The organism is Curtobacterium sp. YR515 (assembly GCF_900113095.1).
Classification (GTDB): domain Bacteria; phylum Actinomycetota; class Actinomycetes; order Actinomycetales; family Microbacteriaceae; genus Curtobacterium.
In genome coordinates this window covers 627,978-685,107 of record NZ_FOOD01000003.1, presented here as the reverse complement: position 1 = coordinate 685,107, position 57,130 = coordinate 627,978, and the positions used below count along the sequence as shown (strand labels likewise).

Sequence of the window (57,130 nt, the reverse complement as noted above, 5' to 3'; positions counted from 1 at the left end):
CGCCACCGGCGACGTTGACCGCGTCGGGGACGAGTTCGCCGCCGAGGGCGAGCCGCACGGACTTGGCGACCGAGACGCCCGCCTTCTCCTGCGCTTCGTCCGTCGAGGCACCGAGGTGCGGCGTGACGACGACGTTCGGGAGCGCGACGAGCGGCGAGTCCTTCGGGGGCTCGGACACGAAGACGTCGAGACCGGCGCCGGCGATCGTGTTCGAGGTGAGCGCACGGTGCAGCGCGTCCTCGTCGATCAGTCCGCCACGGGCGACGTTCACGACGAACGCGGTCGGCTTCATGAGCGCGAACTGGTCGTCCGAGATCATGCCGACCGTCTCCGGCGTCTTCGGCATGTGGATCGTGGTGAAGTCGGCGCGCTTGAGCAGGTCCTCGAGCGAGACGAGCTCGACCCCGAGCTGCTGGGCACGGGCCGTGGTGACGTACGGGTCGTACGCGATCACCTGGACGCCGAACGCCTGCAGGCGCTGGGTGATGAGCGCACCGATGCGGCCGAGGCCGATGATGCCGACGGTCTTCTCGTACAGCTCGACACCGGTGTACGCGGAGCGCTTCCAGGTGCCGGCGGCGAGCGACGCGTGCGCGGCCGGGATGTGGCGCGCGAGCGACAGGATGTGGCCGACCGTGAGCTCGGCGGCGGAGATGATGTTCGAGGTCGGCGCGTTGACGACCATCACCCCGGCGGTGGTGGCCGCCTTGATGTCGACGTTGTCGAGGCCGACACCGGCACGGGCGACGACCTTGAGGTTCGGGGCCGCGGCGATCGCCTCGGCGTCGACCTTGGTGGCGGAGCGCACCAGGATGGCGTGCGCATCGGCGAGGGAGGCCAGGAGGGCGGGGCGGTCGGTACCGTCCACGTTCCGGATCTCGAAGTCGGGCCCGAGGGCGTCGACTGTGGCGGGCGAGAGTTCTTCGGCGATCAGGACGACCGGCTTCGGCACAGCTGCAGTTTCCTCACACGAGACGGGCGGTATCCCACCATCGTATCGACGTGCGCACGTGGTTACGACCGCAGGGGCGGTCCGGTGGGCGACCACACGACGGACGGGAGGCGCGGTACCAGCCGGCACCGCGCCTCCTGGCCGTCGGACGGACCGTCAGAAATCCAGCAGCCGCGGCACGAAGAGCTGCAGATCGAGCCACAGCGCGCCGGCGGCGGCGAACGCGAGGACGAAGACGCCGATCGTCACCGCGAGCCGCGCGCGACGACTCACCCACAGCGCGACGACGAACGCGATCGGCGCGATCGCGATGTCCAGCACGAGCCACACCCACGGGGTGCTGCGGGCCAGCGAGTCGCCGCCGGACGTCGTGCCGAGGAACGCGTTGAACGCGCGGACGGACTGCGAGACGGTCACGAGGTTGCCGACGCTCTGCACGGTCATGTACGCGAACAGCAGGGCGAACACGAGCCAGACGACGACCTTGCCGACGAACGCCCGGGACGACCGACGGACGGTCGGCGTCGCGGCGGTCACCCGAAGCTCCGTGTCATGAGGAACGGCCACGGGAAGAGGACGAGGGCGCCGAGCAGCATCCACAGCAGACGGCTCCGCGTGCGCTGTCCACGGCCGGCCCAGAGCACGACGGTGAACCACAGCGCGGGCGCGACGATCGACAGGAACCGGAGGACCTCGACGAAGACGGTCAGCACGGTGTCGACGTCCGAGACGTACGAGGTCGAGGCCGTGAGCAGCCAGGCCACCGTGTAGAGCAGGTACAGGCCACCGAAGACGCCGAACCCGATGAGCGCGCCGGAGGTCTCTGGGGCCTCGGGGTCACGGCCGGAGCGTTCCTTGACGGTGACCGGGTTGTGCGCCGCGTCGACGTGGGTCGCGTCGTCGGCGTCGCCCCAGCTGAGGGCGTCGTCGTCGTGGTCGACCGAGCCGTCGGGCGGGGATGCTGCCGTGGTCATGCCTCGATTCTACGAGGCGTGCCGCTCCGGCTCGACCACGGACGACCGGTACGGCCGCTCGTCAGACGTCGGCGGGCTGGGTCTCGAGGACCTCGGCGACGACCTCGCGCACCGCGGGGAACAGCGGGTGGCTCTCCATCAGGCCGGTGAGGATCTCGGTGAGGGCGTGTGCCGTCGCACCCGAGCGGAGCAGCGCGTGCAGCTCGATCGACTCGGGGTCGTTCTCGTCGTCGAAGTCGAGCGCGACGCGCACGGCGCCGAGCAGGTGGTCGACGGGGAGCCCGCGTTCGGCGAGCTGCGCGGCCGGGCCGACGAAGCGCTCGCGGCGGCCGAGCTTCCGGAGCGGGTTGCGTCCGACGCGGACGGTCGTGTCCGGGAGGTGCGGGTTCGCGATGCGGGAGAGGTTCGCGGCGACGTAGCGCGCGTGCTCCTCCGGGTCGAAGCCGTGCTTGGCGACGAGGAGCGCGGTGGTCTCGGCGAGGACGCCGTCGACCTCGGCGCGGACGGCCTCGTCCTCGAGGGCCTCGCGGATGAGGCGGATGCCCCGGACGTAGCCGTGGTAGGCGGCCGTCGCGTGCGCGGTGTTCACCGTGTAGAGCTTGCGCTCGACGAACGGCTGCAGGTCGTCGACCCAGGTCACGCCGTCGATCGCGGGCGGCTCGGCGTCCGAGTCGGCGAAGGGCGTGCGCTCGATGACCCACTCGTAGAACGGCTCGAGCACGACGTCGAGGCCGCCGGACTGGCCGAGCACCCCGGACTGGTCGGGGACGATGCGGTCGATGGCGCAGTTCGCGAAGACGGCGGCGATGTCGCGGTCCTCGAGGATGGGGGCTCGACGGATGCTGGCGTGCAGGGAGTCCGTCGCGTTGAAGGCGTTCTCGCACGCCACGATCGTGACGTCGCCACGGTCGAGCGGCCGGGCCGCCAGCCCCTCCGCGATGACGGGGGCGACGAGCGGGAGGGTGCGGGCGCCGACCGCGGTCGTGACGACGTCGGCCTCGGCGATGGCCCGGACGACCTGCTCGCGGTCGGTCTTGCTGCTGAGGGCCGTGAACCCGTAGACGAGGTGCTCGACCGGCATCTCGCCGACCTCGTGCACGACGAACCGGCCGGCTTCGTTCAGTGCCGAGACGACGCGGTCGTCGACGTCCACGAAGGTGAGCTCGTAGCCGCTCGCGACCAGGAACTGCCCCACGAACCCGCGTCCGATCTTGCCGGCGCCGATGTGGACCGCTCGCTTCGTCACCGCCATCCGACGATCCTCCCATGCTGGACGACGACCTGAGGACCGCCCATGTCCGGGCCGGACGACGGTCGTCGCGAAACGTCCCCGGGAACGCCGAGGGGACGCCGGTGGGCGGCGTCGGGGCTGGTGGTGAAGTGCTGCATAACGTTCGGGTCACATCGCGAGGCGGCGGTGCGGGTGCACCGCCGCCTCGTCGTCGAGTGGTGTTGCGAAGACTACCGCGCGGCGGAACCGTCCACGTAGTCGGCGTCGTTCGACTTCCACGCGAAGAGGGCGCGCAGCTCGCGACCGGTCGCCTCGATCGGGTGGCCCTCGCCCTTCGCGCGGAGTGCCTTGAACTCCGGCGCGCCGGCGTCCTGGTCGTCGATGAAGCGCTTCGCGAAGGCACCGTTCTGGATGTCCGCGAGGACGGCCTTCATGTTCTCCTTGACCTCGGGCGAGATCACGCGCGGGCCGGAGACGTAGTCACCGAACTCGGCCGTGTCGGAGATCGACCAGCGCTGCTTCGTGAGGCCGCCCTCCCAGATGAGGTCGACGATGAGCTTGAGCTCGTGCAGGACCTCGAAGTAGGCGATCTGCGGCTGGTAGCCGGCCTCGACCAGGGTCTCGAAGCCGTACTGGATGAGCTGCGAGGTGCCACCGCACAGGACGGCCTGCTCGCCGAACAGGTCGGTCTCGGTCTCCTCGGTGAAGGTCGTCTTGATGCCGCCGGAGCGGAGGCCGCCGATGGCCTTCGAGTACGACCACGCGAGGTCCCAGGCGGAGCCGGACGCGTCGACCTCGACGGCGACGATCACGGGGACGCCGCGGCCGGCCTCGTACTCGCGGCGCACGGTGTGCCCCGGGCCCTTGGGGGCGACGAGCGACACGTCGACGCCCTCCGGCGCCTGGATGTAGCCGAAGCGGATGTTGAAGCCGTGGCCGAAGACGAGCGTGGCGCCCGGCTTGAGGTTGGGCTCGATGTCGTCCTTGTAGACGATGCGCTGGACCTGGTCCGGCGCGAGGATGACGACGACGTCCGCCCAGGCCGTGGCGTCGGCCGGGGTGAGGACCTCGAAGCCGGCTTCTTCCGCCTTCTGGCGGCTCTTCGAGCCCTCCTGCAGGCCGATCTTGACCTCGACGCCGCTGTCGCGGAGGTTGAGGGCGTGGGCGTGGCCCTGCGAGCCGTACCCGATGACGGCGACCTTCTTGCCCTGGATGAGCGTCAGGTCGGCGTCGGCGTCGTACACGATGTCAGTCACGGTGGTGGTTCTCCTGTGGTCGGTTCGGGAAGCGTTGGTTGCGGTGAGTCGGGAGGAGACGGACTGGAGGCGCGGTGCGGGTGGCGACCCGCGCCTCCGGTCCGTCACGGGTCGCGGTCAGCGCACCCGGTCGGTGATGCTCTTGGGCCCACGGCCCATGCCGAGGAGGCCCGCACGGGCGAGCTCCTTGATGCCGTAGGGCTCGAGCACGCGGAGGATCGCCTGGATCTTGCCGGGGTCGCCGGTCACCTCGACGATGAGCGAGTCGTTCGCGACGTCGACGACCTGCGCACGGAACAGGTTCACTGCCTCGAGCACGGCCGAGCGCGTCTGGTTGTCCACCCGCACCTTCACGAGCATGTGCTCGCGCTGGACGGACTGGGAGAAGTCCAGCTCGACGATCTTGATGACGTTGACCAGCTTGTTGAGCTGCTTCGTCACCTGCTCGAGCGGGAGGTCCTCGACGTCGACGACGACCGTGATCCGGCTGAGGCCGTCGACCTCGGTGTTGCCGACCGCGAGGGACTCGATGTTGAACCCGCGGCGCGCGAACAGCCCGGCGACGCGGGTCAGCAGACCCGGCTTGTCCTCGACGAGGAGGGAGAGGACGTGGCTCATGCGGTTTCCCCCGTCATGTCGGCGTCCTCGTCGTCCCAGGTGGGGGCGAGGGCCTGGGCGTACTCGATGGACGAGTTGCTGACTCCCTGCGGGACCATCGGCCAGACCATCGAGTCGCGGCTCACGACGAAGTCGATCACCACGGGGCGGTCGTTCGTCTCGAGGGCGAGCTGGATGGCGGCGTCGACCTCGTCCGCCTTCTCGACGCGGATGCCGAGGGCGCCGTACGCGTCCGCCAGCTTCACGAAGTCGGGCACGCGGCGCGAGTCGTGGCCGGTCTCGAGGTCGGTGAACGAGTGGCGGCCGTCGTAGAACAGCGTCTGCCACTGCCGCACCATGCCGAGCGACGAGTTGTTGATGATCGCGACCTTGATCGGGATGTCGTTGATGACGCAGGTCGCGAGCTCCTGGTTGGTCATCTGGAAGCAGCCGTCGCCGTCGATCGCCCAGACCACGCGGTCCGGCTCGGCGACCTTCGCGCCCATCGCGGCGGGGACGGAGTAGCCCATCGTGCCCGCACCGCCGGAGTTCAGCCACGCGTTCGGACGCTCGTACTTGATGAACTGCGCCGACCACATCTGGTGCTGCCCGACGCCGGAGGCGTAGATCGCCTCGGGGCCGCTCAGCTCGCCGATGCGCTTGATGATGGCCTGCGGCGCGAGCAGTCCGTCCGTCGGCTCCGCGTAGCCGAGCGGGAAGTCGACCTTGAGCTGCTCGAGCTTCGCCCACCACTCGGCGGTGCTCGCACGCTGGTCGGTCGGGATGCCGCCCCACGCGTCGAGCAGGTCGACCAGGACCTCTTTCGCGTCGCCCACGATCGGGACGTCGGCGAAGCGGATCTTCGAGATCTCGGCCGGGTCGATGTCGACGTGCACGACCTTGGCGTTCGGCGCGAACTCGTCGGCCTTGCCGGTCACGCGGTCGTCGAAGCGGGCACCGAGCGCGATGATGAGGTCGCTGTCCTGCAGGCCGAGCACCGCCGGGACGGTGCCGTGCATGCCGGGCATGCCGAGGTGCTGCGGGTGCGAGTCGGGGAAAGCGCCCCGTGCCATCAGCGTCGTGACGACCGGCGCACCGGTGGCCTCGGCGAAGCGGAGCAGCTCGGCGGTCGCCCGGGAGCGGATCACGCCGCCGCCGACGTAGAGCACCGGACGCTCGGACTCGGCGAGGAGCTGCGCAGCTGCGGTGATCTGCTTGCCGTGCGCCTTGGTGACCGGACGGTAGCCGGGCAGGTCGATCTTCGGCGGCCAGACGTACGGCGCCGACTTCTGCTGGGCGTCCTTCGTGATGTCGACCAGCACGGGGCCGGGGCGTCCGGTCGTCGCGATGAGGTGCGCCGCGGCGAGGGTCGCCGGCACGTCGGCCGGGTCGGTCACGAGGAACGAGTGCTTCGTGATCGGCATGGTGATGCCGACGATGTCGGCTTCTTGGAAGGCGTCCGTCCCCATCAGGGTCGAGAAGACCTGGCCGGTGATGGCTATGAACGGCACCGAGTCCATGTAGGCGTCGGCGATCGCGGTGACGAGGTTCGTCGCGCCGGGGCCCGAGGTCGCGATGGCGACGCCGACCTTGCCGGACGCCGAGGCGTAGCCCTCGGCGGCGTGGCCGGCGCCCTGCTCGTGCCGGACGAGGACGTGGCGGATCGTCTGCGACGCCATGAGCTCGTCGTAGAACGGGATGATCGCACCGCCCGGCAGGCCGAAGACGTCGGTGATCCCGAGGTGCTCGAGCGTCCGGAGGACGGCTCCCGAGCCGGTCAGGATCTCCGGCGTCCGGCGTGCACCGGCGGCCGCGGACAGCGGAGTGGCTTCCGTGGGCATGAGGTGTTCCTTGCCTGGAGTGATGGCGATGGTGCGTGTGTCGACGCTAGCCCGTGACCGCGCCCTTGGCGGCGGACTGGACGAGCTTCGCGAACTTCGCGAGGACTCCGCGGGTGTAGCGCGGGGGCAGCGGGGCCCAGCCTTCTCGGCGGGCTTCCAGCTCGGCTTCGTCGACCAGTAGGTCGAGCGAGCGAGCCGCGATGTCGACACGGATGCGGTCGCCATCGCGCACGAATGCGACTGGACCTGCGTCCACCGCTTCCGGTGCGATGTGGCCGATGCACAGGCCGGTTGTGCCGCCTGAGAATCGTCCGTCCGTCAACAGTAGTACATCCTTGCCGAGTCCAGCGCCCTTGATGGCCGCCGTGATGGCGAGCATCTCGCGCATGCCCGGGCCGCCCTTGGGCCCCTCGTACCGGATGACGACGACGTCGCCCTTCTGGATCTTCCCCTCGGTGAGGGCGTCCATGGCGGCGCGCTCGCGGTCGAACACCCGCGCGGGGCCCTCGAAGACCTCGGCGTCGAAGCCGGCCGTCTTCACCACGGCGCCCTCCGGCGCGAAGGAGCCCTGCAGGATCGTCAGGCCGCCGGTGGCGTGGATCGGGTTGTCGAGCGTCCGGAACACCTCGCCGTCGAGCTCCGGCGGGTCGATCTCGGCCAGGTTCTCGGCGAGGGTCTTGCCGGTGACGGTCATGACGTCGCCGTGCAGCAGGCCGGCGTCGAGCAGCGCCTTCATGATCACCGGGATGCCGCCGTTGCGGTCCACGTCGACCATGACGTACTTGCCGAACGGCTTCATGTCGGCGAGGTGCGGGACCTTCGAGCCGATGCGGTTGAAGTCGTCGAGGGAGAGCTCGACCTCGGCCTCGTGCGCGATCGCGAGGAGGTGGAGGACGACGTTCGTGGAGCCTCCGAGTGCCATGGCGACGGCGATGGCGTTCTCGAACGCCTCCTTCGTGAGGATCTGGCGCGCGGTGAGGCCCAGGCGGAGCATGTTGACCACGGCCTCGCCGGAGCGGTGCGCGTAGTAGTCACGCCGACGGTCGGCGCTGGGCGGCGCTGCCGAGCCGGGGAGGGACATGCCGAGGGCCTCGGCGACCGACGCCATGGTGTTCGCGGTGTACATGCCGCCGCAGGCGCCCTCGCCCGGGACGATCGCACACTCGATCTTCTTGAGTTCCTCTTCCGACATGGTGCCGGCCTTGCACGCGCCGACGCCCTCGAAGGAGTCGATGATCGTGACCTCCTTGAAGGAGCCGTCGGCCTGCTTCACGTAGCCCGGCATGACCGAGCCCGCGTAGAGGAAGACGCTCGCGAGGTCGAGGCGCGCGGCCGCCATGAGCATGCCGGGCAGGGACTTGTCGCACCCAGCGAGCAGGACGGTGCCGTCCAGTCGCTCGGCGTTCACGACGGTCTCGACGCTGTCGGCGATGACCTCACGCGAGACGAGGGAGAAGTGCATGCCCTCGTGGCCCATCGAGATGCCGTCGGAGACGGAGATGGTGCCGAACTGGAGCGGGTACCCGCCCCCGGAGTGGACGCCCTCCTTCGCCCCCTGCGCGAGGCGGTCGAGGGAGAGGTTGCACGGGGTGATCTCGTTCCACGAGGAGGCGATGCCGATCTGCGGCTTCTCCCAGTCCTCGTCCCCCATCCCGACGGCACGCAGCATGCCACGCGAGGTGGTTGCTTCGATCCCGTCGGTGACGACCCGGCTGCGCGGCTTGACGTCGATATCAGGCATGGGGTGAGTCTAGGCGCAGTTGGGATACCAAGCCGACAACTCCATGCATCCGCATGGGCGACGGGCGGTCCAGGAGGCGCGGTGCGGGTCCGCCTGGTCGCTGCGGGTCAGCGCGTGGCGCGGATCCGGGCGAGCTGCTTCAGCACGTCGGTGAGCGCCGCGGGGTCGGCGACCCGGTACCCGGCGAGCGTGTCGCCCTCCCCCACCTTCACGCCGACGTCGCCGTCGCGGAGCACCCGGAAGGCGTCCTCGTCGGTGACGTCGTCGCCGGCGAAGAACACCGCGTCGGCGCCGTGCAGGTCGCGCAGCCGGGCGATCGCGTCACCCTTGGTGACGTGCCGGACGGCGAACTCGAGGATGTCCTTGCCCCCGCGTTCGAGGACGTCCGGGTCGGCCTCGTGCGCGGCGGCACTCGCGGCGGCGTTCGCCTCGGCAGCGACCTCGGCGCTCACCCGGCGGGTGTGCACGCCGTGGCCGGCGGGCTTGTGCTCGATGACGACACCCGGGAACCGCTCCCCGACCGCGTCGAGCGCGGTGCCGATCCGGGCCACCCGGGCCTGCTCGTCGTCGGTGAGGGCCGCTTCGTCGTGCCCGTCGACGCGCCACTCGACGCCGTGCGACCCGACGAGGGCCATCTCGGCGGGGGCGTGCGTCACCGCGGCGAGGCTGTCCAGCGGGCGCCCGGAGACCAGGACGACCTCGGTGTCCTTCGCCCGGTGCAGGGTGAGGACGGCCGCCCACGAGCCGGGCAGCGCGCCGACCTGCGACGGGTCGTCGGCGAACGGCGCGAGCGTGCCGTCGAAGTCGAGGGCGACGATGAGTCGCGGCGCAGCCGCGAGCGTCTCGAGGGCCCGGTCGATGGCGGTCTGGTCGGTGGTCGCCTCAGGCATCACGCGCCTCCCGGGTGTCCTCGGCAGCACGCGCCGTCTGGGCGTCCTGGTCGAAGATCGACATGTTGTCCGTCTGCGCCTCGCGGTGCTGGTCCTTCGGGTCCGCCGCGGAGGGGTCGATCTGCGCGTTCTTCGGGGCGTGGCGGTCGAGCGCCTCGAGGAACGAGCGCGACCAGCGCGCCACGTCGTTGTCGCGGACGCGCTTGCGGAGGGCCCGCATGCGGGTCGAGCGTTCGCGTCGGGGCATCTCGATCGCGCGCTGGATCGAGTCCTTCAGCGCGCCGATGTCGTGCGGGTTGACGATGACGGCCTGCTTCAGTTCGTCGGCGGCACCGGCGAACTCGGACAGGATGAGGACGCCGTCGTTGTCGAACCGGGCTGCGACGTACTCCTTCGCGACGAGGTTCATGCCGTCACGCAGGGCCGTGACGAGCATGATGTCCGCGGCGAGGTAGAGCGCCACCATCTCCTCGCGCGGGTAACCGTGGTGCAGGTAGGCGATCGGCTGGTGTCCGATCACGCCGAGGTCGCCGTTGATGCGGCCGACCGTGAGCTCGATCTCGTCGCGGAGCGTGGCGTACGTGTCGACGCGCTCGCGGCTCGGGCTGGCGACCTGCACGAGGGTGGCGTCCTCGACCGCGATGCGACCGTCCTCGACGAGTTCGCCGAAGGCCTTGATCCGGTGGCGGATGCCCTTCGTGTAGTCGAGGCGGTCGACGCCGAGCAGCACGGTCTTCGGGTTGCCGAGGCTCGCACGGATCTCACGGGCGCGCTCCTGCACCTCGGGCCGGTGCGCGATCTCCTCGAAGCCGGCGGCGTCGATGGAGATCGGGAAGTGCCGGGCCTCGACGTGCCGCACCGTGATGCCCTTGCGGCTGCGCGGTGCGTCCGGGTCGTCGACGGGGACGTCGATCGTCTGCCCCTTGGTCGTGTAGCCCTTGATGTGCCGGACCGCCCGGAGGAAGTCGCTCGCGTCGTCGTGCCGCTGGAAGCCGATCACGTCCGCCCCGAGCAGGCCGTCGAGGATCTGTGCGCGCCACGGCAGCTGGGCGTAGATGCCGACGGGCGGGAACGGTATGTGGTTGAAGAAGCCGATCGTCAGGTCCGGGCGGAGCTCGCGGAGGAGCGCGGGGACGAGCTGCAGCTGGTAGTCCTGCACCCAGACGATGCCGTCCTGCTCGACGATCTCGGCGATCTGCTCGGCGAAGCGCTGGTTCACGCGCTTGTACGCGTTCCACCAGTCGCGGTGGTAGCTCGGGTGCTCGATGACGTCGTGGTAGAGCGGCCAGAGGGTGTCGTTGCTGAACCCCTCGTAGTACTCCTCGACGTCGTCGTTGCTCAGCGGGACGGGCACGATGTGGATGCCCTCGTTGTCGAACGGGGCGACCTCGACGTCGGGCTGGCCGACCCAGCCGACCCAGGCACCGTCGTTCGCGCGCATCACCGGCTCGAGTGCGGTGACGAGGCCGCCGGGCGAGTGCCGCCAGCCCTCGTTGCCGTCCTCGTCGACGATGCGGTCGACCGGCAGGCGGTTCGAGGCGACGACGAAGGCGTAGCGGGTCTGTTCGGTGCGGGGTGCTGCCATGGGGTGCTGGGGTCTCCGTTCCGCCCGGCACGAACGCCGGGTTCGGTGCCGAAGTTACCAGCGTGCCGACAGCGGATTCACGGCGGATCGACGGCTTCCGGTACGCTGCGTCCATCGTGTCGGGGGGACACGCAGGTGACGCACGGGGTCGTCACCGCCCTCTCGACGAGAGAGGACCCAACCGTCGTGAGCGATCAGTCGCCCGTCCCGCCCGTTCCGCCCGGGCCCCCGTCAGCCGCGCCGGCCGCGTCCGACCCGCTCGGTCGCCTGCTCCGCGCCGTCCCCGGTCGTGACTGGGTCGCCGCCGTCGTCGCGGCCCTCGGCGGGTGGGTCGCGGCGTACGTCGTCGCGGCGATCTCGCTGTTCCTGACGGTCGCCGTGGCCGCCGCCGGTTCCGGTCCGGTGTCCACGGGCTCGTCGTCCGGCCTCGGCACCGGCGGCTCCGACCTCGGGTCGGCCGGGGCACCCGACGTCCAGTCGCTCCTGTCGGGGGTGAGCGTGCTGCTGGGGTCCCCGGCGCAGCTCGTCGCCCTCGCGGACCTCGGGCGGCTGCACGGCTCCGGTTCGATCCTGCTGCTCGGTTCCGGGTCGGGGTCGGTCGGCGTCGTGCCCGTGCTGGTGCTCGCGGCGCAGGTCGTGCTCGCGGTCGTGCTCACGCGCCGCATCCGGAGCCGGGTCCTCGCGCTCCCGCAGCTCGTCGTCACGGCGGTCGTCGCCGGGCTCGTGACCACCGCGGTCACCACGCTCGCCGGCCTCGTGCTCGCCATCCGGTTCCCCGCCGTCTCCGGGGTGCAGATCGACCCCGTGCACGCCGTGGGGATCGGCAGCGTGCTCGGGTCGTTCGTGATCGGCACCCTCGCGGTGCTGCTCGCCCGTCCGTCGCTGCTCGTCGGCCGGAGCACCTCCGTCGCCCGGGCACTCGGTGCCCTGCGGGTCGCCGCGTGGCAGCTCGGCGGGCTCCTCGTCCTGCTCGCCCTCGTGCTCGTCGTCGTGGCGCTCGTCGCGCAGCCGTCGTGGGGCGCCGCCCTGCCGCTGCTGCTCGGCAACGCGGCCGTCGCCCTGACCGCGCTCGGCTTCCTCGGCGGGGTCGGCACCTCCGGACTCGGTGCCGTCGGGAGCGACGCCTCGGTCTTCGCGGGCGCCGGCGGCTGGACCTGGCTCGTCGTCCTGCTCGTCGTCGTGAGCTCGTTCGTGGCCGGTCTGGCGCTCGCGGTGCGCCGGAACGACCGGGTCCGCACGACGCTCGACTGGGTTGCGACGCCCGTGGTCTGGTTCGTCGCCGGACTCGTGCTGTTCGTGCTCGGCACCGGCGTGGTGTCCTACCAGGTGACCGGTTCGAGTGCGGTCGGCGGGTCCGGCTCGGTCGGCGTGACGCCCTGGACGCCCGTCGTCTTCGCGCTCTGGGGCGGGGCCATCGAGGTCGTCGCCCGGTACGTCGCGCCCGTGCTGCTCCCCCGCGTCGGCGGCGGCGTGCTGCTGCGGACGGCGCGCGTGGTCGGGACCGACCCGGTGCTGGCGCCGGTGCCGGCGCCGGTGCCGGCTCGGCCGACCGCTCCGGTCGACGGTGCCGCTCCGGTGTGGGCGGTGCCCGCCGATGCGGCGGCCCCGGCGGCCCCGGCGGCCATGACAGACCCGTCGCAGCCGGACCAGCCCGTCGAGCCCGATGCGCCGGTCGGCCAGCCGCACCCGAGCCAGCCCTTCGTCGGCCAGGGCGCCCCCGCCCCCGCGCCGATGTCCCCGCGCGCGAAGAAGGTCCTCGTGCGATCGCTCATCGCGGGCGGCGCGGTCGTCGTGGTCGTCGTGGCGGGAGCGATCACCACGGGCGTGCTCCGCACCACCGTCTGGGGCCCCGGACCCACGGCCCGGTCGTACGTCGACGCCATCGCGCAGGGCGACGCGGACACCGCGGCGAGCCTGAGCGAGGTGACCGGCGACGCCTCGATGCTCGACTCCGCCGTGCTGCAGAGCGCGAAGGACCGTCCCACCGACGTCCGCGTCGGCCGGGTGTCGACCAGCGGGGACACCGCGTACGCGAACGTCACCTTCCGGCAGGGCGACGCGCAGCGCTCCGGCCAGATCGTCCTCGAGCGCACCGGCACGTCGTTCCTCGTGAAGGACGAGTGGCGCGTCACGGAGCCGCTCACGGACCGCGTGACCATCACGGCCGGAACGGTCCTCGAGGGCGCCGACGTGACGATCGGCGGCAAGAAGGTGGGCGAGATCGAGAACGGCGCCTTCACGTCGCTCGCCTACCCCGGCAGCTACCAGGTCGAGGTCGGCGGCACGGAGTACTTCACCGGCGGCACCGAGACGCTCCGCGTGGGGTCGTCGAGCTCGCCGTACGCCGACTTCGAGGCGAAGCCCACGAAGGAGCTCGAGACCGACGCCGAGCAGTACGTGTCGGACCTCATCGACGACTGCGCGGCGAAGACCGACATCAGCTACGCGGACGGCTGCCCCTGGTACGGCCCGTACGACGCGGACGGCGCGGACGGCGCGGTGCAGTACGACGTCCGGTCGAAGCCGGATCTCGAGGTGCAGTCCTCCGGGGGCGGACTCGTCGAGGTGACCAGCACCGCGGACGGCAGGATCGGGTACTCGTACACGGACTACTTCGGCGACGCGCAGAAGAGCGAGGACACGTTCGACGTGGACGTCTACCTGAAGGTCGAGGACGGGAAGCTCGTCTCGGCGTACTGAGAGCCCGTACCGCCTGCACGGCCGACCCTGGAGTCCCGGGGTCGGCCGTCTCACTAGGCTCGACCCCATGGTCATGACACGGGCGTGGCGGAACGGCACCGCGGCGGAACGGGACTTCCCGGTCGACCGGATCTCCGAGCTCATCGCCGAGGACGGCACCTTCGTGTGGGTCGACTACACCGACCCCGAGCCGTCCGACCTCGAGCACGTCGAGGCCGAGCTCGGCATCCACGCGCTCGCGGTCGAGGACGCCGTCGAGCGCGGCCAGCGCCCGAAGCTCGATCGGTACCGCGACAGCCTCTTCCTGGTCGTCTACGACGTGGGCGGCCTCGACCACGCCGGGGACCTCACCACGCACGAGGTGAAGGCCTTCGTGACCGAGCACGCCCTCGTCACGATCCACGGCAGCGACGTCGACACCGGGGCCATGGAGCGCCGGCTCGACGCGACCACGGACATCGCCGACCACGGCGTCCCGTGGTTGATGTGGGGCCTGCTCGACGCGGTCACGGACCACGCCACGAACACGGTCGAGGACATCGAGCGCCGGATCGACGCGCTCGAGGAGGACCTCTTCGAACACGGCACCCCGCGTGAGAAGCAGATCCAGCGGCGATCGTTCCGCCTCCGCAAGGCCCTGGGCGTCCTGCGCCGCCAGGTGGTCCCCACGCGGGACAGCGTCGCCTCGTTGCTGCACGGGGACGCCGAGACGATCTCGGACGGCATCCGCCCCTACTTCCGCGACGTCGAGGACCACCTCGTGTCGATCACCGACTCCGTCGACCAGCTCCGCGACGCGGTGTCGAGCGTCCTCGACACGAACCTCAACCTGGCGTCGAACCGGCAGAACACGGTCATGAAGAAGGTGACGAGCTGGGCGGCGATCATCGCGATCCCGACGGCGATCACGGGGTTCTTCGGCCAGAACCTGAAGTTCCCGGGAATGGGCGAGTGGAGCGGGCTCTACTTCTCCCTCGGGCTCATCATCGCCTCATCGCTGACGCTGTACCGGGTCTTCAAGGCGAAGGACTGGCTCTAGAGCCGCAGCGCGAGGACCCCGGCGACGACGGTGAGCGGGGCCACGATGCACCCGAGCGCCATGTACCGCCCCCACGACAGGTGGACGCCCTCGGACGACAGTCGCGCGTGCCACAGCAGCGTCGCGAGCGAGGCCCACGGCGTGATGAGGCAGCCGGCGTTCACTCCGACGAGGAGCGCCGCGTAGCGCAGGGCCTCGTGCCCGGCGGCCGGCTCGAGCACCAGGTAGGCGGGCAGGTTGTCGATCGCGTTCGCCGCCAGCGCGCCGGCACCGCCGAGCACCAGGAGCGACCCCGTCCCGGTGCCACCGGAGAGCGCAGCCACGATCGGGTCGGTGAAGCCGGTCGTGTGCAGCGTCTCGACGACCACGAACAACCCGGCCGCGAAGACGAGCGTCGACCACGGCACGCGCGACGGCTTGAGCTCCGACGGCGCCCGGAAGGCCGCGACGACCACGAGCACGACCGCCGCGGCGATCGCGGCGATCCACACCGTGACGCCGGCGGTCAGGGCGATCACCAGCGCGACGAGCACCGCCGATGCCGACCAGAAGAACACCGGGTCGGTCGCCGCCCGGACCGAGACCGGCGTGTACCGGCCGAAGAGCTTGCCGCGGAACACCACGAGGAGCACCGCGCACGGGACCACCACACCGGCGAGCGCCGCCCACACCATGAGTCCGGCGAACGGGATCGGCCCGTCGAGCCCGATGCGGTCGACGGCGAGCAGGTTCGTCAGGTTCGACACCGGCAGCAGCAGCGACGCCGTGTTCGCGAGCCACACGGTCGTCAGCGCGAACGGCATCGGCGGCAGTCCGACCCGCCGGGCGAGCGTGATGACGATCGGGGTGAGGAGCACGGCCGTGGTGTCGATCGACAGGAACACGGTGCAGAGGACCGCGAGCACGACCACGGCGCCCCAGAGCCCGATCGTCCGACCGCCCCCGACCCGTGCGGCGACGTCGGCGAGCCGGTCGAAGACCCCGGCGTCCGCCGCGAGTTCGGCGACGACGGTGAGTCCGAGCACGAAGGCCAGCACCGGGACGACCCGGTCGGCGAGCTCGGCGAGGTCGGACAGTGGGAGCAGCCCGAGGGCGACGCACACCGCGCCCACCACGAGCAGGACTCCCCCGATGACGGCCTGGCGCACGACGACTCCTCCACGAGTGCGCCGGGCAGGGCATCCGGCGGCGCTCCAATGTAGCGGCCGGTAGCGTTGACGGGACGACGACAGGAGGAACCCGTGCGGAAGTTCATGTTCAGCGGTGCGGTGTGGAGTTCGATCATCAGCGGCTACAGCGTGGTGCAGACCACGCGGCAGGGCCCGCGTGACTGGCGCCTCGCGCTGACGTGGGTGGCGTGGATCGCGACGACGCTCGTGGCGATCGGCACGGTCGTCGAGGACGACCGCGCCGTCAAGGCCAAGCAGCCGTAGACCGCGACGCGACCCGGTGACGGGACGCAACCCGGTGACGGGACGCGACCCGGTGACGGGACGCGACCCGGTGACGGACGGGAGGGACGGTGCCAGCTGGCACCGTCCCTCCCGTCCGTCCGTCGGTTCCGGGCCGGCCGGTCAGCGCTCCGACCGCGGGATGTCCGAGGTCTGGATCGGTCCCGTGAAGAGCGCCGCACGGTCGTCCTGGTCCGGCGTGAACAGCGCGGACTCCGACGCGGTCGACGCCGCGCGCCGTCGCGGCGCCGCGACCTCGTCCACCATGAGCACCCGCTGGACCGGCAGCGCGTCGGGATGGGTCCGCTGGATCCAGTCGACGAGCTCCTCGCGGATGTAGCAGCGCAGGTCGAACAGGGACGGCGCGTCGTGCGAGGTCGCGAGGACCCGGACACGCACGGACCCCTGCACGGCGTCGGTGACCTGCAGGACCTTCACCCGGCGGTCCCAGAGCTCGGTGCGGTCGAGGATCCGGTCGAGCTCGGCGCGCATCTCCCCCGGCCGGACGCGCCAGTCGAGGTCGAGCTCGACGGCCCCGAGCAGCTCGCTGTTGGTCCGGGTCCAGTTCTCGAACGGCGTGCTCGTGAAGTACGTCGACGGCAGCACGAACCGCCGGTCGTCCCACAGGTGCACGACGACGTAGGTGAGGGTGATCTCCTCGATCCGCCCCCACTGCTGCTCGACCACGACGACGTCGTCGACACGGATCGACCCGGAGAACGCGAGCTGCATGCCGGCGAAGACGTTGCCCAGCGTCGACTGCGCTGCGAGGCCGGCGATGACGGAGATGAGCCCCGCCGACGCGAGCACGCTCGCCCCGGCTGCCTCGACCCCCGGGAAGGTCAGCAGGATCGCGCCGATGCCGATGATCACGAGGACCGCGACGGTCAGCCGACGGATCACGAGGACCTGCGTGCGGATGCGGCGGGCCTGCCGGTTGTCCGGGACGTCGATGCGGAAGCGGTGCAGGCCGAGGTCCTCGAGGAAGATCGCGATCTGGCACGCCAGCCAGGTGCCGGCGGCGATCGTGGCGATGAGGAAGCCGTGCGACACCGGCGCGCGCCACGGGAAGGCGTCCGGCCGGTTCGGGACGCTCGTGACGAGGGCGACCCAGAGGAGCACGACGAGCAGTTCGGTGCGGAACGGGTGCTTCATGCGTCGGGAGAGCACGGCCGCCCAGCGTTCCCGCCGCGCGAGTGCGCGGAAGACGAGGTGCAGGACGAGCGCGGCGGCGGCGGTGACGAGCAGCGCGACGCCGATCGCGACGAGGAGCCGGAGGAGGATGTCCATCCCTCCATCGAAGCGGTGGACGACGGACGTCGTTCAGGAACGCGACCACCCGCATCACAGGAGGCGCGGTGCCGGACCGGCACCGCGCCTCCTGGCAGGGGCTGCTGCTACTTCGTCGAGGTGAGCGAGTCCACGTAGTCCTGGTGCTCGGACGCCCACTTCGCGGTGATCGCCGGGTACTCGCTCGTCTTCGCACCGCTGTTCACGAGCGCGTTCTCGAGTGAGTAGAGCGTGTCGGAGTCCATCGCGAAGTCCTCCATCCACTTCGACGCCTGCGGGAACTCGTCGGCGAAGTCCTTCTTGGCGATGGTGTGGATCTCCTCGTTCTTGCCGAGGGCGCCCTTCGGGTCCTCCAGGTCCTTGATCGGGAAGGCGTCGTACGCCCAGTGCGGACGCCACAGCGTCACGACGACGTCCTCCTTCTTCGCGATCGCGGCCTTGAGGTCGGCGAGCATCGCCGGCGTCGAACTCGTGATGAAGTCCATCCCGTCGAGGCCGTACTGCGGGATCACCTGGTCCTGCACGACCTTCGTCTCGCCGGCCGCGGGCTCGATGCCGACGATCTTGTTGCCGAAGTCCGAGGCCTTCGCCGTGAGTTCGTCGATCGAGTCGATGTCCGAGTACTCGGGTACGGCGAGCTCGAGCGACGCCTGCTCGTTCCACGCGCCGAGGTCCGTGAGGTCCTTGCCGTACGTGTCCATGTACTCCTTGTGTGTGTTCGGCAGCCAAGTGTCGAACACGACGTCGTAGTCGCCGGATGCGAGGCCCGTGTAGGCGGGCGCGACGTCGGAGTTCGTGAGCTGGACGTCGTAGCCCTTCTGCTCGAGGACGTGCTTCCAGAGGTAGCTCGCGGCGGTGTCCTCGTCCCAGCCGTTGAAGACGACGACGTGCATGGACTTCTGGTCGCCGTTGTCGAGCGTGCCGGAGGCGCGGTAGTACCCGGGCGGCATGCACGCGGACAGGCCGAGGGTGGTGGCGGCGGCGAGCGCGGCGGCCGCGAGGGTGCGCTTGGTTCGCTTCATGATCTGTTCCTTCCTCACGCGTCGACGGTCTGGCGGTCGGTGACCGCTTCGGTGGTGGCGGCGGTCTGGTTGGTCGCCGCGTTCGGCGTCGCGGTCACGGTGGGCTTCCGCTTTCCGCGTCCGAAGAGCCTGGAGGCGCGGCCCGAGTCACCGCCGAGCGCTGCGGTCAGGCGGTCCAGCAGGATCGCCAGCACCACCACCGACAGGCCGGCTTCCGCACCGAGACCGACGTCGATGCGGTTCAGCGAGGCGACGATCTGCTCGCCGAGTCCCCCGGCGCCGACCATGCCGGCGATGACGACCATCGAGAGCGACAGCATGATGACCTGGTTGACGCCCGCCATGATGCTGGCCTTCGCGAGCGGCAGCTGGATCTGGCGGAGGATGCGCCACGGGCTCGACCCGAACGCGGCGCCGGCCTCGACGACCTCGCTCGGGACCCCGCGGATGCCGAGCTCGGTGAGCCGGACGCCCGGAGCCATCGCGAACACGATCGTCGCGACGATGCCGGGGACGACGCCGACGCGGAACAGCAGCAGCGCCGGGATCAGGTAGACGAAGGCCGGGGTGGTCTGCATGAAGTCGAGCACCGGGCGGATGATCCGGCTGGCGGTGTCCGAGCGGGCAGCCCAGATGCCGAGCGGGATGCTGAACACGACAGCGAGCCCCGCGGCGACGATCACGAGGGCGAGGGTGTCCATCGCGTTCGTCCACTGGCCGACGCTCACGATGAAGAGCAGACCGACGGCGGCGCCGAGCGCGAGCTTCCAGCCCTTGGCGACGAACGCCAGGACCACGAGGATCGCGACGACCACCCAGAACGGCGGCGTGGAGAGGAAGTACTCCATCCACGCGTCCATCCACGTGAACACGTAGCGGACGACGTCGAAGAAGCCGGAGAGGTAGGTGGTGATCCAGTCGACGATCGCTGCGACCCAGGTGCCGAGGGGCAGGTGGAAGTCGCCGAAGGAGTTGGTACCGGGGGTGATCATGCGTGGTCTCCTTCGGCGAGGGTCGAGTCCATGTCGGAGTCGGAGATGCGGGTGACCGGCTCGAGCACCGGGATGGGCATCGTCGCCGTCGGCACGTTGCCGAGGGCGGCGAGCAGCGTGACGCGCGGGACGACCCCGAGCAGGCGCCCCTCGTCGTCGACGACCGCGATCGGCAGCGGCGACTCCACCGCGAGCTCGAACAGGTCGGTCAGTGCGGTCTCCGGCGCGACCCGGGCGTACTCGGTGTTGACGATGGCGTCGAGGTTCGTGTCGCCGGCCTTGACCTGGCGCATCACGTGCCGGTCGCGGACCCAGCCCTCGAGCTTCCGGCCGCGTCCGGTCACGAAGACCGCGGCCGTCTGCAGGTCGCGCATGGTCCGGAGCGCGCCACGCGGGCCGACGGTCAGCGGGACCGCGGCACGTGCGGGCTCCATGACGCTCGACGCGGTGAGCACGCGGGCACGGTCGACGTCCTGCACGAACTGGGCGACGTAGTCGTTCGCGGGGTCCGTGAGGATGTCCTCCGGCGAACCGATCTGCACGATCCGGCCGTCGCGCATCACGGCGATCCGGTCGCCGAGGAACATCGCCTCGTTGAGGTCGTGCGTGATGAAGACGATCGTCTTGCCGAGGCGCTGCTGCAGGTCGACGAGCTGCTCCTGCATCTCGCGGCGGATGAGCGGGTCGAGGGCGCTGAAGGCCTCGTCCATCAGCAGGACGTCGGTCTCGGCGGCGAGGGCGCGGGCGATGCCGACGCGCTGCTGCATGCCGCCGGAGAGCTCGTCGGGCTTGGCGTCCGCCCAGACGTCGAGTCCGACCAGGCCGATGACCTCGCGAGCCTTGGCGAGCCGGGTGGCCTTGTCGACGCCGTTGACCTCGAGGCCGTACGCGACGTTCTCGAGCACCGTACGGTGCGGCAGCAGCGCGAAGTGCTGGAAGACCATCGACACGCTGGTGCGGCGGATCTCGCGGATCTCCTTCGGCGTCGCCTTGGTGACCGTCCGGCCGCCGATCTCGACGCTGCCCGCGGTCGGCTCCAGCAGGCCGTTCAGCATGCGGATGAGCGTCGACTTGCCCGAGCCGGACAGGCCCATGACGACGAAGATCTCGCCGGGACGCACGTCGAAGGACGCGTCGATGACGGCTGCCGAGCCGAGGTCACGGACCTCGTCACGGGTGGCGCCGTCGGCCAGACGGCGGACCGCTTCACCGGGTCGGCGGCCGAAGACCTTGTAGGCGCCGTGCATGCGCACGGCCGGGACGTCGGTGGGGTGGTCCGGCGTGACGGCACGCCGGTCCTGGGGTGGTGCGATGGTCAACGGTGCTCCTCGCGGGACCGCGGCGCGGAACGGCGCACGGCGGTACCGGTGGTTGCGGACGGGTCGCCCGGCACCGTGTTCGGCGGCATCGCATCGAGCCCGCGCAACGGCGCAGGGCGAGCGATCACGCACGCGGGGGTCGTACTCGGGACGACCCCGGTCCAGCCGACCGTACGGCCCCCGCTGTGCTGCTGCGGTGGACGCGTCCTGATCGTCGGTGTCCCCTGAAGGGACGTTCAAGGCTATCGGCGCTTGTCCCCCGTCGCGAATCCGGGTCCGCCGGAATCCCGGCACCGGTGTACCCCGTTCACGGCGTGTCGCCCATCGGTGCGGGGATCGCGATCGTGACCGGCTCGTTACTTTTCAGGAGACTCGCATGGTTGTGTGCCACCCCGGTTCGAGGCACCTGTAGCGTGTCGCGCATGACAGCGCAGAACGACACCGGGGTGGACCGCGCGCCCGCGAACGACTTCTCGCACGAGCAGGAGGGCTACCAGCACGGGCTGAAGCCCCGGCAACTGCAGATGATCGCCATCGGCGGCGCGATCGGCACGGGGCTCTTCCTCGGCGCGGGCGGTCGCCTGCACACCGCGGGGCCGGCCCTGGCGGTCGTCTACCTCATCGCGGGCATCTTCGCGTTCTTCATCCTCCGGGCACTCGGTGAGCTCGTGCTGCACCGCCCGTCGTCCGGGTCGTTCATCTCGTACGCCCGCGAGTTCTTCGGTGAGAAGTTCGCGTACGCCGCCGGGTGGATGTACTTCCTCAACTGGGCGATGACCTCGATCGTGGACACCACCGCGGTCGCGCTCTACCTGCACTACTGGGCCGGACCGCGCGCGATCCCGCAGTGGGCGCTGGCCCTCGCGGCGCTCGTCGTCGTGCTGGCCGCGAACCTCGTCGCCGTGAAGGTGTTCGGCGAGCTGGAGTTCTGGTTCGCGATCATCAAGGTCGCCGCCCTGGTGGCCTTCCTCATCGTCGCGCTCGTGTGGCTCGTGTTCGCATTCCCGGTGGAGGCGGGCGGCGAAGCGGTCCGCACCGGCTTCGGCATCTGGGCGGACAACGGCGGCCTCTTCCCGACCGGCCTGCTCCCGGCGGTCCTCGTGGTGCAGGGCGTCGTGTTCGCCTACGCCGCGATCGAGCTCGTCGGCACCGCGTCCGGCGAGACGCAGGACACCGAGAAGGTCATCCCCCGCGCGATCAACTCGGTCGTCTTCCGCATCGCGGTGTTCTACGTCGGGTCGGTCGTCCTGCTCTCGCTGCTCCTGCCGTACACCTCGTACAAGGACGGCGTCAGCCCCTTCGTGACCTTCTTCTCGTCGATCGGCAACCCGCAGGTCGGCCAGGTCGTCGGCTCGATCATGAACTTCGTCGTCCTCACCGCGGCGCTGTCGTCGCTGAACGCCGGGCTCTACTCGACCGGACGCGCACTCCACTCGATGGGCATGAACGGCTCCGCGCCGAAGTGGACCACGAAGATGACGAAGGGCGGCGTGCCGTTCGCTGGCATCCTGCTCACCTCGGCGTTCACGCTGGTCGGCGTCATCCTCAACCTGTTCGTCCCCGGGCAGGCGTTCGAGATCGCCCTGAACATCGCGAGCCTCGGCATCATCACCGCCTGGGGCACGATCATCCTCTGCCAGATGAAGCTGCGGTCGTGGGCGAAGCAGGGACTCGCGAAGGAGCCGTCGTTCAAGCTGCCGGGCGCGCCGTACACGTCCTGGCTGACGCTGGTGTTCCTCGCGACCGTCATCGTGCTCATGGCGATCGACTACCCGATCGGCACGTACACGATCGCGTCGCTCATCATCGTGATCCCGCTGCTCATCCTCGGCTGGTTCCTGCAGCGCGACCGCATCCTCCGGATCGCCTCGCTCCGCTCGGGCATCACGGGTCCGTACCCGGTGACCGGTCGGGACCCGGCGAACCAGGTACGTCGGAGCGGCGCCGGCACGGACGGTTCCTCGACCGCTGCCACGGACGGTTCGTCGACCGGGTCCACGGATGCGTCCCCTGGTCCGGACGCCGGGTCGGACGCCGGGTCGGACGACCACCGGGCCTGATCACCGGCAGCTCTCCCGTCCGTCGGCTCGACCGACGACGGGCGGAGTGTCCGGATAGCGAAACAGCGCGCCCTGGGCGTGCAGGAGGGTCCGGCACCCGTCGGTACGATCGGCGGGTGCCGGACCCATCTGTCTCCCCCACGCTCGACCTCCAGCTCACCTGGCGCGGTACCTTCGGCCGCGTCCGGGTGTTCGACGACCGCGTCGCTGCCGAGACCAGCTACGAGCGGGACGCCCTGACGCCGGTGCCGATGGAGACCGTGCGCGGGTGGCGGATCGAACCGTGCGACTTCGACGCGGTGTGCGTCGAGTTCGTCACGCCCGGGGAGACCTACCGGGTGCTGCTCGACACGACGGACGAGCAGGTCGCCGGGCTGGCGTTGCGCCGAGCCCTCGGCGCGCCGTTGCCGTCCGCGTCCTGAGCCGGGCAGACTCAGCCGTCCTGCGGCGCGAACTGCGTGACGCGGAACGTCGCACCCTGCGGGTCCTGCAGCTCCGCAGCCCGGGTCCAGAAGCCGTCCCACGAGCCCAGCACCCGGCCGCCGAGCTGTTCGGCGAGCGCCGCGGCACCGTCGCGGTCCGCCACGCTGAACGACACGTGCCAGTCGTCGGCACCGGCGTCGAGCTTGTCGAGCGCGCCGATGACGTCGGCGAACCCCTCGGGCGCGCCGGCCTGGCGTTCGCGGATGTCCGGGTCCGAGGTCGCCGCGAGGTGGTCGCCGTACCCGGGCAGCCGGACCATCGCGCTCGGGCCTTCCTCGATGCCGGAGACCTGCCAGCCGAAGAGCTGCTCGTAGAACCCGATCGCCTGCTCCGGATCGGTCGAGCGGAGGTCGCTGAACACCCACCCACCGGGGGCGTTGACGTGCTGGGCGCCGAGTCGGGCACGCGCCTGCCAGAGCCCGAACGCGGCACCACGGGGATCGACGCAGTCGACACTGCGGCCGGCCGCTCCCCCGGGTCCGGCGTCCTCGGCGGGACCAGCGGTGCCGCCGAGCTCCGTGACGCGACGGGCCACGGCGTCGGCGTCGTCGACCGCGATGTACGTGAGCCACGTGGCCGGCTCGTCACTCGACGCGACGGCACCGACCTCGTGCCCGTCGATCGACACGATGCGGTAGGAGCCCGGCACCCCCGGCGGGAGTCGCTCCTCGAAGTCCCAGCCGAACAGCCCGCCGTAGAAGGCCTGGGCTGCGTCCGGGTCCGGCTGTCGGGCGTCGATCCAGCTGGGGACGCCCTGGGGGTACGTGCGCGGGGTCTGGTCGGTCATCGTCGCTCCCGGGTCCGCCGGCGCGTGGCCGGATGCCCCAGGTCTACCGCGGACCACCGACGCCCTCGCACCCGCGCCCGCGCTCGCGCCCACGGCCGCGCCCGGGCCCGCGCCCGCGCCTCAGTCGTCGGTGTCGACCTCGTCCGTGACGACCTTGCCGGTGCCCGCGTCGAGGCGGACGCTGTGCTTCGTGCCCGAGGCGTCGCGGACGTCGCCCTCCCAGACGACCTTCCCGAGGTGGTCGTCGAGCCCGAGCTCGGTGATCGTGCCGGCGTGCAGGTCCTCGAACCGGCCGACCGCGTCGTCCACGGTCAGGTCGGCCGCGGCCGTGAAGCGCTCGTTCTCGGCCCGGTCGTCGGCGTCCGAGGTCTCGGTGCGCGGCGATCCGGACACCGCCGTGCCGGCCTCGTTCGTGTGCACCTCGTGCTCGGTGCCGTCGTCGGTGACGACCAGCACTTCGTACGCGGTGCCGTTCTGCTCCTGCTCGACCGAGATCACGGTGCCAGACCCGACAGCGTCGCGGGCGGTGGCGACGGCGGCACGCAGGGCGTCGTTCGACGTGGCGGACGCAGCGGTCGCGCCGCCGGACGCCGATCCGGACGAGGACGATGACGACGTCGTGGACGAGGCCCCGTCGGACTGCGCGGTGGAGCACCCGACGAGGGCGAGGGACGCCACGAGCGGCAGGGCGGCGATGCCGGCGAAACGACGGGTGGAGCGGGCTGTGGTGGTGCGGAGTGTGTTCATGCGACCAGGGTGCCGGGCGGGTGCTGAAGCACGGCTGAAGCCCCCTGGTCAGCCGCCGAGTGCGATGCGGACCGCGAACCGGGCGCCGCCGAGGGGCGAGTCCGTCACGACGACGTCCCCGCCGTGTGCCCGGACTGCGTCCTGGACGATCGCGAGGCCGAGCCCCGCGCCGCCCGCGTCCCGGCTGCGCGCCTCGTCGAGCCGGACGAGACGTTCGAACACGCGGTCACGGTCCGCCGGGGCGATGCCCGCGCCGTCGTCGTCCACCGTCAGGACGGCGCGTCCGTCCCGCTCGGCGAGCGCGACGACGACCCGACCCTCGGCGTGCCGGACGGCGTTGTCGACGAGGTTGCGGACCACCGCGGCGAGGAGCCGTTCGTCCCCGAGGACACGGGCCGGCCCGATCCCGGACCCCTCGACCCGGATCGACCCGGCGGTGCTCCCGCCGAGCCGTCCACGCGCCCGGGCCACGGCGTCGAGCGCCAGGTCGTCGAGGTCCACCGGACGCCGGACGCCCACGTCGCCCTCGTCGAGCCGCGAGAGCTCGAGGAGGCCCGTCACGAGGTCCTGCAGCCGGAGCGCCTCCGATCGCACCACCTCGGACAGCTCGACGACGTCGGCGCGGTCGGGGTGCGCCGCGGCGACCTCGGCGTGCTGGCGGATGGTCGCGATCGGCGACCGCAGCTCGTGGGAGGCGTCGGAGACGAACCGCCGCTGCCCCGCGGCGGAACGGTCGAGCCGGTCGAGCATGGTGTTCATGGTCGTGGCGAGCCGGGCGATCTCGTCGCCGGTGTCCGGGACGGCGACCCGGGCGTCCGGTCGTGCCGCGCGGATCGTCTCGACCTCGGTGCGCATGCGTTCGACCGGGCGCAGCGACCGGCCGGTGACCACCCACGTGACGGCCCCCATCACGACCACGAGCACCGGGACGCCCACGGCCAGCAGCGCGACCGCGGCACCGACGGCGGCGTCGGTCTGGTCGAGGGAGACCCCGTAGACGAGCGTCGCGTCCCCGCCGCCGGGCAGGTCGACGTCGTCGGCGACGAGCAGCCACCGCTCGCCGTCATGGGTCCAGCGGGACTCGTCGGCCGTCGGGAGCGCCGGTGGATCGGCGTCGTCCCCGTGGGCGAGGACGGACCCGTCGTCCCCCACGACCTGCACGAGGACGTCCTCGTAGCCGCTCACCACCCCGGCGCCGTCGGCCTCGACCCGAGCCGAGGCCTGCTCGAGCCCCGACTCCGCCGTGGTCCGCACCCCGTCGAGGAGGACGAGGCGGAGCACGACGACGAACGCCGCCGCGCCGACGAGCAGCGCCGCGAGCACGACGACGACCGCCCCGAGGGTGGTCCGCGCCCGGACGGACCGGAAGCGCCGGCGGCCGCCGTCAGCCACCGTCCACCGCCAACCGGTAGCCGGCGCCGCGCACGGTCTCGATCGCGGTGCGACCGAACGGCCGGTCGACCTTGCGACGCAGGTGTCCGACGTACACCTCGACGATGTTCGGGTCGCCGTCGAAGTCGACGTCCCACACGTTCTCGATGACGTCGCGCTTCGAGCAGACCTCGCCGGCGCGGCGCGCCAGGAACTCGAGGACGGCGAACTCGCGACTCGTCAGCTCGACGGGCGTCGAGGCTCGGGACACCGTCCGGGCGGCCGGGTCGACGACGAGGTCGCCGAGCGTCAGGACCGCCGGGCGCTCGCGCGCACCGCGGCGCACCAGGGCACGCAGCCTCGCCACGAGGACCGGGTGCGAGAACGGCTTCGTCACGTAGTCGTCGGCCCCGGCGTCGAGCGCCTCGACCTGGTCCCACTCGCCGTCCTTCGCCGTCAGCATGAGGACGGGCGTCCAGTCGCCGTCGGCACGGAGCTGCGCGCACACGGCCCAGCCGCTGAGCCCGGGCATCATCAGGTCGAGCACGATCGCGTCGTACCCGAACTCGCGGGCGTGCCACAGTCCGTCGACGCCGTCGTGGGCGACGTCGACCGCCCACCCCTCGGCTTCCAGCCCGCGACGGACGCCGTCGGCGAGCCGCACCTCGTCGTCGACCACCAGGACACGCATGCCCCGATCCTGCCGTGCGCCGCTGAAGCAGGCCTGAAGCGTCCTGGACGCGACCGGTCGCGGGCCAGGAGGCGCGGTGCGGGCCGGCACCGCGCCTCCTGGCCGGCACCGGGTCGCGTCCACAGCCCCGTCGTCGCCGGGTCCCGGGACGGATTCGGGTTCTGGCCCGGCCTCCGGCGGCGACGGTACCAGCGCCGATCCTGCTCCCTCGGCGACGGACGCGCTCGCAGCCGACCGGGTCCGGCGAGGCCGGTCGGGACCGGCTCAGACGAGCAGGAGGATCCCCGCGACGACGGCCGCGACGGCGATCGCCAGCGCGATGAGCAGCAGCACGAGGTGCACCGTGTAGAACGTCGTCGGCTTGCCGGCGGCGTCACGCGCCCGGGAGTCCTTCGCGACCCGCTGGAAGAAGCGGGGCCAGGTGACGACGTTGAAGACGGCACCGATGAACAGGACGAGGGCTGCGAAGACGGTCACCCGACGATCCTAGACACCGCGGGGCACCGGGTCGGGCACCGGGCGGGCCCGCTCCGGGCCGCCCGGGGCCGGTGGTGCTCGGCCGCCCCCAACGCGGCCGAGTCCCACCCCGTGCTGCCACATCGCGTGTAGCACCTGCTACAGACCCTACACGGCGGCCCGGACGACGTCGACCCATCCAGTGGGATCGATGTCCCGTTCTGGTAACGACTGGTGCTACGCCGCGTCGAGGGCCGCTTCGGCGTCGGCCAGGGCCCGCTGCTCCGACTCGCTCAGCGACTGCCGGGCTCGACGGGCGCCGTCGTTGATCTCGACGATGAGCCGACTGAGCCGCGTCGCCGGGTCGCCGGAGTCCGGGTAGGCGTTGTCGGTGCCGATCCGCGCGTGCAACGGCGTGAGGGCGCGCAGGGCGGTCTCCACCCGACGGGAGCGCCGACGGCGGGAGACCTGGTGGCCGATGACGAGCAGGAGCATCCCGGACGACACGCAGATCACCGCGCCCGGGGTCGTGACGTCGTAGGGCAGCGCGAGGGCCCGGGTGAGGCCGATGTCGCCCAGGACGTGCGCGAGGTCCATCACCACGACGACGACCATCCGCACGACACCGAGGACCCCACCGAGCACGAGGACCCACAGGCCGACGAGGTCGGTGGTGGTGCGGGCCTCACGCAGGTGCAGGACGCAGATGAGTCCGGTCGCGCCGAGCGCCACCCCGAGGTAGACCGTCTGCGCGATCGAGTAGACCGTCGCTGCCGGGTGCGATCCGGCGTCGAGCATGAAGGTCGTCGTCGTCGCGGGCTTGTCGAGGACGGTGAACGCCACGATGACCACCACGACGACGACCGCGCACGTCACGACGATCGCGTTCCGGAGCCACGGCCGTGCAGCACCGACGGCCTTCGCCACACCCCAGAGCAGGGTGCTCGTCCCCGCGACCATCAGGCAGTCGCTGACGACCGTGACCACGTTGAACCCACCGAACAGCGGATCGAGCCACCGGTACAGCGGGTCGACGTTCGTGACGATCGTCGCGGCGAACAACAGGAAGGTGACCGCGAGCGTGCGGTCCTGTCCGCGCTGCAGGACGAACAGCGTGACCGTCCCCGCGATCAGGAGCAGCGCCTGGACGAGGGAGACGATCACCCGAACACCCCGCGGAACGCGCTCGGACGGTCGCGGTGGCCGCGGATGAGCCCGGCGAGCCGGTCGGCGAAGACCTCGGCCTCGTGCTCGTACTCGTTCGAGAACAGCCCGCGGGCGAGTGCCCGCTCGACCTTGTACTCCGGCAGGTCCGGGATGACGTCGCGGATGTAGGCCGCCTGGGGTGCGTGGTCCTGGTGGCGGTGCAGGATGTGGCCGAGTTCGTGGCCGATGACGAACGACCGGAACGTCCGCGAGGCCGTCGGGGAGATCATCACCAGGTGCTGCCGCTCGAGCGTCGCCACGAAGCCGCACACGGGCTCGGCCGCGAGGAACGCCTCTTCGCGGACGACGATCGGCTTGCCGACCACCTCGGCCGCGGCGGCGACGGCCTGGTCGACGTCGGACCACCCCTCGGCCGCACCACGCGCCCAGAACGCCTCGACGAGGTCGGTCGGAGCGCTCATGCGACGCTCCCCCGGGCGGACTCCTCCTCGAGCACCTCGGCGATGCGACGGAGCGCCTCGGGCGAGAGCTCACCGGGGAAGGTCCGGGCGGCGAACCCGCTGACACGTGCCGATCGGAGGGAGCGGACGAGGGCGAGCTGGGCACCGATGCGCTCGGGGACGTCGCTGTCCTCGAGCAGGAAGCGCTCGTCGACCTCGAAGAAGCCCGCGAGCAGGCGGAGCAGCCCGGTGTCACGGTTGCGACGGCCGTCGCCGGAGAGCATGTACGTCCACTTCGCCCGGGACAGCGAGCCACCCTGGGCCGCCACGTACTCCTCGATCGCCGCGAACGGGACGGGGGCGCCGCGCTGCGCTTCCTCGAAGTCGAGGAGGAGGTTCAGCCGGCGCGCGAGTTCCGCGGCGTCGAGCACGCCACCCCTCGGATCTGCTGTCGCCATGTCGATCGGACTCCTCCCCAGCCGCACGTCGTGCAGGACATGGTAGCGCGAGCCGCCGACGAGGACCTCGCTAGCCTCGACGGTGTGAGCACCCCGTACCCGTCCACGGTCGCCGCCCCGGTCGAGCACGAGATCGTCATCACGAAGTCGCGCTTCATCACGACCGTGGCGCCGGTGTCCGGGGTCGCGGACGCGGACCGGGTGATCGCCGAGGTCCGCCGCCGGCGGTGGGACGCCCGACACAACTGCACCGCGATGGTCACGGGCGTGCTCGGGGACCAGGCGCGGTCGAGCGATGACGGTGAACCCTCCGGGACCGCCGGCGTCCCGATGCTCGAGGTGCTCCGGCGCCGTGGGCTGACCGACGTCGTCGCGGTCGTCACGCGGTACTTCGGGGGCGTGAAGCTCGGTGCCGGCGGCCTCGTCCGTGCCTACTCGACCTCGGTGTCCGAGGCCCTCGACCGCGCGACGCTCGTGCACCGGCGCGCACTGACCCGGGTGACGGTGGACGTCCCGCACGCCGACGCCGGCCGGATCGACAACGTGCTGCGCGACTGGGTCCGGCACCACGGAGCCATGCTCGGCGACCCCGCGTACGGCGCCGCCGCGACGTTCGAGCTCTGGGTGCCGGGCGACGGCATCGAACCGCTGCGTGCCGACCTCGCCGCGACCTCGGCGGGAGCGCTCGACCCCGTGATCGGCGAGGAGCGCGTGGTAGACGTCTCCGCCGACTGATCCGCACGCGGAGTCGCGGCCGAATCGCACTCCGGGCGTGTCTCCCCGTGCGGCACCGCACGCCGGGAACGACGAAGGCCCCGACTCGTTGAGTCGGGGCCTTGCTGGTGCACCCCCTCGGACTTGAACCGAGAACCCACTGATTAAGAGTCAGTTGCTCTGCCAATTGAGCTAGAGGTGCATGTTGCGCTTCCGTGCTGCAACGGGAAACAACAATAGCATGGGTTTCGCGTGCTCTTGACCACTCGGGGCACGGACCACGAACAGGAGCCCCATGACCGACCGTCTCGCCGCCGGCGACACCGCCCCCGACTTCACCCTGCCGGACCAGGACGGCACCGAGCACTCCCTCTCGGCCCTGCGTGGGAAGAAGGTCATCGTGTACTTCTACCCGGCAGCGTCGACGCCGGGGTGCACCACGGAGGCGTGCGACTTCCGCGACAACATGTCCTCGTTGCAGGCCGCCGGGTACGAGGTGCTCGGCGTCTCGAAGGACGACCTGCCGGCGCTCAAGACCTTCCAGCACGAGCAGGCCCTGACCTTCCCGCTGCTGAGCGACCCGGACCTCGCCGTGCACAAGGCGTACGGCGCGTGGGGCGAGAAGAACAACTACGGGAAGATCGTCACCGGCACGATCCGCTCCACGATCGTGGTCGACGAGGACGGCACCGTGCAGCTGCCGCTCTACAACGTCAAGGCGACGGGGCACGTGGCGAGCCTGCGGAAGAAGCTCGGCCTGGTCTGAGACCCGACTGATCGACGGACGGGAGGCGCGGTGCCAGCTGGCACCGCGCCTCCAGTCCGTGGATCGGGACCGTCTACTCGACCGGTCGGGCGAGCGCGTCCGTCACCGGTCGCGACAGCACCAGCGTGATGCCCAGCAGCGCGGGGATGAGCAGGAACCAGCCGACGGCGGGCACGCGGAAGACGCCCTGGAACGCCCCGATCGCGAGCGCACCCTGCAGCACCTGCCAGACGATGATCCCGGACCGCACCCACGGACGACGGTTGCGGAGGCCGATGAACAGGGAGCCGAGCCAGAGCGCCGCGATGGCCGCGAGGACCGTCAGCGCGATCCCGGACGCGATGCTCGTGGCCGGCGCGACGATGAGTTCGACGATGAGGACGATCGTCACGACGACGAGGGCGGCGAACTCGAGTCCGACGACGACGAGGAGCGCCAGGAGGGCAGGCGACCGCCGCTCGACGTGGTCGGGCTCGGTCGGGGTGGTGTCGGGCACAGCATTCCTCCAGCGTCGGAACCCTTGATTTGGCCCTACCAGTATGGAACGATATTCGAGGTCGTTTGGACGGCACGATGTGGTGTGCGTCTCCCGTGGTTCGACGCTCCTCCCCCGAGCGTTCTGCGGGCGTCAGACTCGCTTCCAGCGGACTCCTCCCCCACGGGTGTCCCCTCGTGCCTCGCGCATGCTCAGCGTTCCGATCCCCGAACCACGGCCCCGGCCTGCCGTTCGAGCATCGATTTCAAGGAGCACCACACATGGACTGGCGTGACCAGGCAGCCTGCCTCACCGCGGACCCCGAGCTCTTCTTCCCCGTCGGGAACACCGGACCGGCCGTCGATCAGATCGAGAAGGCCAAGTCGGTCTGCGCTCGCTGCACGGTCACCGAGATGTGCCTGCAGTACGCCCTCGAGAACAACCAGGACTCCGGTGTCTGGGGTGGCCTGAGCGAGGACGAGCGCCGCGCGCTGAAGCGTCGCGCCGCCCGCGCTCGCCGCGCTTCCTGACCCGGCACCTGCTGCGCGCCTGACGCCCGCCGCCCCCTTCGGGGCCGGCGGGCGTCGTCGTGCGCGGGGCGGCTGCGCCGCGCCGCGCCGCGCGGCTTCAGGCGGTTGCGTATGCCTGCGCACAACGGAAAGCACGCGACGCCGCGCCATCGCGCGGTTCGGACGCACTTCCGTTGTGCGGCCGCCCGACGCGCCGCGCGGCGAACCACGGAACCGACCTCGAACCAGGGCCGGACGGTGGTTCGACGTCGGGAACGTGGTTCGATGCGGCAGTGGCGGGCGCACGCCGCGCCTCCAGGCGGTTGCGTGTGCCTGCGCACAACGGAAAGCAGGCGACGCCGCGGCATTGCGCGGTTCGGACGCACTTTCGTTGTGCTGCCGCCCGCCGCGGCGTGCGCGCCGTCGCGGGGCCGCGCGGCGAACCACGGAACCGACGTCGAGCCAGGGCCGGACGGCGGTTCGACGTCGGGAACGTGGTTCGACTCAGCCCTGGCGGGCGCAGGCCGCGCCTCCAGGCAGTTGCGTGTGCCTGCGCACAACGGAAAGCAGGCGACGCCGCACCATCGCGCGGTTCGGACGCACTTTCGTTGTGCGGCCGCGCGCCGCGGCGTGCGCGCCGTCGCGCGGCCGCGCGGCGAACCACGGAACCGACGTCGAACCAGGGACGGACGGTGGTTCGACGTCGTGAACGTGGTTCGACGCAGGACTGGCGGGCGCACGCCGCGCCTCCAGGCGACGCGCAGCGCGCGGCGCGCGGCGCGGGCGCGGAGCGCGCTACGCGGCGCCCGGCGTCGCCGTCAGCCAGCGGAACGGGATCGTGATGGTGACCTCGGTGCCGCTGCCGGTCAGGGTGTGCCAGTCGATGGTGCCGCCGAGCTCGCCCTGGATCAGCGTCCGGACGATCTGCGTCCCGAGGCCCGACCCGACCTTGCCCTCGGGCAGGCCCCGCCCGTTGTCGCGGACCTGGATGTCGAGGTGGTCGTCGAAGCGCTCCGCCACGATCTCGACCTCGCCGTCGCGGCCGTCCAGCCCGTGCTCGACGGCGTTCGTGACGAGCTCGGTGAGCCCGAGCGCGAGCGGGGTCGCGGCTTCGGAGGGCAGCACCCCGAACTCCCCGGTCTTCTTCGGGCGGACGGTCGTGTTGTGCGACGCCGCGACCTCGGTCACGAGCTTCAGCACGGAGTCGAAGACCTCGTCGAAGTCGACGTTCTGGCTGAGGCCGGTCGACAGGGTGTCGTGCACGACGGCGATCGCGGCCACGCGGCGCATCGCGTTCTGCAGCGACGTCCGGGCCTCGTCCGAGTGGGTGCGGCGCGCCTGGATGCGCAGGAGCGACGCCACGGTCTGCAGGTTGTTCTTCACGCGGTGGTGGATCTCGCGGATCGTCGCGTCCTTGGTGATGAGCTCGCGCTCCTGGTGCCGCAGCTCGGTGACGTCGCGGCAGAGGACGATCGCACCGATCCGCTCGCCGTGGTCGCGGAGCGGGATCGACCGCAGCGAGACCGTGACGCCCTTCGACTCGACGTCGGCACGCCACGGGGCACGGCCGGTGACGACCAGGGGCAGCGACTCGTCGACGTCGAGCTGCGCACCGATGAGCTCGGTCGTGACCTCGGCGAGGGACTTCCGCTCGAGCTCCCCCTCGAAGCCCATCCGGTTGAAGGCGCTGAGGCCGTTCGGGCTGGCGAACGTGACGATTCCGTTCGTGTCGAGGCGGAGCAGGCCGTCGCTGGCGCGCGGTGCACCGCGTCGGGGTCCGGCCGGCGCACCGATGTCGGGGAAGTCACCCGTGGCGATCATGCCGAACAGGTCGTTCGCGCTCGCGGTGAAGTTGAGTTCCTGGCGGCTCGGGGTGCGCATCTCGTCCTGGTTCGAGTGCCGCGTCACGACCGCGATCGGGCGCTCGGTCGTCTCGGCGCTGTTCGCGCTCAGCCGCCGGAGCACCGGGATCGCCCGGACGCGCGTCGGGGTGTCCTCGTACCAGTCCGGCTCGGCGGAGTCGACGACCCTCGCGCCGACGAAGCTCTCGGTGACCTGTTCGCGCCACTCCTCGCGGATCTCCTGCCCGACGATGTCGCGGTAGAAGAGCGTCGCCGCGGAACTCGGGCGAGCGTGCGCCACCGCCACGAACGAGCCGTCCTCGGCGGTCGGGACCCAGAGGACCATGTCCGCGAAGGACAGGTCGGCGAGCAACTGCCAGTCCCCGACGAGCAGGTGGAGCCACTCCACGTCGGCTTCGGAGGAACGGCCTTGTGCGAGGACGAGGTCACTGAGGGTCGACACCCGCCCAGTCTAGGTGCGCACCACTGTGGACAACTCCGCTCTCTCCACAGGCTCGATGACAGTCATATTTCTCATGTTGTACTCGCTCTACGCTCAGCCCCGACGAAAGGGGCAGGGGTGGCCGAGGAAGCACGCCGGATCGATGACGCAGAGCCGATGGGGGACGTCCCGCGACTCAGCGCGGTACCGCCACCGACCGACGTCGAGGACACCGCTCGCGCGCTCGGCCTCTGCGTCGCCGAGATCCTGACGGGGTCACGCGAGGTCGACAGCATCGCCCGGTGGATCACCGACGAGATGCACCGGCACCTGCAACAGCGGGCGGCGGTGGCGGCGCGGGCCCGGCAGCTCGGCAGCCGGTCGCGCGGACGGGCGCTGCTCCGGGTCGGCAGCGTCATCGTGTGCCGCCCGGCCGACGGGGTCGCCGAGGCGACGGTCGTCGTGCACACGCGCAGTCACGCCCGTGCGGTCGCGATGCGCCTGGAGGAACGGCAGGGTCGCTGGCGCGCGACGGCCGTCGGGGTCTTGTGACGCCCGTGACGTGACCGGGAGACGGACAGGAGGCGCGGTGCCAGCCGGCACCGCGCCTCCTGTCGGGACGTGGTCGCGTCAGCCCTTCTTGGCGGCCTGACGACGCTCGGCACGGTTGCCCGCGGCAGCCTGGCCGGACGCGGTCGCGGCGTTGCCGAACGCGGAGCCCTGCTCCGGCCCGGCGGCCGCCTCGGCCTCGGCCTGCGCCTTCTGTGCCCGCGCGGTCGCGGCCTGCTCGAGGCGGCCGCGCTCGTCGCGGACCTCGACCTCGCCGTCGATCGACGGAGCGGAGTACTCGAGACCGGAGACCTCGTCCTCGCCGAGGCCCTTGGCCTCGATCACGGCGTTCTCGCCGTCGGACTGGACCTGCACCTCGAGGTTGAAGAGGTAGCCGACCGACTCTTCGCGGATCTGGCCCATCATGCTCTGGAAGAGCGCGTAGCCCTCGCGCTGGTACTCGACCAGCGGGTCGCGCTGTGCCATCGCACGGAGACCGATGCCGTCCTTGAGGTAGTCCATCTCGTAGAGGTGGTCGCGCCAGCGGCGGTCGATCACCGAGAGGACGACGCGGCGCTCGAGCTCACGCATGGCCTCGTCGCCGAGGAGTTCCTCGCGCTGCTGGTAGGCGAGCTTGGCGTCGGAGAGGATCTCGCGGCCGAGGAACTCGCGCGAGGCCTTGCCCTTCGAGCCCGCCTCGGTGATGACCTCGTCGATGGAGATCGAGATCGGGTACAGGGTCCCGAGCTCGGTCCACATGGCGTCGAGGTCCCAGTCGTCCGCGTTGCCCTCGGCGGTGTGGGAGTCGATCACGTCGTCGACGACGCTCTTGAGGAACGACTGCGCACGGTCGTGGATGTCGTCGCCCTCGAGGATGTGGCGGCGGTCGCTGTAGATCGCTTCGCGCTGGCGGTTGAGCACGTCGTCGTACTTCAGGACGTTCTTGCGGATCTCGGCGTTGCGGCCCTCGACCTGCGCCTGGGCCGACCGGATCGCACGGCCGACGAGCTTGTTCTCGATCGCGAGGTCGTCCGGGACGTTCGAGCGGCCCATCAGGCTCTCGGCGGCACCGGAGTTGAACAGGCGCATGAGGTCGTCGGTGAGCGACAGGTAGAAGCGGCTCTCGCCGGGGTCGCCCTGACGGCCGGAACGACCGCGCAGCTGGTTGTCGATGCGACGGGACTCGTGGCGCTCGGTGCCGAGGACGTAGAGACCGCCGACCTCGCGGACCTTGTCGGCCTCGTCCTTGATCTCGGCCTTGACGCGGTCGAACACGTCGTCCCACGCGGCCTCGTACTCTTCCGGCGTCTCCGTCGGGGACAGACCCTTGGCGTGCATCTCCTGCACGGCGAGGAACTCCGAGTTGCCGCCGAGCATGATGTCGGTACCACGACCGGCCATGTTCGTCGCGACCGTCACGGCGCCGAGTCGACCGGCCTGGGCGACGATCGCGGCCTCACGCGCGTGGTTCTTCGCGTTGAGGACCTCGTGCTTGACGCCCTTCTTCGCGAGGAGCTTCGACAGGTACTCGGACTTCTCGACGCTGGTGGTGCCGACGAGGACCGGCTGGCCCTTCTCGTGGCGCTCGGCGATGTCCTCGGCGACCTGCTCGAACTTCGCCTTCTCGTTCTTGTAGACGAGGTCGGTCTGGTCGATGCGCTGCATCGGCTTGTTCGTCGGGATGGGGACCACGCCGAGCTTGTACGTCGACATGAACTCGGCCGCTTCGGTCTCGGCCGTACCCGTCATGCCGGACAGCTTCTGGTAGAGGCGGAAGTAGTTCTGCAGCGTGACCGTGGCGAGGGTCTGGTTCTCGGCCTTGACCTCGACCTTCTCCTTCGCCTCGATCGCCTGGTGGATGCCCTCGTTGTAGCGGCGGCCCATCAGGATGCGGCCGGTGTGCTCGTCGACGATGAGCACCTCGCCGTTCATCACGACGTAGTCCTTGTCACGCTTGAAGAGGGCGACGGCCTTGATCGAGTTGTTCAGGAACGAGATGAGCGGGGTGTTCGCCGACTCGTACAGGTTGTCGATGCCGAGGTAGTCCTCGACCTTCTCGATGCCGGGCTCGAGCACGCCGACGGTGCGCTTCTTCTCGTCGACCTCGTAGTCCTCGCCCGGGGTGAGGCGGGTCGCGATCGACGCGAACTCGGTGAACCAGCGGTTGGCCTCGCCCGAGGACGGACCGGAGATGATGAGCGGCGTGCGGGCCTCGTCGATGAGGATCGAGTCGACCTCGTCCACGATCGCGAAGAAGTGGCCGCGCTGCACCATGTCGGATGCCTGCCACGCCATGTTGTCGCGGAGGTAGTCGAAGCCGAACTCGTTGTTCGTGCCGTAGGTGATGTCGGCGGCGTACTGCTCGCGACGCTCGGCCGGGGACTGGTTCGCGATGATGCAGCCGGTCGTCATGCCGAGCGCACGGAACACGCGGCCCATGAGCTCGGACTGGTACGACGCGAGGAAGTCGTTGACGGTGATGACGTGCACACCTCGCGAAGGGATGGCGTTGAGGTACGCGGCCGTCGTGGCGACGAGGGTCTTGCCTTCACCGGTCTTCATCTCGGCGATGTTGCCGAGGTGCAGCGCGGCACCGCCCATGAGCTGCACGTCGAAGTGCCGCATGCCGAGGGTGCGCTTCGCTGCTTCCCGCACGGCGGCGAACGCCTCGGGCAGCAGGTCGTCGAGGGTCTCGCCGTTCGCGTAGCGCTCGCGGAGCTCCTTGGTCTCGTCCTGGAGTTCCTCGTCGGTGAGGCTCGCGAAGTCGTCCTCGAGGTCGTTGATGGCCGAGGCGTACGCCTTCAGCCGTCGGAGGGTGCGTCCTTCGCCGATGCGGAGGACCTTCTCCAGCACGTTTGCCACGTGAGCTCCTTACGAGATCGTCACGCGCGACCTGCGCGATGCGAACAGCCAGTCATGCTAGCAACCCGTCGACTCCGGCCGCTGTGAACGGCGCGGGTGTGCGCGGCCCGCGAACGGTCCGCGCACACCCGGGTTCGGTCTGCCGTACTGAGCGATCGTCAGGCGATCGCGACCGCCGGCTCGGACTCCGACGCCGCTGCCGGAGCGTGCTCGGCGGACGGGTCGTCGATGCCGATCACGCCGTAGTCCCAGCCCTTGCGGCGGTAGACCACGCTCGGCCGGTGCGTCTCCGCGTCGACGAACAGGTAGAAGTCGTGCCCGACGAGCTCCATGAAGTACAGGGCGTCGTCGACCGTCATGGGACCGGCTTCGAAGACCTTGTGCCGGATCACGACGGGGCTGTAGACCTCGTTCTCGTCGTCCTCGGCGTTCGCGTCGACCACCGGGACGGCACCCGTCGCGACGTCCTCGATGAGCTTGCCGTCGGCCGGGACGACACCCATGCGCTCGAACGCGGTGCCGGACGCCTCGGACACGGAGGTCGGACGGTGGCGGCCGCGGTGCACCTTGCGGCGGTCGCGCGCTCGGCGGAGTCGTTCCATGATCCGGGCGAAGGCCAGATCGAAGGCGGCGTACTTGTCCGACGCGGCGGACTCCGCCCGCACGAGGGGGCCGGGGCCGATCAATGTCAGCTCGACGCGGTCCTCGCCCTGGGAACCGCCCGATTTCTCGTTGTGGCGGCTGATGCGCACCTCGAAGGCGAGGGCGCGGTCGGCGAGCACGTCGATCTTCTCGGACTTCTGTTCGACGTAGGTGCGGAATCGGTCGGTGACCCCGATGTTCCGGCCCGTGATCGTCACGTCCATGTGGCGGCTCCCATCCAGACTCAGCGCGTCGCCTCCATCCGGCGATCCTGAACGCCTTGCCGCGAGGCTAGACCCGGTGGCGCTCCGGCGTCACGCGATGTCGGTGAGTCGTCAGGACACCCACCGGACACACAGTGGCCACCGAGCGTTCACCGATGCGCCGAGGGCTCCGGATGGGCGCGCGTCAGTCGTCGACGCTCGCGACGGCGACGCACCGCACGACCCGACCACCGGCGGCACGCACGGCGCGGACGGCCTCGGCCATCGTGACGCCGGTGGTGACGACGTCGTCCACCACGACGACGGCTCGACCGGCAACGCCCGTCACCGAGAGGGTGCCGACCGTCGCGGCCACCCGTTCCACCGCGCTGCGTTCCTTCTGCCCGCCGTGCAGCGCGCCGGCACCGAAACCGACGCCTGCACCTGCACCCGCACCGGCACCGGCACCGACGCCGACGCCGTCACCGGCACCGGCACCGGCACCGGCACCGCGGCGACGCTCCCGCGCCCGCGCCAGCCCTCCTGCCCGCACCCGCGACATCGCCCGCGACCGCCGCACTCCCCCGCGCGCCGCCAGCAGCACGACCGGGTCGAACCCCCGCCGCCGAGCACCCTGCCGCGAGGGCGGCACCCGCAGCAGCACGGCCCCGGGACCGGCGTCGGCGAGCGCCGCCCGCACGAGCCCACCGAACCGGGCGCCGAGGGGCCGAGCGAGGTCCACGCGCCCGCGCAGCTTGAGCTCGAGGAGCATCGTCCGCACGAGTCCCGTGTACTCGAACGCCGCGTCCAGCCGGACCCCGGCGACGAGACGCACCCGGCGGGGCATCGCGTCGAGCGCGTGTCGGCACGCGGCGCAGAGTGCCCGGTCGGGCCGGCCGCACCCGACGCAGTCCACCGGCAGGAAGAGCCCGAGCACCGCGACGGCCGCGTCGAGCCACGGCCGCAGCCTGTCCCGTTTCGTCATGCCGACGATCCTGACCGCCACCCACCGCCGGGCGCGCGCCGATCCGTGGGGCTGGGGACGCGCCTCCTGGACCGCCGCCCTGTGGAGGAGCGGCCTCAGCGCTGGACGCCGAGCACGTCCGCGCTGATCCCGGTCGTGACCCAGCCACCGCCGGTCGACTGCAGGACCGACCCGTCGGACATCCGCAGGAGCATCGAACCGCCGCTCCCGCCGACGATCTCGGTCGCCCGCCCGTCGGGCTTCGGCAGGGTGCTCGACTGCCCACCGATCGTGGAGCGGACGACGTCCGGGCCGGAGGACGTCTGCCCGACCGAAGCGACGTCGGAGTCGCTGATCCACGCGGCCCCGACGGCGTTGCCCGTGGCGGCCTGCACGCGCACCGGGGAGCCGAGCGCGGTCGGTGTGCGGTCGGCGCCGCGGACGATGGCCATCACGTACAGGCTCGGTCCGTCGTTCGTCTGGATGAGCGCGAGGGCCCTGGTCGAGTCGCGCGAGACCTGGAACGACACGAGGTCGCCGGCCGGGAGCGTCGTGTTCACCGCGTGCGGATCGCCGCCGAGGCCGTAGGCCGTGACCCGGCGGGTGTTCTTCTCGGACGCGACCCAGACGAACCCGAGGTCGTCGATCGACGGCGGGACCAGGCCGTCGGTCGCGTCGATGCGCAGGTGCGAGCGTCCGCGCACGACCGTCACGCCGTCGCCGTTCCCGACGACCGCAGCGGTACCGGACGCGGACAACGCGAACGAGGACGGACCGAGGTCGCCGATCTCCGCGCCCATGCCGTTGCCGAGCGGTGCGATCTTGCCGCCGCCGAGGGCCGAGTAGCCCACGGTGCCGTCCTGGTCGACGAGCGGGCGGGCATCGACGTCCGGGTTCTGCTGCGCGTCGGACCCGCTGCCGTCGGGGACGGCGAAGGTCGTGCCCTCGGCCGTGATGTCGACGGAGGACACCGTGGCGACCGAGGCGAGCGACTTGCTCAGCTGCTCGCGCATCCGGATCCGGTCCTGACTGCTGGCGCGCAGGGCGTCGCTGGACAGGTCGACGAGGGCGGTCCCGCTCTGGATCGTGACGGCGTTCAGGGAGAGCTGCGTGCCCTCGGGGAAGGCGGTGACCACGGCCCCCTTGAGCCAGCTCGCGGGTCCGGCGAGCAGTGCGCTCGCGATGCGGGTGCTCGTCGACGACCTGGCGAGGAACCAGCGCTCGTCGGGCACGAGGAACTTGTACGTCGGGTCGTAGAAGTAGAGCGCGTGCTGCTGGAACACCGACTCGAAGTTCACCGGCGACAGGATGATGCCGTCGGGGGCGTAGGCGATGCGCCACTCGCCGTCCTCGCGGGTGAACTGGAACGTCAGCGTGGACGAGGTCGGTCGGACCGCCTGCGTGTACTCGCCGTCGGCGTCCACCGAGGCGCTCGCGGTGAGGGTGTAGGTCAGCTCGCGTTCGCCGACCCGCTCGATCGCCGGGTTGCCGGGCTGGATCGTCACCGAGCGCCGGGGGTTCCACTTCGTCGAGAAGTTCGAGGCGAGGAACTCCCGGGCCACGGCGTAGTCGTCCGCCGCACCGGTGCCGGCCGCGATGAAGCCGCGGAGGATCGTCGTCTGGTCGGCGCCGGGCACGGGCTTGCCGGGCCGGTAGTCGACGCCGGACACCGACTGGTCCTTGATCACGCCGCCGGAGCGCACCGCGCCGTCGGTGGGGATCGCGGCGCAGGCGGACACGGCGACGATCGTCACCGCGGCGAGCGCCGTGGCGACCAGGGTGCGGAAGCGGGTGCGCATCAGTCGTCCTCCCTGACGGCGCGGGGGCCGTCGTACGACTCGTCGAGGTCTGGCAGCGGGATCGCCGAGGTCGTCACGGTGACGCGGTCGTTGCGCGGCAGCGTGAGCACGAAGGTGGAGCCCTCGCCGGGGCGGGACCACACGTCGATGCGGCCGCCGTGCAGGTTCGCGTCGCCGAGCGAGATCGCGAGTCCGAGGCCGGTCCCGCCGATCGTCCGCTTGCGGCTCGGGTCGGCGCGCCAGAACCGGTCGAACACGCGGGCGGCGTCCTCCGGCGGCATGCCGACGCCCTGGTCGCGGACGGCGATCGCGACCGAGCGGGCGTCGCTGTCGACGACGACCTGCACGGGCTTCGCGTCGCCGTGCTCGATCGCGTTGCCGACGAGGTTGCGGAGCACGCGGCGGATGCGCTTCGCGTCGAGCTGCATGGTGGTGTGCCCGCCGGGTGTGGCGAGCTGCAGGTCGATGCCGGCGCGTTCGGCGAGCGGCCGGAACTCGTCGACGATGTCGGTCGCCAGGGCCGCGGGGATGACGGGCTCGGGATCGAGGTGCACCGCCTGCGCGTCGAACCGCGAGATCTCGAGGAGGTCGGCGAGCAGGAGCTCGAACCGCTCCACCTGGGCGTGCAGGAGCTCGGCGGACCGACCGACCGACGGCTCGAAGGCGTGCCGGGAGTCGAACAGCATGTCGCCGGCGAGCCGGATGGTCGTCAGCGGGGTCCGGAGCTCGTGGGAGACGTCGGAGACGAACCGCTGCTGCACGCGGGAGAGCTCGGCGAGCTGGGTGATCTGCCGGCTCACCGCGTCGGCCATGCCGTTGAAGCTGCGGGCGAGGGTGGCGATGTCGTCGTTGCCCCGCACCGGGATGCGTTCGTCGAGTCGGCCGGCGGCGATCTTCCGGCTCGTCTCGGCCGCGCCCCGGATCGGCACGACCACGAGCCGGACGACGAGCGAGGTCACGAGGGCGATGAGCACCATGAGCGCGACACCGCCGATCGAGAGCGTCTGCGAGACGAAGTCGAGGGTCTGCTGGGCGTCCGACAGGTCGTAGACGAGGTACAGCTCGTACTGACCGGCACTCGGGATCTGCAGGGTCGACCCGACGGCGAGGCCGGGCTGGTGGCGGCCGTCGTCGTCGAGGCGCACGGGCTGCAGGCTGAGCGTGCCGGTGTTCTTGCCGACCTGCTTCCGGAGGGCGTCGGTGATCACGGCGTCCGGGAAGCCCTGGCTCGCGACGTTCTGCACCGTCTGCGGCCCGGGCTGGTCGGGGCTCCGCTCGATGGCGATGCTCGTGCCGCCGGGGCTCGTGGTGTTCGACAGGATCGCCTGCTGCGCCTCGCTCTGCAGGGTCTCGAGCTCGCTCTGGTTGTTGTCCTCGCCCGCGGTGGCCGCGTCGAAGATGCCCTGCGCGACGATCGTCGCGCGTGCCGACTCGGCCTCGATCTGGTCGCGGCGCTGCGAGTAGACGTTGTTCGAGATGCTGATCATGACGGCCGTGCCGATGATCGCGACCGCGAGGCCGGTGGTCATCACCGTGATCGCGACCGACCGGAACATCAGGGACCGACGCCACAGGTACGCCGCAGCCCGCCAGCCGCGCCGGACCCACCGTCGAAGGCGGCGGCCGGCACGGGCGAGCCTGCCCTGCACGGCGACGCCGCCGGTCGACGCTGCGGACGGCACGGTGCTCAGGCTCCTCCGGCCCGGTACCCGACGCCGCGCACCGTGGTGACGATCTTCGGGTTGTCGGGGTCGTGCTCGATCTTCGCGCGGAGGCGCTGCACGTGGACGTTCACCAGGCGGGTGTCCGCCTTGTAGTGGTAGCCCCAGACCTGTTCGAGCAGCATCTCGCGGGTGAACACCTGGTTCGGCTTCTCGGACAGCGCCCGCAGCAGGTCGAACTCGAGCGGGGTCAGCGCGATGACGGCGTCGCCCCGACGGACCTCGTGCCCGGCGACGTCGACGGTGAGGTCGCCGACGTGCAGCACCGTCGCGTCGGCGGCCGTCGGACGGAGCCGGGTGCGGATGCGGGCGACGAGCTCCTTCGGGTTGAAGGGCTTCACGACGTAGTCGTCGGCGCCGTTCTCGAGCCCGGCGACGACGTCGGACGTGTCGCCCTTGGCCGTGAGCATGATGATCGGCGTGCCGCTCTCGGCGCGGATGCGCTTGCAGACCTCGATGCCGTCGATGCCCGGGAGCATCACGTCGAGCAGCACCAGGTCGGGCTTCGTCCCGTGGAACGCGTCGATGGCGTCGTTGCCGTCGGCGCTGAACTCGGGTTCGTAGCCCTCGGAGCGGAGGACGATGCCGATCATCTCGGCGAGGGCCTGGTCGTCGTCGACGACGAGGATGCGCGGTGTCATGTGATGGGGACTCCGTGTGACGTGCAGCGGTACCCGGTCGGCACCTGACCACTCACGATAGCCGAGGCCCCGTGCGACGGCGTTTTCCGACAGGATGGGTGTCGACCGCGCCTTCCGCGTGCTCGGTCGGGACCACGAGGGGGCGGCGATGTCCGATTGGCAGGTACCGGGGGCGCCCGGCGGTCCGCAGGACGGTCGGGAGAACGGCCCAGGAGGCGCGGCTCAGCCCCCGGGGCAGCAGCCGTCCGCCCCGTGGCCGGGCCGGTCCGGTGGTCCGTCCGCCGGTGGACCGTACGGCAGCGGGCCTTCCGCCGGTGGGCCGGGTCGGCCGCCGGGGCCGCCGCCGGCCGGGTCGCGGCCGGTCATCCCGCTGCGACCGCTCGGGCTCGGTGACGTCCTGAGCGGCGCCTTCACCGTGTTCCGCCGCAACGCGCGGGTGCTCCTGCTCTGGAGCGTGCTCCTCAGCGGGGTCCTCGGGCTGCTCTCCACCATCGCGAGTGCGTTCGGCCAGCGTGCGATCCAGTCCCGCATGCTCTCGGCGGTCGACGGCGACGTGGACGGCCAGACGTCGATCCTCGCCGGATCGGTGACGCTCTGGCTGGTGCTGTCGATCGGGCTCCCGTTCCTGGCCTACCTCGGGCGCGGCTTCCTCGTCGCCCCGGTCGCCGCGGACACCGGACAACGCATCCTCGGACGGCGCGCCACCTTCCGCGGGCTCTGGGCGCTCCTCGCCGGACGACGCTGGTCGGTGGTCGCCTGGATCCTCCTGCAGCTCGCAGCCGGTGCCGTCATCGGGATCGTCTTCGTGCTCGTGCTGGTCGGCGCCGCCGCCGGGCTCTCCGGCAACGGGTCGGGCATCGGCGGCTTCCTGCTCACCTTCTTCGTGCTCGGCCTCGGTTTCACGGTCGTGCTCGTCTGGCTCGGGACGAAGTTCGCGTTCACCGTGCCGACCATCGCGCTCGAGGGACGCCCCGTGTTCCAGGCCGCGGCGCAGTCGTGGCGGCTCACTCGCGGAGCCTTCTGGCGCACCTTCGGCATCATCCTGCTCGTGCAGGTGATGTTCGGCTTCGCGGTGTCGATCGCCTCGGTCCCGCTCACGATCGGTGCGACGCTCGTCGGCGGCACGTTCGACCCCCTCGGGCAGACCGATGCGGGGTCGGGAGCCGGGGTCGGCGGGCTCGTGGCGATCGTCGTGGGGAGCCTGCTCGGGATCGCGGTGCAGTGCATCACCGACGTGCTGTCCGCGTCCGTCGTGACCTTCCTGGCGATCGACCGCCGCATCCGGACCGAGGCGCTCGACCAGCGGATCGCGTCGCACCTCGAGACCGGGCAGCCGGGAGACCCGTTCGCGCCGTCGCCGCGGGTGGACCGGCCGGCGTGGCCGGGGCAGGGGCAGGGGTGGCCGGGTGCCGGTGCGGGGCCGCAGCAGCCGTGGCCGGGGCAGCCCTGGCCCGGGCAGCCCTGGCCGGGGGCCGGTCCGGGTCCGCAGCAGCCGTGGCCGGGGCAGCCGGGAGCGGGCGGCCAGCAGCCGGGCGGCCCGACGCCGCCGCAGTGGGGCGGCGAACCCGGACGGTACCCGCCGGACGGCCGCGCATGACGATCGACCCCGACGACGCACGACGGCTCCTCGAACGCGAGCTCGAGCGGTCGGAGTACGACGGTGCCCACGTGACGTGGTGGGACCGTGCCTCGCGCGCGGTCCTCGACTGGCTCGGCTCGCTCCGCGCGGACGGCCTCGGCTCCCCCGCGGTCGCGCACACCCTGCTCTGGACGGCCGTCGTCGTGCTCGTCGCGGTGGTCGTCCTCGTGGTCGTCGCCCGCGGACTCCCCCGGCGTCGCGCTCGGCTCCCGGACGGGCAGGTCGGCGGGGTGTTCGACGACGACGACCTGCGTCCCGCCGGTGCCATCGCCGAGGACGCCCGGGCGGCCCTGCGCGCGGGTGACTGGTCCCGCGCCGTGCTCGACGGGTACCGTGCCCTCGCCCGTGGGCTCGGGGAGCGCGACCTCGTCCCCGACGTCCCCGGTGCCACCGCGCGTGCCATCGCCGGCCGGGCGGCCGTGGTCTTCCCGGCCGAGGCCGCGCGGCTCGAGCGCGCCGCGGCCACCTTCGACGAGGTGCGGTACCTCGGCGCCGACGCGACCGAGCGGACCGCCCGCGACGTCCTGGACACCGAGCACGCCGTCCGGATGGCACGCCCCGCACGGACGACGACCCCGGCGGTCCCCGCGTGACCGCGACCGCCACCCCGTCCGCACCGTCGGGAGCAGCCCCGACCTCGACCTCGACGTCGCCGCGCCGTGCGGGCCGTGGGCTCCGCGTCGGCTTCTGGGTCGCCATCGTCCTGGTCGGCACCGTGCTCGCCGTGCTCACGGCCGTCGTCGGGCGGACCGGTCCCGGGCAGGCGCCGCTCGACCCGACCTCCGCGACGTCGAGCGGCGCGAAGGCACTCGTGCGGGTGCTCGAGCAGCAGGGCACCGACGTCCGGATCGTCGACCGCGCCGACCGGATCGGGGACGGCACCGTGTTCGTCGACGACGAGCAGGGTGTCCTCGACCGAGGCGTCGCCCGGCGGATCGCTCGGCAGGCGGACCACGTCGTCCTCGTGTCGACGGCCCCCGCGACGCTCGAGGCGTTCGGGCTCGACGTCGAGCCGGTCACGCAGGTCGGCGGGGACGACACCGTGTCCACCGCCTCGTGCGCGATCCCGGCCGCTGCCGGGGCCGAGCGTGTCACCCTCGGCGGCACCGGGTACGCCGTGCCGGACGGCGGCCGGGCCCCGACCGGTACCGACCTCTGCGCACCGTCCGGTTCGGGCGGCGACCGGGCCTACGGCCTCGTCCGGACGGCGACCCCGGCCGGTGACGTCACGCTCGTCGGGACCACGGCGGCGTTCCGGAACGACACGATCACCACCGCCGGCAACGCCGCCCTCGCCCTCGGCCTGCTCGGCGACGACGCGACGCTCACCTGGTACACGCCGATCCCCGGCACGTCGGACGCGGCACCGACCCTCGGGTCGCTCGCACCGCCGTGGGTGCCGAGCGCCCTCGTGCTGCTCGGACTCGTCGCCGTCGCCGCCGCGGTCTGGCGCGGCCGCCGGCTGGGCCCGCTCGTGGTCGAGCGGATGCCCGTCGTCGTCCGTGCCGCCGAGACCACCGAGGGCCGTGCCCGGCTCGCCGCACGCACCGGCGACCGGACCCACGCGCTCGACACGCTCCGGATCGCGGCCCTCCGTCGCACGGCACGCCGGCTCGGGCTCCCCCGGTCGGCCCACGTCGACGACGTCGTCCGGGCTGCGGCACGCGCCACCGGGATCCCCGACCGGCGCGTCGGGGCGGTCCTCGTCGGCGGCCCGGCCACCGACGACCGCGCCCTCACCGCCGGGGCAGCGGCGCTCGACGACCTCGAGCGTGCCGTCCTCGCCGCGACCACCGGCGCCCAGCAGACCGACCGAGACCACCGAGGAGCACGACCGTGACCGATCCGTCCACCACCCAGACCCCGCAGGCGACCCCCGCTGGTGATCCGTTGCGCGACGTGTTCGGACGGCTGCGCGCCGAGGTCGGCAAGGCCGTCGTCGGGCAGGAGGGCGCCGTCTCCGGGATGATCGTCGGCATCCTCGCGCAGGGGCACGTCCTGCTCGAGGGCGTCCCCGGCGTGGCGAAGACCCTGCTGGTCCGGAGCCTCGCCGCCGCGATGTCGCTCGACACGAAGCGGATCCAGTTCACGCCGGACCTGATGCCCGGCGACGTCACCGGCTCGCTCGTGTACGACGCCTCGACGGGCACCTTCCCGTTCCGCGAGGGACCGGTGTTCACGAACGTGCTCCTCGCCGACGAGGTGAACCGGACGCCGCCGAAGACCCAGTCCGCCCTCCTCGAGGCCATGGAGGAACGCCAGGTCAGCGTCGACGGCGACGCCCGGGTGCTGCCCGACCCCTTCTTCGTCGCGGCGACGATGAACCCGATCGAGTTCGAGGGCACGTACACGCTCCCGGAGGCCCAGCTCGACCGCTTCCTCATGAAGCTCACGCTCGACGTCCCGCCGCGGGACGTCGAGTGGCAGGTGCTCCGTCGGCACGCGGACGGCTTCGTCCCGCGGGACGTCCGGTCGGCCGGGATCGCACCGGTCCTCGGCGTCGACGAGGTCCTCGCCGCACAGCGCGCGGTCCGCGGGGTCGGGGCGCGGGACGACGTCCTCGCGTACATCGTCGACCTCGCCCGCGCCACCCGGCAGGCGCCGTCCGTCCGGGTCGGGGTCAGCCCCCGCGGTGCGACCGCCCTGCTCGCCGCCGCGAAGGCCTGGGCCTGGCTCACCGGCTACGACGCGATCACGCCGGACCACGTCCAGGCCATGCTCCTGCCGGTGTGGCGGCACCGGCTCCGGGTGGCCGCTGACGCCGAGCTCGAGGGCGTCGGTGCCGACGGGGTGCTGCAGCAGGTGCTCGAGCAGGTCCGGGTGCCGATCTAGTGGCGATCTCCGGCCGGTTCGTCGCGCTCCTCGCCGTCGCGATCGTGCCCACCGTGCTGCTCGGCACGGGATGGGCTGGTGCGGCCTGGGCGGGCGTGGTCGTGCTGGCCGCCCTGCTCGACGTGCTGCTCGCCGCCGACCTCACCGCCGTGCGCGTCGAGCGGCGGATGCCCCGGCTCGCTCGCCGGGACACCACCGCCGACGGCACCCTCGTGCTCGCCAACGACGGCCGCCGGACGCTCCGCGGTGTGGTGCGCGACATGTGGGAGCCGTCCGCCGGGCAGGCCCCGCGCCGCATCGACCTGCAGGTGCCCGCCGGGGAACGACGGACCGCGCGCATGCGGTTCGCCCCGTTCCGTCGCGGCCGCCGGGCCTCCGCGGGCGTCGCCGTGCGTGCGTTCGGGCCGCTCGGGCTCGCCGCACGCCAACGCGTCCTCGTGGCGCCCGCCGAGCTGGTCGTCACGCCACCGTTCCGGTCGCGTCGGCACCTGCCCTCACGGCTCGCGCGGCTGCGGGAACTCGACGGCGAGACCACCCTCCAACTGCGGGGCCACGGCACCGAGTTCGACTCGCTGCGGGACTACGTGCGCGGCGACGACGTCCGGTCGATCGACTGGCGTGCGACCGCCCGCCGCCAGGACCTCGTGGTGCGCACCTGGCGTCCGGAGCGGGACCGTCGGGTGATCGTCGTCGTCGACGCCGGGCGTGCCGGTGCCGGACGGGTCGACGACGAACCGCGGCTCGACACGTTCATCGAGTCCGCGCTGCTCCTCGGCGCACTCGCGGCGGCCGCGGGCGACCGGGTGGACCTCGCCGTGCTGGACGACGCCGTCCGGGGTCGCGTGCACGGTGCCACGCGCACCGACGTCGTGCAGCGGTTCGGGGAGACGCTCGCGCTCGCGGAACCCGGGATCGCGGCCACCGACTGGTCGGCGGTGCCCGGGCTCGTCGACTCGATCACCACCTCCAGGGCCCTCGTGGTGCTCGTGTCGAGCCTCGACTCGGTCGGCGCGTCGGGTGACCTCCTCGCCGTGCTCCCCCGCCTGACGCGGCGGCACGCGGTCGTCGTCACCAGCGTGACGGACCCGGCCGTCGAGCGGATGGCGAGCGGGGCGGTGGACCCGGCGGTCTCGGGACCGGGGCGGCGGGGCGGACGCGTGCCGTCCCTCCAGGGCCGTGCCGAGCGCGACGTGTACCGACGCGCTGCCGCCGAACGCACGCTCCTCGATGCCGACGGCGTGGCGGACGTGGCGCGCCGCGCCGGGGCCGAGGTCGTCCGGGCCGCACCCGAGCAGGTGCCGCCCCTCGTCGCGGACGCGTACATCCGCGCGAAGGCGACCGGACGGCTCTAGGCGTCGGTCAGTCGGCGACGAGGGCGGACGTGCCGCGCTCGAACTCCTCGAGGTCGCCGCGCTGCCCCGCGCGGTACGCGCGACCGCCGAGGACCCACTGGTACCAGAGCACGGCCGCGAGGGCGACGGTGCCGATCCCGATCTTGACGGGCCACGGCCAGTCCTGCCGGGTCACCGTGCCCTCGACGAGACCGGACAGCAGGAGCGTCAGGGCGAGGCCGACGGCGATCGTGATGAGTGCTCGGCCGTCCTCGGCGAGGGCCTGTCCGCGGGTGCGGGCCCCGGGGGCGACCCACGACCAGAAGATCATCAGGCCGGCGGCGGCCGCGAGGAAGATCGAGTACAGCTCGAGCTGCCCGTGCGGGGCGATGTAGAGGAAGAAGTCGCCGAGGCGGCCCTGGTCGTGCAGGATGGCCGCCGAGACACCGAGGCTGATCGCGTTCTGGCCGATCGAGAACGGCACGAAGAGGCCGGTGATCCCGAAGGCGACCATGGTGGCGGCGATGTACGCGTTGTTCGTCCACACCTGTGCCGTGAAGGCACCGAGGCCGTGGTCGGAGTAGTACGCCTGGAAGTCCCGGGTCGCGTACTGCCGGAGGGCCTCGGGGGTGCCGAACGTGTCGACGGCGCCCGGGGTGATCGTGATCCAGACCGCCGTGATCGCGGCGATCGCCGCCGTGGCGGCCGCCACCCAGATCGTGACCCAGCGGATCCGGTACAGGGCGGCGGGGAGCTGCAGCACGAAGAAGGACGTCAGCGCCGCGAGCGGGTCGACCGGGGTGCCGGTGAACCGGAGTCGGGCTCGGAACAGTGTCAGCGAGAGACGGTCGCCGACCGCGGTGCGCGGGGCGGCGCCGCGGATGCGCGCGAGGTCGGTCGCTGCCGCCTGGTAGCCGGAGACGAGGCGGTCGACGTCGGCACCGGAGGCGTGGCGGGTGCGGGCGAGCCGGTCGAGTTCCTGCCACCGGTCGCGGTGCACCTCGGTGTAGGCGTCCAGGTCCACAGCGTCTCCCCCGCTCGTTCCGGTGTTCGCGCGTCCGTGCCGTCCGGGCGGCGGGCGTGCGTCTCCGACAGAATGATCCCATGCCGAAGACCCGCGTGCCGCGTGACCTCGCCGACGGTCGGTTCGTCGTCGCGCTCGACGACACCCACGACGAGCTCGTCGTCGGCGAGGCCGTCGCACTCGACGTGCAGCCCGCCGGCATCGCGTTGCGACTCGCGGCGGCGCTCCTCGACGGGGTCTGCCTGCTCGCGCTGTACGTGATGCTCATGATCGGCCTGTCGCGGGTCTGGCCGAGCGACCTCGACGAGGCCTGGGCAGCGGCGCTCAGCATCGGCGTGCTCGTCGTCGTGCTCGTGCTCGTCCCGGCGGCGCTCGAGACCGTCACCCGGGGCAAGAGCGTCGGCCGGTACGCGACCGGCACCCGGGTCGTCCGGCTCGACGGCGGGGCGATCGGGTTCCGGCACGCGTTCACCCGTGCCCTCGTCGGGTTGTTCGAGCTGTGGATGACGTTCGGCTCCGTGGCGCTGCTCGTGGCGTTGTTCGGGTCGCGTCCGCGGCGGCTCGGGGACCTGCTCGCCGGGACGTTCGTGCAGCACGAGCGGGCGGCGAAGCAGCGGTCCCCCGAGGTCCTCATGCCCGCGGAGCTCGTCGCCTGGGCCGGGGTCGCGGACGTGTCGGCGCTGCCGCAGCGGCTCGAGAACCGGCTCGGGGCGTTCTTCCGCGGTGCTGCCGACCTCCGCCCCGAGCTCCGGGAGGCGGCGGCACGGTCCCTCGCGGCAGCGGTCGCCGAGTACGCGCACCCGGTGCCGGCGGTCCACCCCGAGGTGTTCCTCGCCGGGGTGGTCGTACTGCGGCGGGAGCGGGACCTGCGCGCGTTGCGGGGTCGGGCGGCGGTGCTCGACCGGGCGTCGGCGGTGGCGACGGCGCGGCCGCCGGGGTTCCCGCGCTGACGCGCGGGCGCGCGGCGGCGGGCGCCGGGCGCCGGGCGCCGCGGCGGCGCGGCGGCGCGGCTCGCGTCCGCCTTTCGAACCACGTTTCCGACGTCGAACCAGCGCGGGAGGCTGGTTCGATGTCGGAAACGTGGTTCGTCGCCGCCGGGCCCGCGCCGCGGGCGCCCGGCGCGCGGGCCGCGGGCCGCGGGCCGGGAGCCGCGCTCGGTCGCGCCGGGTGCCGACCGGCGCAGCCGGCAGCCGGCGGGCGGCAGCCGGCGGCTGCCGGCGCACAACCAAAAGCACGCGGAGCCGCGCGGATGCGTGGTTCCGGGCGACTTTGGTTGTGCGGTGCGGCAGCGCGCCCGCCGCGCGGCGGCAGCGCGCGACGGCAGCGCGCCGCGGGCGCGCCGCGGCCCGGCGCGCCCGCGTCAGTACCGGTAGTGCTCGGGCTTGTAGGGGCCCTCGACCGGGACACCGATGTACGCCGCCTGCTCCGGCCGGAGCTCGGTCAGCGCGACCCCGAGCGCGTCGAGGTGCAGCCGCGCCACCTTCTCGTCGAGGTGCTTCGGCAGCACGTACACCCCCGTCGGGTACTCGGCGCGGCGGGTGTGCAGCTCGATCTGGGCGAGCACCTGGTTCGTGAAGGAGTTGCTCATCACGAAGGACGGGTGCCCCGTGGCGTTGCCGAGGTTCATGAGCCGCCCCTCGGAGAGCACGAGGATCGACCGACCCGTCGGCAGACGCCACTCGTGCACCTGCGGCTTGATCTCGACCTTCTCGACGCCCGGCAGGGACTCGAGGCCCGCCATGTCGATCTCGTTGTCGAAGTGCCCCACGTTCGCGACGATCGCGAGGTGCTTCAGTGCCAGCATCTCGTCGACACCGACGACGCCGAGGTTGCCCGTGCACGTGACGACCATGTCGACCTGGTCGGCGACGTCCGCGAGGCGCGCCACCTGGTACCCGTCCATCGCGGCCTGCAGCGCGCAGATCGGGTCGACCTCGCTGACGATGACGCGGGCGCCCTGCCCGCGGAGCGCCTCGGCCGCACCCTTGCCGACGTCGCCGTAGCCCACGACGAACGCGACCTTGCCGCCGATCAGCACGTCGGTCGCCCGGTTGAGCCCGTCGGGCAGCGAGTGCCGGATGCCGTACTTGTTGTCGAACTTCGACTTCGTGACGGAGTCGTTGACGTTGATCGCCGGGAACTTCAGCTCGCCGGTGCGCGACAGCTCGTAGAGGCGGTGCACGCCGGTGGTGGTCTCCTCGGTCACGCCCTCGATGTCGGCCGCGATGCGGGTCCAGCGGTCCGACGACTCCTGCAGTGAGGCGGCGACGGTGTCGAGGACGATCTTCCACTCGGTGCTCGCGTCGGCCCCGGCATCGGGCACACGGCCGGCGGCTTCGGCATCGGCGCCGGTGTGCACGAGCATCGTGGCGTCGCCGCCGTCGTCGAGGATGAGGTTCGGGCCGATCCAGTCGGCACCGGCGGCTCCGGCCTCGGCCGACCAGTCGAAGATCCGGCTGGTGCACCACCAGTACTCCTCGAGCGTCTCGCCCTTCCACGCGAACACGGGGACGCCGGCCGGCGACTCAGGCGTGCCGGTCGGGCCGACGGCGATGGCCGCGGCGGCTTCGTCCTGCGTCGAGAAGATGTTGCAGCTCGCCCACCGGACCTGCGCCCCGAGCGCGACGAGCGTCTCGATGAGGACGGCCGTCTGCACCGTCATGTGCAGCGAGCCCGCGATGCGCGCGCCGGCGAGCGGCTGCGACGCGCCGAACTCCTCGCGCAGGGACATGAGCCCCGGCATCTCGTTCTCGGCGAGGCGGATCTGGTGGCGCCCCGCCTCGGCGAGGGCGAGGTCGGCGACGCGGAACGGTGCTGCGGTACGGGCTTCGGTGGGCATGCGGCCCAGTCTTCCACGCCGGGAGGCGCGGGTCTTCAGCCGACGTCGGTGCCGTGAGCCGCGCCTCCAGGGATCCCCCTGTGGAGGACCGGACCCGACCGCGTCAGTCCGCGTCCCGACGGAGCGGCTCGCGCCGCACCACCTGCCACCCGCGCGGGACGCGGAGCTGCGCCGCGTGGCGGGCGCAGAGGTCGTAGCCGTGGGGTTCGACGCGGGTGGAGAGGGGGCCGACGACGACCATGGAGTCCCCGTAGTCGTACGTCAGGGTCGCCGAGGCGCTCGCGCCACAGGCGACCTTGCTGCAGATCCTCACGTCCATACCGCCACCGACCCTATCGGAGCAGGGCGGCACCGCCCGCGCCGCGTACGATGTGGGGATGCGTCGCAGGACTCGTCTCGTCACACCCGTCGACCGGGGCCGCGGTCGGTCCCGGCACGGACGCGGCGGACGGTCCAGCGTGACCGGTCCGGACCTCGCGCCGATCATCACCCGCGCCGAGACGTTCGACCGCATCGTCGGGGACACCGCGCACTACCTGCTCGGGCTCTGGCCGGCCGAGCTCGAGGGCGTCGTGTTCCAGGTCGCGGACATGCCGACGGACTCGACCCTGCCGGACCACATGCCCCGGTGGCGGGTGGACCGCGAGCAGCGCCGTGTGACCGTGTTCCGCGTCCCGGTGGAGCGGGTCACCCGCAGTCCCGAGAAGGACGACACCGACAAGCGCATCATCATCGAGACCGCGGTGTTCCGCGCGGTGGGCGAGCTGATCGACAAGGACCCGTGGGACCTGGCGCCGGACCGCTACCGCCACTGGTGACGCAGCGCGCCGGGGCTCAGGGGTAGACCCGGACCGGCGTCGAGACCTCGGTCGCCGCCCGCACCGGGAACCCGGCGATGCCGTCGTCGCCCATGTACGTCACGCCGGCGACGAGCCCCTCGGTCCCCTGCAGCTCGAGCTGCTTCGCGACCGGGACGACCACGGTGCGCACACCACCGGCGACGACCTGCACGTCCTGCGTCTCGTCGCCGGAGCGGATCGTGACGTCGGCGTCGGAGCGCGTCGGGTTGACGAGCGTGAGGCGCTGGTTCTCACCGGGCGCCACCGCCGTGATGGTGGACTCGCCGAGCGGGTCGGCGGAGGCGAACCACCCGACGTCCGTGCGTCCGTCGTAGGTGGGCGTGGTCGTGCGGGCGCCGGCGACGAGCGGCTCGGTCGACGTGACGGTGAAGGCGTAGCGACCGTCCGGGAAGTCGTCGAGCGTGACGTCGGTGACGACACCGGGCTCGGCGGTGGCGTTCACGGTGGACCCGCCCCCGTCGGCGGTGGTGATGCCGAGGGTCACGCGGGCCGCCTTCGTGCCGGGCACGAACAGCCGGACGATGGGTGCGGCGTCGGCCGTGTCGTCGCCGCGCTGGGCCTCTTGGGCACCCTCGAGGACCACGCCCGGGATGATCTGCGACGTCGAGGGCGCCGCACCGCCGGAGATGATGTCGAACCCACCGGGGGTGAGGGTGCGGACGATGGACTCCTGCATGTGGGCGACGATCTGGCCGCCGGAGGACTCGACGTGCACGACGGTCGAGCCCTGGTCGGAGACGAACCCGGACAGCGGGACGACCTTCTGGGTGTTCGGCGCGACGACGATGCCGGTCGTGCCGGGAGCGCTGACCGTGCCCGAGCCGTCGTAGATCGACAGGTCGACGGTCGCGTTCACGTCGGTCGGGTTCGACAGCGTGACGAGGCTCGTGCGGCCGGTCTCGGTGGACCCGCCGACCAGCCAGGTGGACTGGCTCGGGTCGTCGCACGACGCGGCACCGACGCCGACGACGTCTCCGCTCGCGACGCTCTGGTAGCTGCTGCCGGCGACCTGCGGGGTGGTGTCCCCCGCCGGAGCGGTCAGGAGGCGCGGCTTGCTCCCGCCGGTCGCGGAGTCGTCGAGGCCGGAGCGCTCGACGCTCGACCCGGTGGTCGCGGTGGCGACGGTGGCCGAGCCGACGGTGCTCGCCTTCGTCGCGTCGTTGCCGGCGTCGTCCGAGAGTCGGAGCGCGTTGCCCGCGCAGACGCGCTCGGCGTCGGCCGGGACGGGTGTCACCGTCTTGCCCGCGGGGCGACCCGGGTCGGTGTCGGTCCCGAGGGCGTGCGCCGCGGTGACGGCTCCGGCGGCGACCACGACGGCGATCGCGGTCGCCGTGCCGCGGACGACCCAGCGGCGGACGGAGGCGGGGGTACGGCTCATTCGTCGCGCTCCTCGTCGAAGGTGGTGGCGGGTTCCTCGGCCTCGATGACGTTCGAGGTGGCACGGCGTCGACGGGGCGCGGTGGGCACCGCCAGCAGTGCCGCGGCGCCGAACACGACCCCGAGGACCACGAGGTAGAGCACGTGCGTCGCCTGTGCCCCGGCCGACCCGGTGGACGGGCGGTCGACGTCGCCCTCGTAGTGGAACAGCTGGCCGCTCGTCGTCTCACCGATGCTCGTGAACAGCGCGTTCTGGCCGATCGCCCCGGCTGCACGGTCGTGGACCGCCTGCGCGGAGGAACCGTCGGGGGCGTCGTCGAGCAGGACGAAGCTCACGCCGAGCTGCCGCAGTGCGGGCTCGGGGTCGTACCCGCTCCGGCTCGCCAGGTTGCCGGCGAGGGTCGCGAGCTGCGCACCGGACCGGCTGAGCGTGAGTGCCGTCGAGTCGAGGGTGGTCTGGTCGTCGAGCGTCGAGCCCTGACCGCGTTCGAGCGACACCGCGAGCGAGCCGTCGTCCTGCGGGTCGACGACGAGAGTGCCGACGTCGGGGTTGGCCTGCGCCTCGGCGTTCACGTAGGCGCTGAGCACCCGGCCGGAGGTCGGCTGGATCACCGCGTTGCCGAGGTAGAACGCCCCGAACGCCGGTGCCACCGTGACGGCGGCGACCACGGTCGTCACGAGTCCCGCGACCGGGGCGATCCGCGGCAGCACGTCGATCCCGATGCAGGCGGCAGCGACGATGCCGAACCAGTACACGCTCAGCCCGCTGCCCGGCCAGATGATCGTGGTCGTGGACCCGACCCCGGTGACGGTGACGTGGGTGGCGGCGAACGCGGTGGCGAAGCCGGCCAGCGCGATGAGGAGCGTGGCTCCCGCGAGGGCCCAGCGGTGGCCGAGCATCGCACCGATGGCGGCGACGGCCACCGGGAGCGCGAGCACCGCCATGAGGACCGGCAGGATCCAGGCGGCGAGCGCGAGCCCGGACGTGGTGGGCAGCCAACCGCTCCAGTCCGGCACCGGCTGGCCGATGGCGAGCTGGAAGGCCGAGGGTGCGCGGGTGGCCGAGGGCACGCCCGAGTCCGCGAAGACGGCGAGCACGTTGCCGCGGGCGACCTGCGCGAGCACGAGCGGCAGGAAGAGCACGGCTGCCGGCACCGGGATGAACACCCGACGGTGCGCACGACGCCACCCGACGGCGAGCGACACGAGCCAGCCGAGCAGCAGCACCGGCAGCAGCGACGGCGCCGAGGCCGCGATGACGGCGAAGAGCAGGGACGCGCCCGAGGCCCAGGCCCACGAGCGGTGCGCCTCGAGCACGGCGAGGAACAGCCAGGGCAGGAGGACGTGCGCGATCACGGCGCCGAGGTGCCCGCTCGTGACGGCACCGACGAGCGTCGGGGCGATCGTGTACAGCGCCGCGCCGATCACCGGCACCCAGGTGCGGGTCGTCAGCTTCCGCACCGCGAACCAGGCGCCGAGCGCGGCGAGCGGGAACGCGACGAGCATCCCGAGCACGACCGAGGTCGACGGCGACCAGAACGTGATCGAGCCGAGCACGGC

Annotated in this window: 52 protein-coding genes and 1 tRNA gene (2 of these 53 only partly in view); 16 read left to right on the top strand and 37 right to left on the bottom strand. The window is 71.9% G+C overall.

The window, feature by feature from the left end; translation table 11 throughout:
* The 10 genes from serA to otsA form a co-directional block, all read right to left on the bottom strand.
* Window positions 1–952, bottom strand: the 5' portion of a protein-coding gene (serA, locus tag BM028_RS11360; RefSeq protein WP_071294936.1) for a phosphoglycerate dehydrogenase. The gene continues 638 nt to the left of window position 1, outside the view; 952 of the gene's 1,590 nt are visible here — the first part of the coding sequence; the start codon lies at window positions 950–952; its stop codon lies off the left edge, out of view.
* 156 nt (window positions 953–1,108) lie between these two features.
* On the bottom strand, window positions 1,109–1,489 hold the full coding sequence (locus tag BM028_RS11355) for a hypothetical protein (RefSeq protein WP_070418532.1): 381 nt from the start codon (window positions 1,487–1,489) through the stop codon (window positions 1,109–1,111).
* Complete coding sequence (locus BM028_RS11350; RefSeq protein WP_070418531.1) at window positions 1,486–1,926, bottom strand: hypothetical protein; 441 nt, start codon at window positions 1,924–1,926, stop codon at window positions 1,486–1,488. Before BM028_RS11350 ends, BM028_RS11355 begins: the two co-directional genes overlap by 4 nt.
* A 61-nt stretch (window positions 1,927–1,987) precedes the next feature.
* Window positions 1,988–3,178 (bottom strand): mannitol-1-phosphate 5-dehydrogenase, encoded by a 1,191-nt coding sequence (locus BM028_RS11345; protein WP_070418530.1) that lies wholly within the window; start codon window positions 3,176–3,178, stop codon window positions 1,988–1,990.
* A gap of 209 nt (window positions 3,179–3,387) precedes the next feature.
* On the bottom strand, window positions 3,388–4,413 hold the full coding sequence (gene ilvC, locus BM028_RS11340; protein ID WP_070418529.1) for a ketol-acid reductoisomerase: 1,026 nt from the start codon (window positions 4,411–4,413) through the stop codon (window positions 3,388–3,390).
* A gap of 117 nt (window positions 4,414–4,530) precedes the next feature.
* A complete protein-coding gene (gene ilvN, locus BM028_RS11335) occupies window positions 4,531–5,031 on the bottom strand; it encodes an acetolactate synthase small subunit (protein ID WP_022907763.1) in 501 nt (166 codons plus the stop codon).
* Entirely contained in the window at window positions 5,028–6,851 is a 1,824-nt protein-coding gene (locus BM028_RS11330) for an acetolactate synthase large subunit (RefSeq protein ID WP_070418528.1), read from the bottom strand. Before BM028_RS11330 ends, ilvN begins: the two co-directional genes overlap by 4 nt.
* 46 nt (window positions 6,852–6,897) lie before the next feature.
* Window positions 6,898–8,592 carry a dihydroxy-acid dehydratase gene (gene ilvD / locus BM028_RS11325; RefSeq protein ID WP_070418527.1) on the bottom strand — a complete coding sequence of 565 codons (1,695 nt, stop codon included), beginning with the start codon at window positions 8,590–8,592 and terminating at the stop codon, window positions 6,898–6,900.
* A 107-nt stretch (window positions 8,593–8,699) separates the two neighbouring features.
* Window positions 8,700–9,482: a trehalose-phosphatase gene (otsB, locus tag BM028_RS11320; protein ID WP_092386562.1), complete on the bottom strand. Its 783-nt coding sequence runs from the start codon at window positions 9,480–9,482 to the stop codon at window positions 8,700–8,702.
* Entirely contained in the window at window positions 9,475–11,067 is a 1,593-nt protein-coding gene (gene otsA / locus BM028_RS11315) for an alpha,alpha-trehalose-phosphate synthase (UDP-forming) (protein ID WP_070418525.1), read from the bottom strand. Before otsA ends, otsB begins: the two co-directional genes overlap by 8 nt.
* 186 nt (window positions 11,068–11,253) lie before the next feature.
* Here otsA and BM028_RS11310 point away from each other — a divergent pair, with 186 nt between their 5' ends.
* Window positions 11,254–13,767, top strand: coding sequence for a hypothetical protein (locus BM028_RS11310; protein WP_139219811.1), 2,514 nt, complete (start codon window positions 11,254–11,256; stop codon window positions 13,765–13,767).
* 67 nt (window positions 13,768–13,834) lie between these two features.
* Window positions 13,835–14,806 carry a magnesium transporter CorA family protein gene (locus BM028_RS11305; RefSeq protein ID WP_070418523.1) on the top strand — a complete coding sequence of 324 codons (972 nt, stop codon included), beginning with the start codon at window positions 13,835–13,837 and terminating at the stop codon, window positions 14,804–14,806.
* Here BM028_RS11305 and BM028_RS11300 read toward each other — a convergent pair.
* On the bottom strand, window positions 14,803–15,954 hold the full coding sequence (locus tag BM028_RS11300) for an ArsB/NhaD family transporter (RefSeq protein WP_092386558.1): 1,152 nt from the start codon (window positions 15,952–15,954) through the stop codon (window positions 14,803–14,805). The genes BM028_RS11305 and BM028_RS11300 overlap by 4 nt on opposite strands.
* A gap of 93 nt (window positions 15,955–16,047) precedes the next feature.
* Between BM028_RS11300 and BM028_RS11295 the strand changes: the two genes are divergently transcribed.
* Window positions 16,048–16,239: a hypothetical protein gene (locus BM028_RS11295; RefSeq protein WP_070418521.1), complete on the top strand. Its 192-nt coding sequence runs from the start codon at window positions 16,048–16,050 to the stop codon at window positions 16,237–16,239.
* Window positions 16,240–16,380: 141 nt separating this feature from the next.
* Here BM028_RS11295 and BM028_RS11290 read toward each other — a convergent pair whose 3' ends face one another.
* The 4 genes from BM028_RS11290 to BM028_RS11275 form a co-directional block, all read right to left on the bottom strand.
* On the bottom strand, window positions 16,381–17,547 hold the full coding sequence (locus BM028_RS11290; RefSeq protein ID WP_092386556.1) for a mechanosensitive ion channel family protein: 1,167 nt from the start codon (window positions 17,545–17,547) through the stop codon (window positions 16,381–16,383).
* 107 nt (window positions 17,548–17,654) lie between these two features.
* Window positions 17,655–18,569 carry a glycine betaine ABC transporter substrate-binding protein gene (locus BM028_RS11285; protein ID WP_092386554.1) on the bottom strand — a complete coding sequence of 305 codons (915 nt, stop codon included), beginning with the start codon at window positions 18,567–18,569 and terminating at the stop codon, window positions 17,655–17,657.
* Between the two features lie 14 nt (window positions 18,570–18,583).
* Window positions 18,584–19,561 (bottom strand): ABC transporter permease, encoded by a 978-nt coding sequence (locus BM028_RS11280; RefSeq protein WP_092386552.1) that lies wholly within the window; start codon window positions 19,559–19,561, stop codon window positions 18,584–18,586.
* Window positions 19,558–20,808 (bottom strand): quaternary amine ABC transporter ATP-binding protein, encoded by a 1,251-nt coding sequence (locus tag BM028_RS11275; protein ID WP_092386683.1) that lies wholly within the window; start codon window positions 20,806–20,808, stop codon window positions 19,558–19,560. The genes BM028_RS11280 and BM028_RS11275 overlap by 4 nt, the downstream gene beginning before the upstream one ends.
* A gap of 494 nt (window positions 20,809–21,302) precedes the next feature.
* Here BM028_RS11275 and BM028_RS11270 point away from each other — a divergent pair, with 494 nt between their 5' ends.
* Window positions 21,303–22,940 (top strand): amino acid permease, encoded by a 1,638-nt coding sequence (locus BM028_RS11270; RefSeq protein ID WP_092386681.1) that lies wholly within the window; start codon window positions 21,303–21,305, stop codon window positions 22,938–22,940.
* Between the two features lie 116 nt (window positions 22,941–23,056).
* Window positions 23,057–23,362, top strand: coding sequence for a hypothetical protein (locus tag BM028_RS11265; RefSeq protein ID WP_092386550.1), 306 nt, complete (start codon window positions 23,057–23,059; stop codon window positions 23,360–23,362).
* Window positions 23,363–23,373: 11 nt separating this feature from the next.
* Here the strand turns inward: BM028_RS11265 and BM028_RS11260 are convergent, their stop codons facing one another.
* The 8 genes from BM028_RS11260 to BM028_RS11225 form a co-directional block, all read right to left on the bottom strand.
* Window positions 23,374–24,210 carry a VOC family protein gene (locus BM028_RS11260; protein ID WP_092386548.1) on the bottom strand — a complete coding sequence of 279 codons (837 nt, stop codon included), beginning with the start codon at window positions 24,208–24,210 and terminating at the stop codon, window positions 23,374–23,376.
* A 120-nt stretch (window positions 24,211–24,330) separates the two neighbouring features.
* The gene (locus tag BM028_RS11255; RefSeq protein ID WP_092386546.1) at window positions 24,331–24,957 is read right to left on the bottom strand and encodes a PepSY domain-containing protein; all 627 of its coding nucleotides are present in this window, start codon (window positions 24,955–24,957) and stop codon (window positions 24,331–24,333) included.
* Window positions 24,958–25,005: 48 nt separating this feature from the next.
* The gene (locus BM028_RS11250; protein WP_092386544.1) at window positions 25,006–26,349 is read right to left on the bottom strand and encodes a sensor histidine kinase; all 1,344 of its coding nucleotides are present in this window, start codon (window positions 26,347–26,349) and stop codon (window positions 25,006–25,008) included.
* Window positions 26,342–27,019, bottom strand: a complete 678-nt coding sequence (locus BM028_RS11245) for a response regulator transcription factor (RefSeq protein WP_071303811.1) — start codon at window positions 27,017–27,019, stop codon at window positions 26,342–26,344. The genes BM028_RS11250 and BM028_RS11245 overlap by 8 nt, the downstream gene beginning before the upstream one ends.
* A gap of 264 nt (window positions 27,020–27,283) precedes the next feature.
* Window positions 27,284–27,496, bottom strand: coding sequence for an SCO4848 family membrane protein (locus tag BM028_RS11240; protein ID WP_070418512.1), 213 nt, complete (start codon window positions 27,494–27,496; stop codon window positions 27,284–27,286).
* Between the two features lie 216 nt (window positions 27,497–27,712).
* Window positions 27,713–28,639 carry a hypothetical protein gene (locus tag BM028_RS11235; RefSeq protein WP_071303810.1) on the bottom strand — a complete coding sequence of 309 codons (927 nt, stop codon included), beginning with the start codon at window positions 28,637–28,639 and terminating at the stop codon, window positions 27,713–27,715.
* Window positions 28,636–29,103 carry a M48 family metalloprotease gene (locus BM028_RS11230; RefSeq protein WP_022905932.1) on the bottom strand — a complete coding sequence of 156 codons (468 nt, stop codon included), beginning with the start codon at window positions 29,101–29,103 and terminating at the stop codon, window positions 28,636–28,638. The genes BM028_RS11235 and BM028_RS11230 overlap by 4 nt, the downstream gene beginning before the upstream one ends.
* The gene (locus BM028_RS11225) at window positions 29,100–29,540 is read right to left on the bottom strand and encodes a hypothetical protein (protein ID WP_070419521.1); all 441 of its coding nucleotides are present in this window, start codon (window positions 29,538–29,540) and stop codon (window positions 29,100–29,102) included. The genes BM028_RS11230 and BM028_RS11225 overlap by 4 nt, the downstream gene beginning before the upstream one ends.
* An 84-nt stretch (window positions 29,541–29,624) precedes the next feature.
* Between BM028_RS11225 and BM028_RS11220 the strand changes: the two genes are divergently transcribed.
* Entirely contained in the window at window positions 29,625–30,275 is a 651-nt protein-coding gene (locus BM028_RS11220) for an IMPACT family protein (RefSeq protein WP_254789532.1), read from the top strand.
* A gap of 105 nt (window positions 30,276–30,380) precedes the next feature.
* Here the strand turns inward: BM028_RS11220 and BM028_RS11215 are convergent.
* A tRNA-Lys gene (locus BM028_RS11215) sits at window positions 30,381–30,456 on the bottom strand.
* Window positions 30,457–30,549: 93 nt separating this feature from the next.
* On the opposite strand from BM028_RS11215, the gene bcp reads away from it, so the two are divergent.
* Window positions 30,550–31,020, top strand: coding sequence for a thioredoxin-dependent thiol peroxidase (bcp, locus tag BM028_RS11210; RefSeq protein ID WP_071294921.1), 471 nt, complete (start codon window positions 30,550–30,552; stop codon window positions 31,018–31,020).
* Window positions 31,021–31,093: 73 nt separating this feature from the next.
* Here bcp and BM028_RS11205 read toward each other — a convergent pair whose 3' ends face one another.
* Window positions 31,094–31,516 carry a hypothetical protein gene (locus BM028_RS11205; RefSeq protein ID WP_071294920.1) on the bottom strand — a complete coding sequence of 141 codons (423 nt, stop codon included), beginning with the start codon at window positions 31,514–31,516 and terminating at the stop codon, window positions 31,094–31,096.
* A gap of 260 nt (window positions 31,517–31,776) precedes the next feature.
* On the opposite strand from BM028_RS11205, the gene BM028_RS11200 reads away from it, so the two are divergent.
* Window positions 31,777–32,025: a WhiB family transcriptional regulator gene (locus BM028_RS11200; protein ID WP_022904217.1), complete on the top strand. Its 249-nt coding sequence runs from the start codon at window positions 31,777–31,779 to the stop codon at window positions 32,023–32,025.
* Between the two features lie 774 nt (window positions 32,026–32,799).
* Here BM028_RS11200 and BM028_RS11195 read toward each other — a convergent pair.
* Window positions 32,800–34,308, bottom strand: coding sequence for a sensor histidine kinase (locus BM028_RS11195; protein WP_092386542.1), 1,509 nt, complete (start codon window positions 34,306–34,308; stop codon window positions 32,800–32,802).
* A 117-nt stretch (window positions 34,309–34,425) separates the two neighbouring features.
* On the opposite strand from BM028_RS11195, the gene BM028_RS11190 reads away from it, so the two are divergent.
* Complete coding sequence (locus BM028_RS11190) at window positions 34,426–34,839, top strand: Rv3235 family protein (protein ID WP_092386540.1); 414 nt, start codon at window positions 34,426–34,428, stop codon at window positions 34,837–34,839.
* Window positions 34,840–34,917: 78 nt separating this feature from the next.
* Here BM028_RS11190 and secA read toward each other — a convergent pair whose 3' ends face one another.
* The 6 genes from secA to mtrA form a co-directional block, all read right to left on the bottom strand.
* Window positions 34,918–37,698: a preprotein translocase subunit SecA gene (gene secA, locus BM028_RS11185; RefSeq protein WP_071294918.1), complete on the bottom strand. Its 2,781-nt coding sequence runs from the start codon at window positions 37,696–37,698 to the stop codon at window positions 34,918–34,920.
* A gap of 158 nt (window positions 37,699–37,856) precedes the next feature.
* Window positions 37,857–38,564, bottom strand: coding sequence for a ribosome hibernation-promoting factor, HPF/YfiA family (hpf, locus tag BM028_RS11180; protein ID WP_092386538.1), 708 nt, complete (start codon window positions 38,562–38,564; stop codon window positions 37,857–37,859).
* Window positions 38,565–38,748: 184 nt separating this feature from the next.
* Window positions 38,749–39,528: a ComF family protein gene (locus tag BM028_RS11175; protein ID WP_139219810.1), complete on the bottom strand. Its 780-nt coding sequence runs from the start codon at window positions 39,526–39,528 to the stop codon at window positions 38,749–38,751.
* 95 nt (window positions 39,529–39,623) lie between these two features.
* Window positions 39,624–41,306 carry an LpqB family beta-propeller domain-containing protein gene (locus BM028_RS11170; protein WP_071294916.1) on the bottom strand — a complete coding sequence of 561 codons (1,683 nt, stop codon included), beginning with the start codon at window positions 41,304–41,306 and terminating at the stop codon, window positions 39,624–39,626.
* The gene (gene mtrB / locus BM028_RS11165) at window positions 41,306–42,988 is read right to left on the bottom strand and encodes an MtrAB system histidine kinase MtrB (protein ID WP_229086247.1); all 1,683 of its coding nucleotides are present in this window, start codon (window positions 42,986–42,988) and stop codon (window positions 41,306–41,308) included. Before mtrB ends, BM028_RS11170 begins: the two co-directional genes overlap by 1 nt.
* Window positions 42,989–42,993: 5 nt before the next feature.
* A complete protein-coding gene (gene mtrA / locus BM028_RS11160) occupies window positions 42,994–43,668 on the bottom strand; it encodes an MtrAB system response regulator MtrA (protein ID WP_070418502.1) in 675 nt (224 codons plus the stop codon).
* A gap of 148 nt (window positions 43,669–43,816) precedes the next feature.
* Here mtrA and BM028_RS11155 point away from each other — a divergent pair, with 148 nt between their 5' ends.
* From BM028_RS11155 to BM028_RS11135, 5 genes are read left to right on the top strand one after another with little or no spacing between them, the layout of a single operon-like run.
* Window positions 43,817–45,265, top strand: coding sequence for a glycerophosphoryl diester phosphodiesterase membrane domain-containing protein (locus BM028_RS11155; RefSeq protein ID WP_139219809.1), 1,449 nt, complete (start codon window positions 43,817–43,819; stop codon window positions 45,263–45,265).
* Window positions 45,262–45,900: a DUF4129 domain-containing protein gene (locus tag BM028_RS11150; RefSeq protein ID WP_092386532.1), complete on the top strand. Its 639-nt coding sequence runs from the start codon at window positions 45,262–45,264 to the stop codon at window positions 45,898–45,900. Before BM028_RS11155 ends, BM028_RS11150 begins: the two co-directional genes overlap by 4 nt.
* Window positions 45,897–47,147, top strand: coding sequence for a DUF4350 domain-containing protein (locus BM028_RS11145; protein ID WP_092386530.1), 1,251 nt, complete (start codon window positions 45,897–45,899; stop codon window positions 47,145–47,147). The genes BM028_RS11150 and BM028_RS11145 overlap by 4 nt, the downstream gene beginning before the upstream one ends.
* Window positions 47,144–48,139, top strand: coding sequence for an AAA family ATPase (locus BM028_RS11140; protein ID WP_374930683.1), 996 nt, complete (start codon window positions 47,144–47,146; stop codon window positions 48,137–48,139). Before BM028_RS11145 ends, BM028_RS11140 begins: the two co-directional genes overlap by 4 nt.
* Window positions 48,139–49,491, top strand: coding sequence for a DUF58 domain-containing protein (locus BM028_RS11135; RefSeq protein WP_092386528.1), 1,353 nt, complete (start codon window positions 48,139–48,141; stop codon window positions 49,489–49,491). Before BM028_RS11140 ends, BM028_RS11135 begins: the two co-directional genes overlap by 1 nt.
* Window positions 49,492–49,498: 7 nt before the next feature.
* Here the strand turns inward: BM028_RS11135 and BM028_RS11130 are convergent, their stop codons facing one another.
* A complete protein-coding gene (locus BM028_RS11130) occupies window positions 49,499–50,494 on the bottom strand; it encodes a stage II sporulation protein M (RefSeq protein WP_092386526.1) in 996 nt (331 codons plus the stop codon).
* An 80-nt stretch (window positions 50,495–50,574) separates the two neighbouring features.
* On the opposite strand from BM028_RS11130, the gene BM028_RS11125 reads away from it, so the two are divergent.
* Window positions 50,575–51,444 carry an RDD family protein gene (locus BM028_RS11125; protein ID WP_071294910.1) on the top strand — a complete coding sequence of 290 codons (870 nt, stop codon included), beginning with the start codon at window positions 50,575–50,577 and terminating at the stop codon, window positions 51,442–51,444.
* A 410-nt stretch (window positions 51,445–51,854) separates the two neighbouring features.
* Here BM028_RS11125 and ahcY read toward each other — a convergent pair whose 3' ends face one another.
* Both ahcY and BM028_RS11115 read right to left on the bottom strand, forming a co-directional pair.
* A complete protein-coding gene (gene ahcY / locus BM028_RS11120; protein ID WP_092386524.1) occupies window positions 51,855–53,333 on the bottom strand; it encodes an adenosylhomocysteinase in 1,479 nt (492 codons plus the stop codon).
* 103 nt (window positions 53,334–53,436) lie between these two features.
* Window positions 53,437–53,652, bottom strand: coding sequence for a DUF3499 family protein (locus BM028_RS11115; RefSeq protein ID WP_070418494.1), 216 nt, complete (start codon window positions 53,650–53,652; stop codon window positions 53,437–53,439).
* 139 nt (window positions 53,653–53,791) lie between these two features.
* Here BM028_RS11115 and BM028_RS11110 point away from each other — a divergent pair, with 139 nt between their 5' ends.
* A complete protein-coding gene (locus BM028_RS11110; protein WP_254789530.1) occupies window positions 53,792–54,151 on the top strand; it encodes a metallopeptidase family protein in 360 nt (119 codons plus the stop codon).
* Window positions 54,152–54,167: 16 nt separating this feature from the next.
* On the opposite strand, the gene BM028_RS11105 is transcribed toward BM028_RS11110, so the two are convergent.
* Entirely contained in the window at window positions 54,168–55,571 is a 1,404-nt protein-coding gene (locus tag BM028_RS11105) for a DUF5719 family protein (protein WP_092386522.1), read from the bottom strand.
* A protein-coding gene (locus BM028_RS11100; protein ID WP_092386520.1) for a glycosyltransferase family 2 protein crosses the window boundary here: on the bottom strand, window positions 55,568–57,130 show its 3' portion. It continues 1,275 nt past the right edge of the window; the window shows 1,563 of its 2,838 coding nt (coding positions 1,276–2,838); its start codon lies off the right edge, out of view — the gene reads right to left on this strand; it ends in the stop codon at window positions 55,568–55,570. Before BM028_RS11100 ends, BM028_RS11105 begins: the two co-directional genes overlap by 4 nt.

What these genes read in the sequence shown, in the direction of transcription:
- BM028_RS11350 (WP_070418531.1), bottom strand. Translation starts at nt 1,926, where the DNA reads ATGACCACGGCAGCATCCCCGCCCGACGGCTCGGTCGACCACGACGAC.
- BM028_RS11345 (WP_070418530.1), bottom strand. Translation starts at nt 3,178, where the DNA reads ATGGCGGTGACGAAGCGAGCGGTCCACATCGGCGCCGGCAAGATCGGA.
- ilvN (WP_022907763.1), bottom strand. Translation starts at nt 5,031, where the DNA reads ATGAGCCACGTCCTCTCCCTCCTCGTCGAGGACAAGCCGGGTCTGCTG.
- BM028_RS11330 (WP_070418528.1), bottom strand. Translation starts at nt 6,851, where the DNA reads ATGCCCACGGAAGCCACTCCGCTGTCCGCGGCCGCCGGTGCACGCCGG.
- ilvD (WP_070418527.1), bottom strand. Translation starts at nt 8,592, where the DNA reads ATGCCTGATATCGACGTCAAGCCGCGCAGCCGGGTCGTCACCGACGGG.
- otsB (WP_092386562.1), bottom strand. Translation starts at nt 9,482, where the DNA reads ATGCCTGAGGCGACCACCGACCAGACCGCCATCGACCGGGCCCTCGAG.
- otsA (WP_070418525.1), bottom strand. Translation starts at nt 11,067, where the DNA reads ATGGCAGCACCCCGCACCGAACAGACCCGCTACGCCTTCGTCGTCGCC.
- BM028_RS11305 (WP_070418523.1), top strand. Translation starts at nt 13,835, where the DNA reads ATGGTCATGACACGGGCGTGGCGGAACGGCACCGCGGCGGAACGGGAC.
- BM028_RS11290 (WP_092386556.1), bottom strand. Translation starts at nt 17,547, where the DNA reads ATGGACATCCTCCTCCGGCTCCTCGTCGCGATCGGCGTCGCGCTGCTC.
- BM028_RS11285 (WP_092386554.1), bottom strand. Translation starts at nt 18,569, where the DNA reads ATGAAGCGAACCAAGCGCACCCTCGCGGCCGCCGCGCTCGCCGCCGCC.
- BM028_RS11280 (WP_092386552.1), bottom strand. Translation starts at nt 19,561, where the DNA reads ATGATCACCCCCGGTACCAACTCCTTCGGCGACTTCCACCTGCCCCTC.
- BM028_RS11275 (WP_092386683.1), bottom strand. Translation starts at nt 20,808, where the DNA reads ATGCACGGCGCCTACAAGGTCTTCGGCCGCCGACCCGGTGAAGCGGTC.
- BM028_RS11270 (WP_092386681.1), top strand. Translation starts at nt 21,303, where the DNA reads ATGACAGCGCAGAACGACACCGGGGTGGACCGCGCGCCCGCGAACGAC.
- BM028_RS11260 (WP_092386548.1), bottom strand. Translation starts at nt 24,210, where the DNA reads ATGACCGACCAGACCCCGCGCACGTACCCCCAGGGCGTCCCCAGCTGG.
- BM028_RS11255 (WP_092386546.1), bottom strand. Translation starts at nt 24,957, where the DNA reads ATGAACACACTCCGCACCACCACAGCCCGCTCCACCCGTCGTTTCGCC.
- BM028_RS11245 (WP_071303811.1), bottom strand. Translation starts at nt 27,019, where the DNA reads ATGCGTGTCCTGGTGGTCGACGACGAGGTGCGGCTCGCCGACGGCGTC.
- BM028_RS11230 (WP_022905932.1), bottom strand. Translation starts at nt 29,103, where the DNA reads ATGAGCGCTCCGACCGACCTCGTCGAGGCGTTCTGGGCGCGTGGTGCG.
- BM028_RS11225 (WP_070419521.1), bottom strand. Translation starts at nt 29,540, where the DNA reads ATGGCGACAGCAGATCCGAGGGGTGGCGTGCTCGACGCCGCGGAACTC.
- bcp (WP_071294921.1), top strand. Translation starts at nt 30,550, where the DNA reads ATGACCGACCGTCTCGCCGCCGGCGACACCGCCCCCGACTTCACCCTG.
- BM028_RS11200 (WP_022904217.1), top strand. Translation starts at nt 31,777, where the DNA reads ATGGACTGGCGTGACCAGGCAGCCTGCCTCACCGCGGACCCCGAGCTC.
- hpf (WP_092386538.1), bottom strand. Translation starts at nt 38,564, where the DNA reads ATGGACGTGACGATCACGGGCCGGAACATCGGGGTCACCGACCGATTC.
- BM028_RS11175 (WP_139219810.1), bottom strand. Translation starts at nt 39,528, where the DNA reads ATGACGAAACGGGACAGGCTGCGGCCGTGGCTCGACGCGGCCGTCGCG.
- BM028_RS11170 (WP_071294916.1), bottom strand. Translation starts at nt 41,306, where the DNA reads ATGCGCACCCGCTTCCGCACCCTGGTCGCCACGGCGCTCGCCGCGGTG.
- mtrA (WP_070418502.1), bottom strand. Translation starts at nt 43,668, where the DNA reads ATGACACCGCGCATCCTCGTCGTCGACGACGACCAGGCCCTCGCCGAG.
- BM028_RS11155 (WP_139219809.1), top strand. Translation starts at nt 43,817, where the DNA reads ATGTCCGATTGGCAGGTACCGGGGGCGCCCGGCGGTCCGCAGGACGGT.
- BM028_RS11150 (WP_092386532.1), top strand. Translation starts at nt 45,262, where the DNA reads ATGACGATCGACCCCGACGACGCACGACGGCTCCTCGAACGCGAGCTC.
- BM028_RS11125 (WP_071294910.1), top strand. Translation starts at nt 50,575, where the DNA reads ATGCCGAAGACCCGCGTGCCGCGTGACCTCGCCGACGGTCGGTTCGTC.
- ahcY (WP_092386524.1), bottom strand. Translation starts at nt 53,333, where the DNA reads ATGCCCACCGAAGCCCGTACCGCAGCACCGTTCCGCGTCGCCGACCTC.
- BM028_RS11115 (WP_070418494.1), bottom strand. Translation starts at nt 53,652, where the DNA reads ATGGACGTGAGGATCTGCAGCAAGGTCGCCTGTGGCGCGAGCGCCTCG.
- BM028_RS11105 (WP_092386522.1), bottom strand. Translation starts at nt 55,571, where the DNA reads ATGAGCCGTACCCCCGCCTCCGTCCGCCGCTGGGTCGTCCGCGGCACG.